Below are 40,612 nucleotides of genomic sequence, written 5' to 3' on the forward strand. Positions count from 1 at the left end.
TCTTTCCGAAGAAATCAATCAAAAGTGCTTCGTTCGACTTGCATGTGTTAAGCACGCCGCCAGCGTTCATCCTGAGCCAGGATCAAACTCTCGCACAAAAGCTTAGGTCTGGTCTTTCACAGACCTTAGCGTTTATGCGCTCCGCAGTTCTTGATTTGGTTTTTTCAAATCTTAGAACTGTCGGAGCAACATCTTTTATCCAAAGCCACACCTTTGCGCGGCTTTTTCTCAAGTTCAATTCCGTTCAGGAAAACTACTAGCTTTCCTATCCCGTTATTACTGTTTTTAAAGTACCAGAACTGCTTTATAAGTTCGAAACAAAGTTTCTCGCTCATCTTGGCTTCGCCAATGCTCATTTGCTTCAATTTCAAAAAGCAAGCTTTTTAAATCTCAGCTTCATTCGCGCAGTTCTTAGCTGTTCTCTGAATTTTCTCTTTTTAGAATTTTCAGGGTCGTTGTCTATTGTTCAGTTATCAAGGTTCTGCTTTGTTGTCGCCCTCGCGACAGCTTATTTAGATTATCACATCTTTCATCGCTTGTCAACAACTTTTTTTATTTTTTTTTTGCCGTCGTCTGTCATTTTCTGTCTGAACCTGTTGTCTCACGCGACAGCTTATTTAGACTATCACACGCAAACCGAATTGTCAAGTACCTTTTTTTAATATCTTTTTTAATATCGACACAATTTGATAATAACATGTAACTATTCAGCCATCAAACCACAGCCCACCACCATGCGTACTTGCCGCCTCTGTTATCCGCTACCGCACCATAGCTGCCAGTTTTAAGAGCGGATTATACTCATAAATCATTCTCAATATATCATTTTCCTGAATCAGCTCAATTACTTCTCTTCCAAACGACGTGGTATACAAAATCGTAACTGCCAGGAAAACAATCCAGATAATGATCAGCGCACCGACTGCTCCCAGAACACCTCCCGCCAACCGGTTCACCACTCCTACTCCCGGCAGCTCTGACACAACATTTAACGCAAAGATAATCGCACGCAAAATAATCGTAACAATCAGGAAGGTAAATAAGAAGGCAACAATATTCACAATCAGATTGGATATGAACTTCGCCACGTAGCTTACAAAACTCTCCGCTCCTAGCTTTTCATATGTTGCATCATTATTATTTTCCAGTAAAATGCTCTTCAGCACATCCGGCACACTGGAATCCTCGATTGCCTTTTCCTGTAATTCTCTGGGAATATCGAAAGCTTCTCCCGTTTCTTCCGCATTTTCTCTATCCAGATTCAGGCCGTCCAGGAGATTTCGGGAGATGCCATATTTTGCCAGTTCTTCGCTGTCAACTTTCCCGTTTACAATATCTTCCACCTGAATCCCCTGTGCTGCAAGCTCTTCATCTGAAATTCCTGCGGCATTCAGCACTCCGCGAACCTGTTCTTCCGTCAGAGCACTGTTTCCCGCTGCATCCTCAATAGCTCCTTCAACCGCCGAAGAAGCAAGCTCCGTAATCGTTTTCATTACCTGATTTTCTATGACTTCCTCTGCCGGGGTCTTAGACTGGATTGCTTCGCTTACATAAGGCGTTAGAAAAAAGACTAATACAATTGTAATGAGCGTTGATACCAGTGATACCGCTATCCGAATCGCCCCTCTATAAATCCCTATGATTACACAGATTATAAATAACCCTGCCGCTGCTCCCACTAACCAATTCATATGTTCTCCTTATTTCACAAACCGGACTACTTCCATTCCGTCTGCATTCATCACGATGTACTTGTTTACACCAAAGGTTGAAACCATCTCCAGAATATCTTTTCCCAGTTCACCCTCGAATTTGTGTATCCCACTTCTGGTAAATACACTGCATTTTTTACCATCATACATAATTACCTGGTTTCCGTCTAGCTTAACATTAGAATAGTCGCCCGTAAAGTCTGCTGACAAAACCTCCTGCCCCTGCACATTATACAGCCTCAGCTCATAACCTGCCTTCCCTTCATTTTTCAAAATCAGTCCAATGTAACGCTGATTGTAGAAAACGCTTTTCACCTTTTTATTCAGGGAAATCGTCTGCTGTAATTCAGGAGTCTCCTTCACATCATAAATCAGCACTCTGTCATCTCCCGCCACTACCGCAGCAGAATCACTCATAAAAAACGCCGTCGGCGCCAGCATGTCCTCATAAGTTTCTGACAGAACCTTGTAATCTCCGTCTTCTTTTTTCGCTTCATCAAAATAATAATAGACGATATTCGTATCCGTCTTCCCATTCTGCACGCTCATGTAGGAAACCAGCAGTGTCTTTCCATCTTTGGAAATCCCTATGTCCAGCGGATAGCCCGTACCCGAAAAAGAAGTCTTTACCTCTGCCAGAATATTTCCCATGGCATCATAAGTCATGATGGACGGACCGGAATCATTCTTTACAAGCGCACTGACAATCCCCTGCTCCGATACCGATATTTTCTCAATGGGCAATGTGGTATGAATCTCACCCTTCAACCCCTGTCTATCTACCACGACAATATCATTTCCGCCTTTATCGGCAACTGCAGCCGCCTCATCATTCACATCAATCAGCGGTGTTTTTATCTGATAAGACTGGTTCCACCTTTCTTCTCCTTTTCTGTCAAGGAACGCAATTCCATCTCTGCTGTACCGCAGCACACCGTCCGTAAACTGTTTATAATAATTATTATCTGATCCGTCAGTCGCATAGGTTGCCACTGTTCTGGCAGAAGTGTAGGTCTGATAATGGATCAAAAGATAACTTCCGACCAGAATGAACAACACCAGCGATGATATGATAATTACTTTTCGCCAGAATTTTCTCTTCCGCTGGCGCAGTTGTTCCTTCATCTCTTCCACCATATTGTCTTCACGCCTTAACTCATCTAACAATTCATCCAGCATCTCATCTTCGCTTTTCGTCCTGCTTTCCGTTTCCTGCAAATCCTTCTTCTTTCGTTTCATCAACACCCCTCTTTTCTATGGTAATAATAATTTTTGCCCGATAAAAATCAGATTGCCATCCGTCAATCCATTCATTCTGCAGATTGCATCTACTTCTCCGGTAGTCCCGTATATTTTCTGGCTGATCCGATCCAGCGTATCTCCTTTCTGAACCACGTAATACTCTTCGCTGCTCAGCTCTTCTTGTATTGTAGACGTAACAGGCTCTGCCTGGTCTGCCGCGTCCTGCGCTCCGTCCGGCTCGTCAGACTGGTCCGCTTCGCCGGAACTATCCTGCGTTCCTGCTCCGGCATCCTGCGCTTCCTGTCCGGTATCCTGCGCTTCCGCTCCGGCATCCTGTGTTTCCGCTTCATCTGCCTGTGCTTCCGCAGCATCCGCCTGTACCTCTTCCGTCACCTCTGCCTTTTCTATGGCTTCCTGCCCCTCCGGCTGCTGAACCGATTTGGACAGAGACTCTATCGATGTCTGTACCGCATTCATTTTATCATAATTATTCATGGTTGAGATACCAATTGCAAGCACAATAACTACCAGAAGCGCACTGGTCATATAAGCAAAACGGGCTCCGGTTCTCTGTTCCCGTCCCGTCATCTGCTCTCTCATTGTACTACGAAAATTCTTTGCAGCTCGATCCTCAACCACTTCACTGGGTGTAACGCCATTCTGTCTGCGAGTACTGATTATATAATCCTGCATCTGCGGATTCTTCTCATAGAATATGTAGTGTCCGCCCATCTGCATCAATTCATGGTATTTATACGCATAATATATCTCTTCTTCGCTAAATGCATCCTTCATGATGAACACACTATTTTTCTGTGAAAAATATTTTTCATGTATTCTTGTAATATTGCTGTTTATTTCCAGTGGCTTTTCCGGCAGAATCAAAAACCAGCCCACCGGCTTGTCCTCCCGAAAATACGTCTCACTCTCTTCCTTTATCTTCTGACAGCTCTCATCTGTAATTACGATTTCTGTATTCTCCCCGACCGGATCCGGTATGCGGACTGCTCCCGTAATATATACACACTCTTGCTGACCGCTCTTCTGGATATCCCCGGTAAGGAATGCTCCCACAGGATGTTCCTTCGCCTGCCCTCTCAGCTGATTCAGATATGTGTCTACATAATCCTCCACATATATCTTCGGTTCATCACTTACATTACCAACCTGCCTTACGTTTTTCGGAACTTGTCTTTCCATAATACTCTCACCTCATCCACATATTTTTGCTTATCATAGCACGGTAAATATGCATATTTTATCAATCGGTGAAGCCTGTCCGGATAAGTTTCCGATTATTTATCCGCCGTATCGACGCTCCTCGGCACTTTCTGCCGTCTGCCGGCGCTCCTGCCGTCATAAATTGAAAAAAGAGAGTATGTATCTACTCTCTTTCATTATACTCAGAAACCGCTCAAAAGCAAGCAATTCCTGTTCCATCTTCTTTTCATTACTCCTGTATTTCAGTCCATCTTACGAAGCTTTCCCTCACTTCTCCATATCTGGAACGACTTATCGGAACGGATTTTCCATTTTTTAATATAAATTCCGAGCGTCCGAAGCTTCTTATCTTTTCCAGATTGACAATAAAGCTGTTATGACATCGCACAAAAGTGTCCTGATCCAAATACTTCTGCACATCCGCCAGTTTTTCTGCCACTTCAATCATCTGACCTTCCAGATAAAACTTCGTCACTCTGTTCTCTCTCTCAATGTAATCTATTTCCTGTTTTTCGATAACAATTTCACTGCCTCTCTGAGACAGGACGATATAACGCATCCTCGTCACCCCCCTCTCGCCTTTTCGAAGGCATCACACGGAATCCGCCAGAAACTTCATCTTTAGAAGTATTTTAACAAATAATTGGGCTAATATCAATAATAACTTACTTCATCTTTAGAAGTTTATTTTAACTACATTATTATCAGGAGCCATCTATGAAAATATACTGGAACGGAGATTCAAAAAATATTATTGGCCCTTCTGTCAGAGCCTTGCGAAAAAAACATAATCTTACGCAGAAAGAGCTGGCTGAAAAATTACAGCTAATGGGGTATGATTTCAGCGATCTTACTATCCTGCGCATTGAGCAGGGTAAACGCTTTGTCCCCGACTATGAATTATACGCTCTCGCCAAATACTTTCACGTTACTGCTGACGAACTGTTAAAGTCTGCCCCCAAATAGTGCAAAAGAGCACAGCTGCCGCCGTGCTCTTTTTATTTTTCTGTTCTGCAATTTATTTGCAGAATTCCTTTACTTTTGCATAAATACTGTCTGCATCCAGACCATATTTCTTAACCAGCTCTACCGCCGGTCCGGATTCGCCATATACATCATTGATACCAATCTTCATAACCTTTGCCGGTGCTTTTTCTGCAACAACGTCGCATACCGCGCTTCCCAGACCGCCGATAATAGAGTGTTCTTCTACCGTAACAATCTTTCCTGTCGTCTCTGCCGCCTTAATCACAACTTCCTCATCCAAAGGTTTGATTGTGTGCATATTAATAACTGCTGCACTGATTCCGTCTGCCGCAAGCTTTTCTGCTGCTGCAAGCGCTTCCGGAACCGGAAGTCCTGATGCGATAATCGTTACATCTGTTCCTTCTTTTAATGTTACAGCTTTGCCGAGTTCGAATTTGTAATCCGGATTGTCATTGATTACCGGAACTGCAAGTCTTCCAAAACGAAGGTATACAGGACCTACATGCTCATAGGCTGCCTCTACGGCTGCTTTCGCTTCAATATCATCAGAAGGATTGATAACAACCATTCCCGGAATTGTCCGCATAAGGGCAATATCTTCGTTACACTGATGTGTAGCACCATCTTCACCTACAGAAATACCAGCGTGGGTTGCGCCGATTTTTACATTCAATTTCGGATATCCGATAGAATTACGCACCTGCTCGAAAGCACGTCCTGCCGCAAACATTGCAAAGGAGCTTGCAAATGGAACCTTTCCTGTTGTTGCGATACCGGCCGCAACGCCCATCATATTACATTCTGCAATACCGCAGTCAATATGACGTTCCGGGAACGCTTTCTTGAACACACCCGTCTTTGTAGCTGCAGCAAGGTCCGCGTCCAGAACTACAACATCTTCATGCTTCTTTCCTAATTCTACTAAAGCATTACCATAACTTTCTCTTGTTGCAATTTTCTTTACATCTGACATAATGCTTCACCTACTTTCTCTAAATCTGCCATAGCAACTGCATACTGCTCGTCATTCGGAGCTGCTCCATGCCAGGATGCCTGGTTCTCCATGAAGGATACTCCTTTACCCTTCGTCGTCTTAGCGATAATCGCCGTCGGCTGTCCCTTCGTTTCTCTTGCTTCCTTGAATGCAGCCGCGATTGCATCAAAATCATGTCCGTCAATGTTGATTACATGGAAGTTGAATGCCTCGAACTTCTTGTCGATCGGATATGGAGAATTTACTTCACTGATTGGTCCGTCAATCTGAAGATTATTATTATCCACAATTACTACCAGGTTGTCCAGCTTTCTGTGCGCTGCAAGCATGGATGCTTCCCATACCTGCCCTTCCTGGATCTCTCCATCTCCAAGCAGCGTATATACACGGTAATCATCACCGGATAATTTTGCAGAAATAGCCATACCCACTGCTGCAGAAATTCCCTGTCCAAGGGAACCGGATGACATATCTACACCCGGGATATGCTTCATATCCGGATGTCCCTGCAGATAAGATCCCATCTTACGCAGAGTTGTCAGATCTTCTACCGGGAAGAACCCTCTGTTCGCCAATGTAGAATAATACCCTGGCGCTGTGTGCCCTTTGGAAAGAACGAAACGGTCACGATCTGCCTTCTTCGGGTCTGCCGGATCTACATTCATCTCTTCAAAGAAAAGATAGGTATAAATGTCTGCTGCGGAAAGAGAACCGCCCGGATGACCGCATTTTGCGCTATGTACTGCCGTCACAATACCCTTGCGCACTTCATTTGCAGTCTTCATTAATTCTAATTTGTTCATGAAAATGCCTCCTGATTTTTACTTCTTTATTATACTAAAGCCGCAGTCCGGGATTTACTCTCCGAAAACAGCTTTGTAATCTGCCTGGAACTTCGCGATACCTGCATCGGTCAACGGATGCTTCGTCATCTGCTCAATCACAGCGTATGGCACCGTCGCAATGTCTGCGCCCGCAAGAGCACAGTCTGTTACGTGGATAGGATTACGCACGCTTGCCGCGATAATCTGCGTGTCAATTCCTGCCACATCAAAGATTTGGGCGATTTCTGCAATCAGATCCACTCCCCTTACGGAAATATCATCCAGACGTCCCAGGAACGGCGATACATAAGTTGCACCCGCTCTTGCTGCAAGAAGTGCCTGGTTAGCAGTGAAAACAAGGGTCACATTCGTCTTAATCCCTTCTTTGGTAAGCTGTTTACATGCTTTCAGCCCTTCCGGCGTCATAGGGATCTTAACGACCATATTCGGATGGATTGCCGCAATTGCACGTCCTTCTTCAATCATTCCTTCCGCATCCGTTGTCGTAGCTTTTACTTCCCCACTGATCGGTCCATCTACGATAGATGCAATCTCAGCGATTACCTCTTCAAAAACACGCCCTTCTTTCGCAATTAACGACGGGTTCGTGGTAACGCCACAGATAACACCCATATCGTTCGCCTTTTTGATATCTTCCACTTTCGCTGTGTCAATAAAAAACTTCATTTTTTTCCCTCCTTAGAACGCAGCCGTTCTTTTACTCTCTTATATAAAATTATATATTATGAAAGGTCTTTCGGTCAACAATATTGCTCCTATAAATCATACTTTTTTTATATCTCGGTTCGCCCTTCCAGCGCGCGCAGCAGCGTCACCTCGTCTATATACTCCAAATCTCCGCCCACCGGCACTCCGCTGGCAATCCTGCTCACCTTGATTCCGGTCGGCTTAATCAATTTACTGATGTACATCGCCGTCGTCTCGCCCTCCAGGCTGGAATTGGTCGCAATAATTACTTCATTCACATCTCCCTGCAGTCTCTCCATAAGCTCCTTTAGTTTGATATCTCCGGGTCCAATCCCCAGCATAGGCGAAATTGCTCCATGGAGCACGTGATAAACGCCTTCATATTTTCCGGTCTTCTCATAAGCCGCAAGGTCTCTGGTATTCTCCACCACCATAATCGTCTTATGATCCCGCGCCGCATTACTGCAGATCGGGCAGACTTCCTGATCTGTCAGTGTATAACACTGAGAACAATATCTGACATTCTCCCTGGCTTCAACCATAACAGATGCCAGCTCCTGCACTTGCTCTTTCGGCATATGAATCAGATGAAATGCCAGCCTCTGCGCTGACTTTGGTCCGATTCCCGGAAGCCTTGAGAACTGCTCTATCAATTTCGTGATCTGTTTACTGTAGTAATCCATCCATGTCTCCCCTTAAACATCTTCTGTCTGAACAAAGCGGACAAATCCGCCTCGAACTGCCTATGTCAGAACAATCCCGGCATCGTGCCGCCCATCCCGCCGGTAAACTTAGACATCGCAGACGCCGACTCCGCATCCGCTTTCTCCATAGCCTCATTCACCGCGGCAACAATCAGATCCTCCAGCATCTCGATATCATCCGGATCCACAACCTCTTCATTTAAATGTACCTTTAATAATTTCTTCGCTCCGGAAACCGTAACCTCCACAGCCCCGCCTCCTGCGGCTGCTGTAAACTCTTTCGTTTCCATTTCCTTCGCCTGTTCTTCCATCTGGCGCTGCATCTTCTGCGCCTGTTTCATAAGATTTGCCATATTTCCCGGCATTCCGCCTCCCGGGAATCCTCCACGTTTCGCCATGGGTATCTCCTCCTTCTATTCGTCTTCTACTATAATATCCATATTGACTACTTTTTCTATATCCACAAAACTATCTTCAAATCGGTGGCCGTCTTCTACCGCACGCACTTCAATCTCCATCGTCTTCCCGATCTTCTTCTCTATCAGTTGTACAATTTCTTCCTTGTGCTGCGGGCTTCCTACTACACTTGCCCCCATTTCGTCCGGCATAACAAGGATGAGCCGATCATTTTCACCCACACTCAGTCTTGCATTCTTCAGATACATCCGAAGCATCGCAGATGCATCTTCCGTAATCACACGAAAATTCTGTGCGACCGCTTTCACATCTTCCGTCAGAGCTTTGGGAAGCTCCGGCTTCCTTTTTTCCGCCGGTTCCTCCTGTTCCTTTGCAGCATACACCATCCTTCCGCCATCTCCAGCCGAAATCTGTGCAAGCTTCTCTGCAAGCTCCGCCTCCATCGCCCGTATCCGCTGCAGCAGAGAATCCGGATTCGTCTCCATCTGCGGTTTTGCAATTTTAATCAGCGTCACTTCAAAAAGGACTCTCTTTTGTGTTGCATATTTCATCTGATTCGTCAGGTCTGAAAAAATCCGTATATACCGGAATAATTCATCCGCCTCTATCCTCTGCGCCTCTTCCTTCATACGGGCAAGATTCTCTGTCGACACATCCAGCACATCTTCCATATTGTCGGAGCTTTTAATCAACAACAGATTTCTCAGATACCAGGTAAAATCCGAAGCCAGCTGTGACAGTTCCCTTCCCTGCATCACAAGCTCGTCCACCGTCTCTATCACCTTCTTAACGTCCCCGTCAAGAAGCCTGTCAAGAAGCTTCCCCAGCACATCGGTGTCTACTGCCCCAAGCACTTCCAGCACATGGTCATAGGTCAGCCTCTCTCCGATATAAAAAGCAACGCACTGATCCAGAAGACTTAATGCATCACGCATGGAACCATCCGCCATCCTTGCAATATAGCGGACTGCTTTTTCCTCCACATCCAGCCCTTCCTTTTCGATCAGTTCCTGCAGCCTGGCAGAAATCGTCTCAATAGAAATCCGCTTGAAGTCATATCTCTGGCATCTGCTGAGAATCGTCACCGGGATTTTGTGGGCTTCTGTCGTCGCCAGAATAAAGATTACATATTCCGGCGGTTCCTCCAGTGTTTTCAGAAGCGCGTTGAACGCTCCGATGGAAAGCATGTGTACCTCGTCAATGATATAAACTTTATACTTTCCTTCCGTCGGACGGTATGCAACCTCCTCTCTGATTTCACGGATATTATCCACACCATTATTGGAAGCCGCATCTATCTCAATAACATTCATGGAAGCGCCCGAAGAAATGGTCCGGCACATTTTACATTCCCCGCACGGGCCGCCATCCTCCGGATGTTCACAATTCACCGCCCTGGCAAATATCTTCGCCACCGTAGTTTTGCCTGTCCCTCTGGTTCCACAGAAAAGATAAGCATGGCCGATACGTCCTGCCTTTATTTGATTTTTCAGTGTTGTTACGATTGCGTCCTGCCCTTTTACATCTTCAAACTTACTCGGACGGAACTTCCGATACAACGCTGTATATCCCATATGTTACACTCCCCATTACAATATTTTTAAATACATCCGGTACCCATTGACTATTTATCGCCAAAGCTGATTCCCGTCATCTTCGCTTCCTGAATAATGTCAGAATCCGGCTCTACATATTTCAGCTTACCTGCAACTTCCCCAAGCGGTACCTTGACAATATTTCCGTTCTTAATCCCTACCATGTAACCGAATTCCTTCTTCAGGATAAGGTTCGCTGCCGCAGCTCCCAACCTTGTAGAAAGCACACGGTCATACGGACACGGTGAACCGCCCCTCTGGGTGTGTCCCGGAACAGTAATACGAACTTCCTGGTTGGTTCTTTTCTGGATTTTCTCCGCAATCTCATAAGCAACAGACGGATAGGTCTTCTTTGCCATCTTCGCCTTCAGTTCTTTTTTAGAAAGCTTCGCATCTGATTTGGAAATTGCTCCTTCCGCCACAGCGATAATCGTAAAATTCTTTCCCGCCTTCGCACGCTTGTTAATTGCATCAACCACCACATCAATGTCATATGGAATCTCCGGAAGCAAAATGATATCCGCGCCGCCCGCAATACCGGCATGAAGCGTTACCCATCCTACCTTGTGCCCCATAACCTCAACAATAAATACACGGCTGTGAGATGTAGCTGTCGTATGGATTCTGTCAATCGTATCCGTCGCAATATCCACCGCACTCTGGAAACCAAACGTCATATCCGTCCCCCAAAGGTCATTATCAATCGTCTTCGGCAGGGTAATCACATTCAACCCTTCTTCCCGAAGCAGATTCGCCGTCTTATGCGTTCCGTTTCCTCCAAGAACTACCAGACAGTCCAGATTCAGCTTGTGATAAGTGTGTTTCATTGCCTCCACTTTATCAATCCCGTCCTTATCCGGCACGCGCATTAACTTAAATGGCTGCCTGGATGTCCCGAGAATCGTGCCTCCAACCGTAAGAATACCGGAAAAATCTCTGGACGTCAGCATTTTAAAATTAGAATAAATCAAGCCCTTATAGCCTTCCTGAAAGCCATATATCTCAACATCATCCCTTTTTGAGAAAACACCTTTTACAACACCGCGCATAGCCGCATTGAGCGCCTGGCAGTCGCCTCCGCTTGTAAGCATTCCAATTCGTAACATAATTCCACTCCTTTCGCTTTTCAATGATTACTTGTAATTATACTCCTTTTTCTTCACGGGCACAAGAATACACTATTTATTTTCCCTCAAAAGGTATATAATGTATGGGATAAAAAATTTTATAGCAGTAAAAAGCAGAAAGGCGGAAAATAGATATGGATAAATTAGATATAAAACTGTGGACGCTTGCCGCAAAAGGACAGATTGTCCCCGACAGGAGCCTTTTAAAAACACCGCAGCAGATAGAAGCGATTAAAAAAAGTGCCGCTCTCAACACCGCTGTTCTAGACCATGTGGCAGCCCACATCCGCGCCGGTATGAGTACCGCCGAGATTGACAAATTAGTCTACGACTTTACCACCGCTCACGGCGGAATCCCGGCGCCTTTAAATTACGAAGGCTTTCCCAAAAGCGTATGCACCTCCATTAACAATGTCATCTGCCACGGAATTCCCGATGAAAATGAATTTCTGGAAGAAGGGGATATTATTAATGTAGATGTCTCTACTATATTAGACGGCTATTTCTCCGACGCTTCCCGCATGTTCACCATCGGGAACATCTCTCCTGAAGCAGACAAGCTTGTCCGTGTCACGAAAGAATGTGTCGAACTGGGACTTAAGGAAGCAAAACCATGGGGACATCTGGGGGACATCGCCTATGCAATCAATACCCACGCCCGCGCAAATGGATATTCCGTGGTAGAAGATATCGGCGGCCACGGCATCGGGCTGGCTTTCCACGAAGATCCCTTCGTCAGCTACGTAACTCCCAAGGGAAGTGAAATGGTTCTGGTCCCGGGCATGATGTTCACTATTGAGCCGATGATTAACGAAGGCAGCCCCGATTTCTTTATTGACGAAGATAATGGCTGGACGGTATATACAATTGATGACGGCCTCTCCGCTCAAGTGGAATACATGGTGCTGATAACAGAAGACGGGGCGGAAGTGCTGACAAAATAATGGGATAGAAGCCGGCGGTCAATGACCGCCGGCTTCACGCATTAAAACTCCAGTGTCTTTAACACCAGCGCCGAATGGCTTCCCATATTCACTACAATCTCGCCATCCTTAATATGGTATTCTTCATGCTCTACCGTATATCCATTCTCATAGCTGTATATCAACCTTCTCATGCCGCCTTGCATCGGAACCTCCGCAAGCCACACGGGAATATGGATTTCTTTTAACTCATCACTGTTATTAATGATGATAACAAACTGATCATTATCCAGGAATCTTCCATAAGCAATTACCTGATTCTCCCAGTACAGTTCTTTTATAGAACCGGTCCGGAACGCCTCATTATCTGAATGGATCCGAATCATCTCCCGGTGGAACTCTAACAGTTCTTTATCTTCCTTCCCCCACGGGTACGTCCTTCGGTTATCCGGATCTGTAAATCCACACACACCAGCTTCATCCCCATAATAAATCGTCGGTGCTCCAACCCAGGTCATCTGCATCACCACCGCTTCCCGCATGATTGCCGGATTCACATTCCGGTTCGCCGCTTCCGGCCCTAGGTTCGCCACTCTGCCTACAACATGGTTTGTTCTTGTCAGAAACCTGGAATGGTCATGATTCGACAGCTCATTCATGGCAACCTGCCGGGAAGGGGTCAGCATCCTGGATACATGATGGGACATTGCCAGCATAAAATTCTCCACATTGCCGCACATTTCCGGCCGCCACTCATCGCTGTGCTTCTCCATTCCGGTCAAAAACCAGGTGACCGGCTCCATGAAAGCATCATAGTTCATAACCGAATCCCACTCGTCGCCCCGCAGCCACGCCTGTGGATCTCCGTAGTGTTCTGCCAGAATTAATGCGTCCGGGTTCGCTTCTTTGACTGCGCGCCGGAACTTCTTCCAGAACTTATGGTTATAATCCGGCGTATGTCCCAGATCTGCCGCCACATCCAAGCGCCAGCCATCTACATTATAAGGAGGGGATACCCATTTCCTGCCAATGTTGATAATATATTCTTCCAGTTTCTTTGAGCCTTCATAATTCAGCTTAGGCAGCGTATCATGTCCCCACCAACCATCATAATTGGGATTGTACGGCCAATCCCAGTCCTGATTCTTGAAAAACTGAAAGAAATCCCTGTAAGGACTGTCTGCCGAAATATAAGCGCCGCTCTCATACCCTTCCTGACGCTCATAAATCCGCTCCCGGTCCATCCATTTGTTAAAAGAGCCGCAATGATTAAATACCCCGTCCAGGATAACGCGCATCCCACGGCTGTGAATCTCTTCTACCAGCTTGATAAATAACTGGTTGCTTGCTTCCAGATTCTTCTTATCCGTAACCCGCTTTTGGAATTTTGTCGCCGAGATATTGTCCCTGCTGCCCTGCGGCAGGATTTCGCCGCCATCCTCCACGATTTTCCCGAAATGCGGATCAATATAATCATAATCCTGTATATCATACTTATGGTTAGAGGGCGACACAAAAAGAGGATTTAAATAAATTACCTCTATTCCCAGATCCTGGAGATAATCCAGTTTATCCATGATCCCCTGCAGATCTCCACCATAAAACTCACGCACCCCCATTGACGCAGGATATTTCTCCCAATCTTTTACCTGTGTACAGGGTTCTCCGATGTAAATGTATTCACGATCCACCACGTCATTTTCGGGATCTCCATTATAGAAACGGTCCGTAAAAATCTGGTACATCACCGCCCCTTTTGCCCAGTCCGGTGTGTAGAATCCCGGCATGATTTCAAATGCATAGGCTTCATTTTCTTCCTCAGACACACCACACTGGTTATAATGCAGCACCTCATCCTTTCCGAATATCTGAAAACTATACCGGAACATTTCTTTTTCCAATCTCCAGGTAATCGCATAATAATCAAATTTTCCGGAAGTGTTCTTCCTCTCCATCTCATAGCCGCAGCCATTCACAAGCAGCAGCACATTTTCCGCGTCGCCTGCCGCTGTGCGGAACTGCAATACTATCTTCTGCCCCGGCGCCGGTTCCGGCGGGAACACATAACTTCCCGTCCCGTCACAAAACAATGCTTCTCTATTCATCTATCCACCACTCAATCTTATACCTCTGACACTTCAAGTTCCGCAAACAAAGCCTCGAATTCCTCTCTGGTAATCTTTTCTTTCTCCAGAAGAAGGGCAGCGCACGCCTCTAATACCTGATTGTATTTTCTGATAATATGTCTTGCCCTTTCATAGCATTCATCAATAATCCGCTTCACTTCCTGGTCAATTGTGCCTGCCACCTGTTCTCCATATCCTCTGGAAGTATGAGCAAGATCCCGGCCGATAAATACTTCATCACTGTCGTTATCATAATTAATCAGCCCCAGAGTTTCTGACATACCATATTTCATAACCATAGATTTTGCATAGCTGGTTGCCTGCTTAATATCCTGGGAAGCTCCTGTCGTAATATCATCAAATACTTCTTCCTCTGCAACACGTCCGCCCAGAGCAACCGTAATATCCTGAAGCATCTTCCCTTTCGTATTGAACATCTCATCCTTCTCCGGCAGCGGCATTGTATAGCCCGCCGCCCCGGTACCGGTAGGTATAATCGACACACTGTACACCGGCCCCACATCCGGGAGAACATGGAACAAGATCGCATGCCCCGCCTCATGATATGCCGTAATCTTCTTTTCCTTCTCGGAAATAATCCGGCTCTTCTTCTCTGCGCCAATCCCCACCTTCACAAATGCATGGCGGATATCCTTCTGTGTAACATATACCCTGTTTTCCTTTGCAGCCAGAATTGCAGATTCATTCAGAAGATTTTCCAAATCTGCTCCGGTAAATCCGGCCGTCGTCTGCGCAATCTGCTTAAGATCTACATCATCACCCAGAGGTTTCCCCTTGGCATGGACTTTCAGGATTTCTTCTCTTCCCTTTACATCCGGCCGGCCCACCGTAACCTTCCTGTCAAAACGTCCCGGACGAAGAATGGCCGGATCAAGAATATCCACACGGTTCGTCGCAGACATCACGATGATGCCTTCATTCACACCAAAACCATCCATCTCAACAAGAAGCTGGTTCAGCGTCTGCTCTCTCTCATCATGGCCGCCACCCATTCCGGTGCCTCTGCGTCTTGCCACTGCGTCAATTTCATCAATAAAAATAATACACGGAGCATTCTTTTTCGCTTCCTCGAACAAATCTCTCACCCTGGAAGCACCTACACCAACAAACATCTCCACAAAATCAGAACCGGAAATGGTAAAGAACGGCACGCCCGCCTCTCCGGCTACTGCCTTGGCAAGCAATGTTTTACCGGTTCCCGGAGGGCCTACCAGAAGGACTCCCTTCGGGATTCTTGCCCCTACCTGAATATATTTCTTCGGAGACTTCAGGAAATCTACGATCTCTTCCAGCTCTTCCTTTTCCTCATGCAGCCCGGCCACCTGGTCAAAAGTCACTTTCTTATCATTCTCCGTGGAGAGCCTTGCACGGCTTTTCCCGAAGTTCATCGCCTTAGTGTTGGCGCCGCCGCCCTGCCGGTTCATCATAAAGAAAATCAGGAAAATCCCTGCAAGCATAAGAAGCGAAGGGACAATCGCCGTAGCAAACCAATTATCCTGCGGCACATCCGACACTTCATACTCTACGCCCTGCTCCTTCAGATACTGCTGAATTTCATTCACATCCGATACATAAAGACTGCGGACGCTTCCGTCTTCTACGTCCTGCTTTACTTCAACATCCACTCGTCCCGTCGGCACACTCTTGTTTTGTACCACCAGAACATTCGCCGCCTCGCCATCCTCAATCAGAGAACAGAACTCTTTGTAGCTGATTTCCTTTTCTCTCTGATCGATCTGATTCGTAAACCACAGGATAGCAAACAGGGCAATGACAAATAACATCAATGTAAGGCCATTCAGCCCTCTGTTTCTTCTATCGTTCAATCCTATACCCCTTTCTATTCCACGCCTTCTACAACACCAATGTATGGCAGATTTCTATATTTCTGTGCATAATCAAGTCCATATCCTACAACAAATTTATCCGGTATATTAAAACCGGTATACTCCACTTTCACATCCCGCTCTCTTCTCTCTGGCTTGTCAAGAAGCGTACAGATCTTCATGCTTGCCGGTTTCCTCTTCTCAAGAAGCTGCATAAGATAATAAAGTGTCCTTCCCGAATCGATAATATCCTCTACAATCAGGACATCCTTCCCCTCCAGCGGCTCATCCAAATCCTTCGCGATTTTCACAATCCCGCTGGATGAAGTGTTATTCCCATAGCTGCTCACACTCATAAAATCCATGGATACGGGAACCGTAATTCTCTTTGCAAGCTCACACATAAAGGGAGCGCCTCCCTTCAGAACACAGATTAAATGCACGCTTTTTCCGGCATAATCCTCGCTGATCTTCGCTCCCAGCTCCATAATCCTTTTAACGATTTTCTCCTCCGACACCAACACTCTGATCGATTCTGCCATTTGTTCTTCCTCCGTTAATTTTGATTTCCAATATCCGCTTCGTACTTTCTGACACCTGATATTTTCTGCTCTGCCGGTACCCGACGATCCACAGGATGTCGCTGCCGTCCGCCAGAAGCCATATCCGGTCCCGCTCTTCTCTTGGTATTTTCTCATTAATAAAATAGTCTTTCAGCTTCTGGCTGCCTCCCCGGCTGTCAATGACAATCCGGTCTCCGGCACGCCGGTTCCTAATAACCAGACTATTTTTAATTATATCATAATCAAACCATTTCGTGTAGCCTTTTTGGGGAAATGCATTCGTAAGTCCCTTGTTTTCAAATATCCTACAGGAAATATCTGCCGGAAGCTCTCCCGTTTCTCCGGTTTGCTCCGCCCCTTCGTCTCCCGCGCCGCTTCTTTTTATCAGAACGCCTTCATAGCTTCTAACCGCCGTCATATGGTACGGCAGCGACAGCCGCTTTCCTGTCTGCCTGTCAAAAAGCTGCTCCAGAATCCGCAGATGGATTCCTTCAATATCCCGTTCTTTCCCGGACACCCGTTCCAGAACACGCTGCAAAAGATAAGGCCTCAGCGCTTCCGGCATGCCGCGAAAGGCTTCCGCATCAATCCGGATCCCTTCGGGTTCTTTTTGGGTACACAACCTATCATATGCATCCACTTGTGTTTCAATGAAACCATACAGATTCTGCATCTGCTCCATCAGCTCACAGGCATGTTCTGCCACTTTGCCGTTTACTTCCCGCTCCATATAAGGAATCACATGGTTCCGGATCCGGTTCCTCGTATAAGTATCGTGAAAATTGGTCTGGTCTATACAATATTCTATATTATTTTTTCTCAAATATCCCTCTATTTCCTCCCGCTTCACGCACAGCAGTGGTCGGATATACCTTCCTTTCACCGGCCGCATTCCGCCAAGTCCCCGAAGGCCGGTCCCCCTGGCAATATTGTGGAAAAGTGTCTCCACATTATCATTCATATGGTGCGCCAGGGCAATCTTCGTTCCGCCCCGCTCCTCCATCACTTTCTCAAAAGCATCTCTGCGCACGCACCTCCCGGCTTCTTCCTCTGACATGCCCCTTTCTGCCGCCAGAGCCGCCACATCCACGTGCCTGACCACAAGCGGCACGCCTCTGCTTTCGCAGAACTCCCGCACATACCGCTCATCAGCATCCGCTGCGTCCCCGCGCAGTCCGTGATTGATGTGAACCGCCGTGATTGTAAACCCCAGTTCCCTTCCAAGTTTTATAAGCATACAAAGAAGGCATATGGAATCCGCTCCTCCCGATACGCCTGTAATTACATGGTCTGACTGCCCAAGCATGTCCCATTCTGCAGCATACTGCTTCACTTTCTCATACATGTCTTCTGTCCCGTCTTCTTTTTCTTCTTTCTGTCTAATATATAGAATTTCTGTGAAAAAAGCAAGACTACACGCTCCAAATCCCCACTGCAATTACCGTCATATCATCCAGCGGCTCTTCTCCGGTCCATTCCAGCACCTGTTCCAGGATATGATGCGCCAGCTCTTTGGGATTATTCATGCCGGTTCCCCCGATAAACATACTCATAAGTGCCTCCTGCTCTCCCACGGGAAGGGCATCCAACACACCGTCCGTCATCATAATCACAAAATCTCCATCCGATAATTCCCTTTTCATCCTGTCTATCTCTATATTCTGCACCACACCAATGGGAAGCGTGGAAGAAACAATCTTTTCCACATGGTCTGCATAACGGATAAAGGTTGCAGAAGCGCCCGCCTTCACCAGCTCGCAGCTCCCCTCATACAAATCAAACACACACATATCCACCGTGGAGAATCTTACTTCTTCTCTGCCAATCACCAGCGCCGTATTCATCATCTGGATTGCCGTCTCCACCGGGAATCCGGCCTCCAGAAGCTCTTCCAGCATCTCTACCACCCGTGCGCTCTCTTTAAAAGCTTCCTCCCCGGATCCCATCCCGTCTGACAGCACCACTGCCTCTTTTACCCCCGGAAGTTTTGTCATGGAAAAAGTATCCCCGGATATTTTTTCGCAGCCCTTCCCAATCTTCGCCACTCCCTGCATGGTATAAAACGCAGGACCTTCTATACACACCAGTACGCAGTACTCTCCTCCGACGTTCTGCCTCTCCCCGGGCTTTAAAAGCATCTTGCGGTTCACCGCCGCACAAAGCGCCTCTGCCACTTCCTTCGATGTCACGCACTGTCCCTTCACCGCCTTTACTGTCAAATGGATTTCATACCTGCCCTGTTCCGTCATAAAGAAAACACTGCTGAGCAGTTTCACTCCTATATGCTTCATCCTGGCTCTTATGCGTTTTTCAAGATGCTCGTCTGAAAAAATACCGGCATCCAGTTCTCTGGTAGCATGCTGTATGATTCTGGCAAATTCCGTGAGCTGCACTGCACACCCTTCCCGGTTCTGGACAATCCGGTTATTCCAGAGAAGCTTCTGCTTCGCGTCCCCGAAGACCTCCAGCGTCTCGCGCAAAAAGCGCGGTGCCCGAACACACCTTTTCTGAAGCTTTCTTTTCACTTCTATATTCAGCTCCGCGCCGTAATCCTCCACCGTACAAAGGATTTCATATACCATCTGACGCGTCCCACTTCGATTCTCCTTAAGGCACCACTCTTTCTTCTCGCATCCTTCACAGACACTCTCCGATACCCGCAGGAACATCTCTTCTACTTCATCTTTTGTAAACGCACCTTTATATTCCTCCAGGCTTAAGAACGTCTCTGACAGATGTTTAAGAGACTGTGCAAACCTGTCCATTTGTATTACGTATGGATTCATAATTCCCTCCCGTTCAGATTCATACAATAGGATTCCGGTGGAATTTCCTGTTATATAAAAAAGCCTCAGGAAATCTTCCCAAAGCTTTTCTTTCGTTCTTTCTATTCTATTAATTCGCCCGAAATAAAATCTCATTCTCATGGACCAGTCCAAGCTTATCCTTTGCGACCTGTTCTATGTACTCGTCCGTCTCCACATACTCTTCCAGCTCGTCAATCTCTTCCGTCCGCTTCTCTTCTTCCGCGATCTGCGCCTTCAGTTCCTTCTCCTGCGCGATGTAAGACTTATTCTTTGCAGAAAGAGATACGCTGCTCATAATCACCACTGCCGCCAACAGCAATATGACTGCACTGATACAGATAATGCTTCTCTTATGCTGATTCATTCCGTTCCTTGGCCGTACCACCCGGCTCTTTTGTTCCATTCCACCCATTAATTATTCACCTATGATCCGGTACCCCTGCCGGACACTCACCCTGACTATTTATTCATCTTCTATCTTATCTTTTTTTCACAGGTAATTCAATAGTTTTATCGAATTTTTTTTAACCTTCTTTCAACAACCGCACATCCGGCACATCCAAGCAGCACTCCCAGCACAAAATACCAGCGTATGCTCCCATCACTGGCATAATACATCTGAACCGTCAGAAACAGAGAAATCCCTATCCAGTAAATCACATCCTCAACAGCAATCACCCAAAGCCTGTGCCTGACAATCCGCCGGAATTTCCTGATGCAGTTGTACGCGCAATACACGATCATCCCCGCAAGAAGCGCCTGTACAAATACCATTCCTTCTTCTTCTATCCCCGGCATAGCGTTACCTGAACAGCTTCGAGAAAAGCCTCTCGCCCTGCTTTCCCTGCACATGGGCATCCGAATAAGCAATGCTGTCGATATTTCCCGCCAGATCCACCTCGCCCTTCTCCAGATTCAGCCGGTTGACATGCATATCCGAACCTTTTACCATCAGCATTCCCTGTTCCGTTTCCAACAAAATCTCATTCAAATCAAAAGACAGTACATCCAGCACTCCCGTTACCATACTTGTTTTCCGGTTATTGATTACCAGTTTATGCGCCTTGCCAATCTGTTTTTCTTCCATATCGCTATCACAACCTTTCTTGATAATCTTATGAAAGGCTGTTCCTGAATATTACAAGTATTTAAACAAGTCTTTTGCTTCTTCTTTTTTCGTTGTCTCCTTAATATCCAGCACTTCCGCTTTCACCGTCTTTGTGCCGAACTGAATCTCAATAATATCTCCCGCTTTTACCTTCGTTGAAGCTTTCGCCACAACACCATTTACCAGAACCCTTCCCGCGTCACATGCTTCGTTGGCAACTGTACGTCTCTTAATCAGGCGGGATACCTTTAAAAACTTATCCAGTCTCATACCATCCTCCTGTCCGAAAAAAACAAAGCGGACAAGTCCGCTTCGAACTCCCTATCTCCCTCAATTCTTGAGGAACTTAAGTTTTCACTTTCCTATGTTAAAATAAATGCGGCATTATGAGCAATCCTCACAATGCCGCTTTATTATACATGTCTCAAAACGGATTATTATGCATTCACAGCATCCTTTAAAGCCTTACCAGCTTTAAACTTAGGCGCTTTGCAGGCCTCAATCTTCATAGTAGCTCCTGTCTGAGGATTCCTTCCTTCTCTTGCAGCTCTCTCACTAACTTCAAAAGTTCCGAAACCTACAATCTGAATCTTCTCACCTTTTTTTAATTCTTCTGTTACAACGTCAACAAATGCCTTTAAAGCTTTTTCAGAATCCTTCTTAGATAACTCTGCCTGTTCAGCAACTGCTGCTATTAATTCTGTTTTGTTCATGAACTATTTCCTCCTCCTGTTCGATATATAATCCCAACTTCTATAAAATATAATGATTCAGGATGCCTTCCGTAAATCCGGCATTCTCAATTGGCGCCCTTAAGTACAGTTATACCTTCTTTCCCTATGTTTGTCAAGACAAAACCCCCGATTATGCACGATTCCGCATGCTGGTGGGGTGCCGTGAATGGTAACGATTCCGGAGCGCAGAGCTTCCCGCCTCCTGCCTACAGACGGAATGAGAAAATATTTTCCAGGAAATCCTTCTTTTCTTCCGTCTGCATCATCGCCACTTTTAACTTTTCTACACTTTTTACAGAAATCCACGCTTTATTCGAACGATAATAGGAGTCTGCTATCTTCCAGAATTTCTCCGGATAGACAAATCTGACCTTCAGATATTCCATCTCTTCCCCGGATATGGGGCGGACTGCTCCATACACATTCAGGATATGGTCTCCCAGCTTCTTATCCCAGCCATGTTTCTCCATCGCCTTTCTGAGAAAATAATAGAGATCCTCCGCCTGCACATCTCCCCGGAATCTGTCAAAATTCGTAACCGCGATTCCTTCCGGAGTCATCAGGATATTGTGATAGTTATAATCTCCATGTATCAGGCTGTTCTTCTCCATGCTCTCCCGGTACAAGCCTTTATAATCAAAATCTTCCAGGCAGGTAAGCGCCGCCTCCGCCCATCCATACATCGCGTCAAAGCATTCCAGGAATGCCAGCTCAAACTCTCCCTTCGGTGACTGCGCCCGCATAAATTTCCGCACCTTGCGAAGCTCCCGGTTATGACGCAGATATTCTTCCCTCAGATAAGGCTCCCCCGCTTCTGCTCCTTCTATACAGCCGTGCATCAAAAGATGAAGCTTCGCCAAATTCCGCGCTGCTTCCAGCACTTCCCCGTTTCTCCGTATATCACACTCACGTCCGTAAAACCAATGCTTCAGGATATACCGGGTTCCGTCCTCTGAAGTACTGACATACTCTCCGTCTTCATTTGCCACCATCTGATCTACCCGGATATACCCCTGCTCGATCAGATGTCCGCACAGTCTATAAAGAGCCGGAATTCTTTTCCCGGACATTCCCGCTTCACGGAGCAGAAGAAGCCCCTCATCCGTATCGCAAAAAAACGCACCCCTTGTTTTACGGGTGCTCTTCACATTTATATGATACTTCTCCAGTATCGCTAATTCATAATCTTGCATACACATCCCCTGCACCTTACATGTTCTTTTCAATGTATGATGCAGGGAATGAGATTATGATTATTTATTTCAGGTTCTGTCTCTGCTCTTCCAGAAGCTTAAGAAGTTCCTCCTTCGTATTTCTGTCCGGCTCTTCCATAACCACTTCCAGAAAATACTCCAGTATCCTGCCGAGCTCTTTTCCAGGCTTCATGCCCGCCGCAATCAAGTCGCTTCCGGTCACTGCCAGCTCTTTTAATGTCACGCACTGCCCCTTCTGCAGAATTTCCCTGTATAACTCTGCCGTTTCGTCAATATTTCTCAGCTTCTCTTCCCGCAGATAATCGCTCTGTGCCAGCATATCCGCCCGCCGCACTTCCAGATACAGCGGAAAAAGCTCCTTTCCGATCTTATTCATGGCACGCCTGACATTCCGCGCCGTGGCCGGCATCCGGTAATCATGGTACAGTACCAGCTTCGTCACTTTATGGATCGTATCATTGTCAAATTTCAGGCGCCGCAGCACGGTCCTTGCAATCTCCTCGCTCTTCAACGCGTGCTTTTTAAAATGTGCCACCCCGTCCGCATCCACCGTCTTATAATCCGGCTTCCCCATGTCATGCAGAAGCATGGTAAGCCTGAGAACCTTATCCGCACGGATATTCATAAGCGCATGAAGCGTATGTTCTCCCACATTGTACATATGGTGCGGCGTCTCCTGCTCCGTCACCATCAGCCTGTCAAACTCCGGCAAAAACTCCTTCGTAATCCCCAGGTCATATGCTGTACGCAGCATATCCGGCCTTGGAGATACCAGCATCTTCACAAGCTCCGCCTGAATCCGCTCCGCACTGATATTCTGAAGCGTCGGAGCAAGCTTCCTCATCCCTTCCTCTGTCGCTTCTTCTATAGTAAATCCCAACTGTGCTGCAAACCGTACGCCCCGCAGAATCCGCAAAGCATCTTCCGAAAACCGCTCCACAGCATTCCCCACACAGCGGATTACACCGGCGTTCAAGTCTTCCATGCCGCCGAATATATCTATCAGCCCATCCTTGTCATTGTATGCCATGGCATTGATTGTAAAGTCCCGTCTTAGGAGATCTTCCCTGAGATTCCGGGTAAATTTGACCTCCTTTGGGTGACGGCTGTCTTCGTACTTCCCATCAATCCGATAGGTTGTTACTTCAAACCCTTCTTTGTCCAGGAGCACGGTTACCGTGCCATGCTCAATTCCGGTATCAAAGGTCCGCCGAAATAACGCCTTCGTCTCTTCCGGCAGCGCCGACGTCGTAATGTCCCAGTCTTCCGGCTCTCTCCCAAGAACCGAATCCCGCACACATCCGCCGACTGCATAAGCTTCGTATCCGTGCTCCTGTAATGTATGAATAATCGTATTTACTTTCTCCGGCAATATAATCGTCATCTTCTATATTCCTCTCCACAACTTGTCTTTCCCAATTATACTGCCATCCTGCATCATTATGCAAGAAGGAAACTATATAGTAACAGTTCAGCCCGCGCCATTCGCAAAACGCATCTACGATGCTGTTACGCTATATGATGATATCTCCCACTTTACTATAGCTGTTCAAATCATAAGCTTCGATAATATTTCCTTTGACGATATAAAGAACGTCTCCAATATAGACTCCCCGGGGTTCTGCATAACTGTTTCCATTCACCATCTCCTGAAGCCTGCAGACGAAACCATTTTCCGCATCATAGGAAAATACGAAATATGTCTCACCTCCCTCCGTGTACCCGGAAAATCCGATCAGATTCTTCTCACTGTCAATCACTACCGCCTTATAATTGTAGAAAACGTCCGTGCTGTACACATTTTCCATAACAAAGACATTATTTTCTTTCACATCCGTTCTGTCACTGATGTCGAACATGGACAGCTTCACACCATCCGTAATTCCCGTCTCTTCATCCGCCGCCATACCGATTCCCAGCAGCTGATTCTCTCCATATGGATGCAGATATTCTGAAAAGCCCGGAATCTTAAGCTCTCCTACAATTTGCGGATTCTGCGGGTCGGATAAATCCACGCTGAAAAGAGGATCCGTCTCCCGGAAGGTAACAAAATATCCCGTGTCTCCGAAAAATCTGGCGGAATATACTCTCTCATCCTGCGCAAGCCCTTCAATCGTTCCCACCGTTTCCATCTTCTCATTCAGCACATAGACGCCATTGGTATCCTCATTTGTCGTCACAATCCGCAGATATCCATTATACTCATCAATGGAAAAGGAATCGTTAATGTAACCCGGAATCTCTCCCTGCGCTACCGCCTCAATCTTCCCATCCTGATACGAAAGCTTCCGAATATTCGTCATCACTTTGCCGCTCCAGCCGCTCTCCCATTCCGTTTCATACCAGTAAATATTCTGACCGCTCACGTACAATTCTCCGCCCTTACCAAGGATTGCCTTGCTGTCCGCCACTTCTCCCGGATTCTCCAGATGGATAGCCGTCACCAGCTCATACATGCACGCTGAATCTTCCTCCGGCAGATAAATATCCTCTTCCGGGATGGTCTTCTCCGCTATTACCGGAATAAAGGTCTCCGGAATATCCTTTTCCATTTCAGAAATGTAATACTGGCTGAACAGATAGAGATATTCTCCCGAAATTCTGGACGAAGAATAGTCTCCGCTCTGGGTCACCTCGCCGATCAGTTTCGGCTGGGAAATGTCCTGCAAATCATAAGTCCTCACCGTCGTACTTCCATGTTGGAAATAATAGAATTCCTCCATATCCGCTTCGCTATACCAGTCTTTCCTCAAAATCACGATCGCTTTGCCATCTCTTATATAAAACTCACAGATATACTCATCTTCCCCCATCCGGATTTCCCCTGCCTTTGCAAGACCATTCTGCGTATCTATCACCGCAATCTTATTCCTGTTCTCCGCCAGTGTAAACAGGTATCTCCCGTCAGTCTTCACTACATCCCCTTCGTCCACGCCCTCCTGGCGCACATTTGTATCCGAATACTCTGCGGAGCTTGCTTTTGTATCTTCTGACGCTCCGTCCGCCGCCTCTGTCATACTATCCGACGTAGTCATTTCCGCGCCTGTGTCTACAGCGTCGTCTCCCCCTCCATAGTACTCATACCTCTTCGCGTATTTATAAACCTCCTTATAGCTCTCCGCCGTCTCTATCACGCCGTCCGTCTTCCGGTCTTCTGTAAAAAGGAAGCCTTCCCCGGCGCCCGCATTCTGCTGGCTCCATATCCTGTAAACAGCCCCGCATACAAGCAGGCAGCATGCCGCCGCAAGCCCGACTGTCAAAATGCGGCGCCGCTTTCTTGCAGGCTTCCGCTCGTCCACTTCCAGAAGCTTCTTCTCTACAGCATCCGGCGTCAATCCTTCGGGAACCTGAATCTCTTCCGCCATGTCCCTTAATTCATCCAACATCTCACGCTCTCTGTTTTCCATGCTTCCTTCTCCCTTCTAAGAATCTTTCAGCAAAATCTCCATTTTCCGAAGCGCCCTCTTCCTCTTCGAGCGCACCGTGCTGTCCTTAAGTCCCAGCATACGCCCAATCTCTTCGCTCCGATAACCGCTGAATACCGACAGTCCGATCACTGCCCGCTCTTCCTCCGACAATACGGAAAATGCCTTCTTAAGATCCATGGAAAGTTCATATTCCGGACTCTTTCCCGGCTCTGTTTCCTCTTCACGTTCAAAGAAAGCTGCATCCTCCTTCACCGTTTGCCGCGCCTGTTTCTTAAGCCGTTTTCTGCATACATTTACCAGGATGGTAAATATCCAGCTCCTGAACGACTCTTCACTCCGCAAAGATGCAATATGCTCATAGGCGTTCATCACCGCCTCACTCACCGCATCCTCCGCATCATGGGAGTTCTTCATCGTACAGAGCGCAAACCGGTATAAATCTCTGTAGACTGTCTCGTACATTTTGGCAAATGCCTTTGCATCACATTTCATCGTCCACCCTCCCGGGTCCACACCTACCCTTTTTTAGAATACGTACTCTAAAGTTCCTTCTATATATAAGAGGCAAAAAGAAAGAGAATTGTTGCATAGAATTCTCGAAAAATATGATACCACTTTCACATAGCAAATGCTATACTTGTAGTGTAGTTGAAAATCTTTTTGTAATTTCGATATGGAGGTAAGGTATGTCAAAATATGCAGGAACCAAAACAGAAAAAAACTTAATGGAAGCATTTGCAGGGGAATCGGAAGCACGCAATAAATACACGTATTACGCTTCCGCAGCAAAGAAGGCCGGATTCGTTCAGATGTCCAACATCTTTCTTGAGACTGCCGAGCAGGAAAAAGAACACGCAAAAATGTGGTTCAAAGAATTCCACGGCATCGGCGATACAGCAGAGAATCTGGAAGATGCTGCCGCAGGCGAAAATTATGAGTGGACCGAGATGTACAAACGCATGGCAGAAGAAGCACGCGAAGAAGGTTTTGAAGAACTGGCTGCCAAATTCGAGGGCGTGGCAAAGGTAGAGGCCGCTCATGAGGCACGCTACAAGAAATTGCTCGAACACTATACCGCGGGTGAGACCTTCAAGGGCGATGCTCCTCTGGGCTGGAAGTGCGGCAATTGCGGATACATATACTATGGCGAAGAGGCGCCGGAAGTCTGCCCGGTATGTGCACATCCTAAGGCTTACTTTGAAAGGAAAGCAGAAAATTATTAGAAGTGGGGAAGAGAATAATAGAGACAATATAGATTATCTATTACTTAAATCCAAAAGCCGAACAATATCTTTTCTGATATGCTCCCCTTATGGTAGACAGGTAAAATAATAAAACTGTCACTATAAGGAGGAGCATATTTTATGGGACAACATTCAAAATACTCTTTTGAGATGAAATTAGCTGCCGTTACAAAATATCTGGAAGGAAGCTGTTCAACAGAAAGTATTGCCCGAAACTTGGGAACGAATGGAACGAGGATTATCGAATGGGCAACAATATATCAGTCTTTGGGGGCTAAAGGACTAAAACTACCCAAAAGCTCAGCTCCTATTCGGCGGAAACAAAACGCAGCGCTGTCTACGATTATCTTTCTGGCAAAGGGACGTTAAGGGAAATCCAGAAAAAATATGGAATCAATGGGAAAGCATACCTGAGCGCCATTTTGGATTTGGCAGATAAAAGCATCGTTTCTTTTGTTATTGGAAGTTCAAATAGGAATGACGCAAAGCATGTCAAGAGTATCCCGATGCATAGATAATGGTCCAATGGAAGCGTTCTGGGGGATGCTGAAATCCGAAATGTATTATCTAAAGAAATATTTCATACCTACGATGAATTAAAAGAAGCAGTATGTGATTACATAGAATACTACAATAATCACCAGTATCAAAAACGTCTAAACCGTATAACGCCAATAGAATATAGAAAACATTTAACATGTGCGGCATAAGAATACTGCCAACCACAAAAATGTGGTTGGCAGCTAAAATTTTTATTTTTTCCACTGTCTACTTGACAGGGAGCGGTTCATCTATCTTACTGTTCAGCTTTTCATTTTATTTGAGCCTTTGCGCAAGTGAATTTCGGTCACTTTCAGGAATACTCAACACATCCATGGATTGCTCCGCAGACCATCCCATTCTTTCCATAAGTTTTTTTACGTTATCTAACAGAGTATCCATTCTTTTTTGTTCCGCTGCTCTGTCAGCGATTGTCTGAATAGCCTGACACACATCAAGCACCTCCTCACCTTTCTTCATTGTCAAATTAGCATTTACACAGGCATTAAGTACATCAACTTCATTTCTACCCAAATGTCTGAATTTTTCATCTATACCTATCACTTCCTGCAGTTTATCCGCATTGCCAGAATACTTAATAAAGGACAGCACCTCTTTTAATGTTGTTTGGAATTTCTCAAATTCACTGTCCTCTATAGCAGCCGGGGCTATCAAATTTATTTTGTAGTCCGGCACAAAGGCTAAAACCCTTGCATCCTGCCCCGCAAACATCTCATGAATAGATAATGGACCATCCCATTCTTTGGAAGCAAAATATATGACCAATGTTACTACCGGTAGCAAATGATCCGCTTTCATAAAGCCAGACAGGTATTCATCGCTGTCAACACCTTTATAATCACCGGACAATTTATGGGAAGCTGCCGCTTCCTCCACTTGTTTTGCGTACTGGAGTGCGTCATAAACCATATTTTTTACCGGCATCGCATAATGAATATTGGACTGGTTCTCGATTGCCAGAAGCAGATATGCAGTGCGTTTATCCATCATCGCAATGACCGATTTAATAACATCCCTGGTTTTCTGCACTGGCTGTTTCGCACCCTTTTCTCCACCATAGGGAACATCTATCTCACGGGTATCAAGTTCCTCCAGGCTTTCCGGATTGATAACCTGCTCTCCGCCATATACAAAATAATTAAAGGCATCGGCAAAGATTTCATTCTGTCTCATGTATTTTGTTGTTACTGTATCTTTTACTCCCAAAGGATTCACCACCTTTTTGATATGCTGTATCATCAGCAGAGTATTCTTCTGCTATTTATAACATACCATACCAGTTTGAGGTTTACAAGCCATGCTGTTTAATTACTTAGCGTTATAATATTTCTTCCCAATCCTCTCGCTCAGCCGGTACGCCGCCCAGGCGGCAAAGCTTCCAACAAGAATCCCACCAAGGATGTCCGTCGGATAATGCACTCCCACATACAGCCTGGAAAAGGCTATCAACACCGCTAATAGAATGGCAGCCACCCCGTATCTGCGGGGAAGCATCTTCAGATAGACAAGCCCCGCCGCGAAGGAGGCGCATGTATGCCCCGAAGGGAAGGAATAATCACTCTGCTTCTCAATCAGCAGATGCAAGTCTTCTATCACTTCATAAGGCCGGATTCTGGCAACCAGGTTCTTAAGCGCCACATTCGTAATCAACGCGCCAATCAGCAGCGCTAAGAGAGCCGTAATCCCCGCCCGCCTTGTCTTTTTAAAAAACAGAAGCACTACAGACAATGCAATCCAAAACCATCCGGCATCCCCCAGGTGTGTAATAAACTTTACCAAAGGTGTCAGAAAATCCTGACGTATATATTCTTGTATAAACAGCAGTATCCCTGCGTCAAAATCTAAAATCCAGTCCATCCACGCTCTCCTATCCGCCAAAACAGATCCGAAGACTACACCGCCCGCAGATACAGCTTATGAACCGGTTTGTAAAGCACCGCAATTGCCGCAATCATAAAGACCGCATTAATTACAGTTGCCGGAATCGACGCCAAAGACCCTGCCGCTGCCGCTGCGAATCCGCTTCCCAGAATCATCATCTCTACGATTCCCATAACAAATTCTATGACAACATTCATGCATCCGTAAATAAACGCACACACTACCGCCGCTGTATATTCCTTTCTGCTGTCTCCCTCTGCCTTTTTCTTAAGGATAGCAAAAATCATTCCCACAAGCAAACACTTTATGATTGTTTCAAGAAATACCTGCGGGACATCCTGCATATAACCATTCAAAATATCAAACAGCACCAACCCTATGGTTCCTGACACCGCTCCTCTTCTTCCTCCCTGCAGCAGCACGCCCATCACAACAAAAATATGTCCGAAATGGACAAACGGCGTCCCGACTGCCGCCGGCAAGGGAATCCGGAATGCCTGTATTCCTAAAAAAGTAATCGCCGCAAATATTGCTGTAATTACCATTGTCTTTACTTTTTCATCCTGTGCTACTTTCGTTTGCATCATAATTCATCGACTCCTTCTCTTTCCTGATTTTATCAATCATATCATCATTCTGGTTCATGAAAAACAGCCAGTTATACGCATTTTAACCAGTCCAGTTTTATTTACCAACTTAATTTTTTGAAAACGGGGTTGCATTTTTTATATTACCGGATATAATATACTTATATGCAACACGTAGTTTTAAAAACTACATTATATATTTTTAATTTCTAGGAGTGATATTATGGCACAGACAATCAAAACACACATCAAGGATCCGGGAAGCGCAATCACCCATTTCATCGGCATGATGATGGCAATTTTTGCCGCTGTCCCACTGTTAATAAAGGCAGCGCATGAACCGGGCAGGATTTATATCATCTCCATTGCAGTTTATGCAGTGAGCCTGATCTTATTATATGCGGCAAGCACCAGTTACCACACATTCGACCGCTCGTATAAGATTAATACCATTTTGAAAAAATTAGACCATATGATGATCTTTATCCTGATAGCCGGAAGCTATACACCTATATGCCTTCTGGTTCTCGGCGGAAAGACAGGTGCCATTCTTCTTAGCATCGTCTGGGGAATCGCGTTGGTAGGAATTCTGATAAAAGCATTCTGGGTATACTGCCCCAAATGGGTGTCTTCCGTATTATATATCGGCATGGGCTGGACTTGCGTCCTGGCATTCACCCAGATTTTAAACTCCATGTCCCCGGCGGCATTCGGCTGGCTTCTCGCCGGAGGAATCATTTACACCATCGGAGGCATAATCTACGCACTGAAGCTGCCCATCTTCAACAACAGACATAAGAACTTCGGAAGCCACGAAATCTTCCACCTGTTCGTTATGGGCGGCAGCGCCTGCCATTTCGTTGTAATGTATGTATTTGTACTGTAAGGTACAGGGCAAAAGCCAGTTAGGTACAGGGCAAAAGTTAATTGGGGACGTAGTAAAGTGACACTTTACTACGTCCCCAATTAACCGTATAATGAAAGAAAACGCACGGGAGGAGACTACTCATGAGAATAAAAAAGGGATTCGTACTTCGGGAAATTGCCGGGCAGGCAATGGTAATCGCTACCGGCGAGGCAAGCAAATCTTTTCACGGAATGGTGACCCTAAATGACACAGGCCGTGACATCTGGCTTGGACTGCAGGACGGTTTATCCGAAAATGAAATTGTTGACAAGCTTACTTCTGATTATGATATCAGCCGAGAGCAGGCGGCTATAGATGTAAAGAACCTGATTAGCAAAATGAACGATGCCGGATTTCTTACGCCGTGATAAAGCGGGCAAATCCGTCTTAAATGCCCTATATTGCAGAAAACGGCAGAGTATTTCTCCGCCGTTTTTTCTCTATTCTTGCAATTCCGACCAATCCAATTCATCTTCTGAAGCTCCTTCTCCGGAACTTCCATCCTCATCTCCAAACAATTCACCATAACTGCCTGAATCTGCCGGTACGCTCTCATCCACTACTTCCATTTCCTGCGACGGTTCCGGCGTTCCGTCGGATGCCGTTGCCTGATCCTGACCTTCCTCGGAATCTTCCGCCTCTTCTGTTGTTGATACCTCTTTTGTAGAATCCGTATCTGCCTGCGGCGATGTGTCCGACTTCCGATTTAAAGCAAAAGCTATGACAATTGCCAATACTGCAATTACCGCAACCATTATAATTAAAATCTTTTTCTTTTTCATAAAACGCCGTTACCCCTTTCAAACTATTTAAAACTGGGAGCAGGTATCCCTGCTCCCAGGCTTTGTAATGGAATATTAAATTATGAAATCAGAAACTTCCATTAGGATTTATAATCTCACCATAATCGCTTCCATCGTCAGTATTCACATCTCCTCCGTTACCCAGTCCACTGGTCTTCATAATATCCTCTACATTAAACATAACAACTTCCATCTCTGGGGTTATATAGTCTTTCTTGTTCATTTTGCATTCACCTCCACCTTAAACAGCCATTCTATGAATCTCTGCATCTGCTATTAAGGAACTTGTATCGTCGCTGTAGTACCCATAACAGTTGTACCATCCATCGTTGTCCAATATGGAGTAATTGTCAGCGTTGTACCAGGCGATACATTTTCAAGCGTGTACACAAACAGATATTTCGCTTGATCTCCTCCAATCTGTGTCGGCTTAATTCCATTGTAAGAGGTATATACCTTCTTAATAGGCTCATTCCACTCGTTGCTTCCATTGTTTATAATAAATCCTGCTAAAGAGTAATCTAATGAATCCAACGCTGAATACATACGAATGTTATAAACCATACTTCCATCTTTATTATAGGAAGCGCGCTGGTATCTCACCTCCAAAACTCTCTTATCCACAAACTTCGCATAATATCTTCCGGTAGTAACGCTGGAATCTGTCAACTGCTCCGTAAGCTCAGCATCTTCAAACCATCCGGCAAAGAGATCCCCATTTTCATTCGTTGGATAAGTGTATGTCTCCTCACTGCGATATGCAGAGATGTCATACTGTCCCTCTTTCAGAGCCGTTACCGTCCACATGCCAGACTCACCATCGACTTCCGCTGAAGCAAGCCCTTCTTGGCAATACTTGTAAGAAACCGGTGCGGAAAATTTTCCGCCATTTACAAAGTTACTGCAATCTTCGCTTACAATAGCTTCTGCATCCTCATCCTTATTTGTAGTAATAAAGGTACCGCCGTCTACAGTCATCTTAATTTTTTCAACATCTGCCGTTCCATTCTTCTGTGTATTTTTCTCACACAATGCTGTACATCCCGTCAATGTTCCGCCGGAAATCGTTACCGTTATATCACGCTTTGTGTTATGCTGTGCCACTGCCACAGCAGCGCCAATTGTTGTTGTACCATTGCCGTTTGGCTTTGTTTCCGTCCGCTCTGCAGTACCAGTAATCTCGCCTCCAGATACGTCTAACTCACCTGCACGGATTTCAATTCCCGTTATTCCTTTAATAGTTCCTCCGGTCACATTCAGCTTACCATACTGCGGCTGATAAATTGCAGTAGAACCATGTCCATCAACAGTTCCTCCGCTGATATTAATCACTGTCTGCCCATTATCCGTCTGTCCGCCATAACTTCCATTTCCGGAAATAGCAAACCAGCTTCCTTCAACGGTACAGTTTTCCTGTACATTTAAAACAGCTCCGTTTCCGACAATATAGATACCAGTACCGCCCACTTCATCCTCTAATATTTTACCATACACTCTTGCATTGCCTGAAACGGTAACTTCTGCAGGATAAGGCGCATCATTACCATAACTGCAGTTTCCAGCAATACAGATTCCGGTGCCAGAACCATATACCTCGCTATCTCCTTTGATTTGTGCGCTTGTTTTCTCTCCACTATTTGCATCAATAACAATTATTCCTGTAGATTTTGCAGCATCCGCGTTTACTTTACCACCGGTCATAGACATATTAGCTCCCAACTGAACCTGTACGCCTACACTTTCTTCCGTATTTGAAATAACTTCTCCGCCGACCATAGTAAGGTTACCACTTGTTCCGGTCACAAGAATTCCAATCTCACCACCTGTCACCGTTCCACTGTTCATAGTCACCTGACCCAGGCTTCGGATTCCAAAATTCTCTCCTGTTACAGCACTATTGTTATCCAAAGTAACAGTATTCCCTGCGTTCACCTGGATTCCATTGTAACTCTTTTCTACTGTAATTCCATTCAGAACCACATCCGTCTCTGTTCCATCAATAAGAATGGGAACTACTGCATACCGCGTTTCCCCAGCACCATAGGTCGTAGCATCACATGTAATCGTTCCATCCTTCAGCGTTACATCTGCCGTAATTCCCAGCGCATAGGATACCGTTCCTTCTTCGTCTTTCACGTTTTTCGTAACTGTATACCCTGCGAAATCCAGTGTCATCGGTTTTGCAATTACAATTGAGCTGACTTCTACATTCTTCTTCAGTGTTACAGTTGCATCATCACTTGCCGCCGCAACAGCCTCTTCCAGAGATGCATAGTAGGTCTCATCTCCCGTTGCATTTGTTACAGATGCAGAAAAATCACCCACCTGCCATTTATGAGCCGTTACCTTCTCCAATGCCACACCGGCAGCTAAATAGGTATCCTTCCAGTTATAGATAACGGACTCGTTTCTTATTGTATCATTTGTAAATGTACCACCGGAAACTTTCACATTAGCGCCTTCACGAAATACAATTGCATACTGATAACCACAGATGCTTCCACCGGAAATATTCGCTGTAGCGTCAGCATCCAAAGTCACGCCACGAAAATAATCATTCGTAAGCGGTCCCTGAGTCATTCCGAGAATCTCTCCTCCGCTCATGTTCAATGTTCCTGTTCCAGTAACATATACAACACCATTTGCTCCGGCATTCACTTTTTCAATCGTTCCGCCTGTCATATTTAAAGTTCCGTGAACCGTAACTTTTCCATTGATTTTTATGCCATCCTTAACCGTCAGCGTCACACCCTCCGGAATTACAACATCTTCTTCTATATTTGTAAGAAGTTCAACAGAAGGCATTCCGGATTTCAGTGCGTCATTCAAAGTTGCATAGTAAGAAGATACTTCGCCAGCGTTAGATGCTTTTGCAACAGCAGAAACAATCGCCAACGTATAAAATTCTTCTGTCGAGCTGCTCTGATAACTCTTTCCTTCAATAATCTTAACATCCTCAAAGCGATAGAACATCTTGGTATTTCCATAATCGTCAGATTTAAACGTGCCGCCTTCCAATCTTAAGGTATTGCCCTCGTAATTTACAACTGCATAATTCGTACCATAAATTTCACCGTCATAAATCACTGCATCTACGCCTGCATCTGCTGGAATATACAATCCACGGCTACTGCTTATAGACTCAGTTGCTCCGTCAATCGTCCCGCCATTCATCGTAAATGTTCCGCCGGTTAATCTCACAGCCCCGTTAGAAATGTTAGTAGCGCTCACCGTGCTTCCTTCATTCATTATAAGCTTGCCACTACTGGTAATCGCATTTCCGGACACAGCTGAAACTATGCCTTTCACTTCCATAGAACCATTATTTACAACATTTCCACTTATAGCGCCATTTACGACTAATGTTCCATTATTGGTAACTCTCCCTGCAATCGCAGCACCTTCGTTAACCGTCAGCGTTTTTCCCTCCGGAACCGTTACATTTTCTGTCATCGCTCCCAGCACTTCTACTGTCGTACCTGCCTTTAAGGCAGCAGCGACTGTCGGATAATAGACATTATCTTCCGTTTTTACACTGCTCGTTGCACCCGATCCGATTGTCCATGTTTTCCCATCTTGATATACGGATGAACCCTCGGCAATATTGGAAAGATATGTACCATTAATCACATTGGTTCCAGAAGAACAATTCAACATAACATTCTGAATTGAAAAATCACTGTTCAAGCCACCACTGCGGATAAGCAGTGCAATATCAACTGCATTAATAGTACCGCCGGTTATGCTTCCTGAAGCATCTGCATTATTGTTGAATCCAAGACCTCGCCCATAATTGGTCGACTTCTTTTCCGAAGTAATGGTTCCGCCACTCATCTCAAAGCTTCCTTTTATGATGTAAACCGCCCCATTGTTATCGGAATCCTTCGCAGTTACCGCTGCACCTTCTCCTATTTGGACTGTTCCTCGGCTAATGATTGCAGACCCTTGCGAATCATAAGTAATCGCACCGTTCACAATCAACTTACCGCCCTCCTGGACTTCGACTTGTCCATTCAGACTGGCGCCAGCTGCAATCTCCAGAGTTATACCATCTTTGACAACAACCGTTTCGTTCTCAATAGCCTCACCGACCAGAGAAACCGTATTGCCAGACACGGCTTCTGCCATTGCTTCTTGCAGAGTCGCATACGCCGTATCTCCAATCTTCGCAACCTTCACGCCCTCATTTTCCGGCACATTATCAATTGCCTGTACATCCTCGCCGTCTGTCGCATCTAAGACTTGTACCGAATTCGTTGCATTATCCTCTCCATTCCCGTCATCTGCTTCGTCCGCAAATACCGGAACATTCAAAGACAAGACCATAGCGGCTGTCAACAGAAGCGACAGAGCTTTTTTCAGTTTCTTTTTTTGTCTCATTTCTTTGATTTCCTTTCTTAATATTTTCCCTTATACCTGAATTATTTACTCCTCCTTTTCCGCAAAATAACCATGAAGCACGGCACTTCATGACGGATTACAGGGAATGCAATAATCTAATAAAACTATACTCTTTTAAATCTTAAAAATCAATGCAACTATCGTAATATGCGCGGTTTTATTCGTTTTTTACTATGAATTTTTCCATTTTATCATTTTTTTCATTATTATACTAATCATGCCATTATATTTTACAGAAAGGAGCCATAAGATGAAAGTTAGTCAATTACTCAATGAATGGCTGTTATCCATACAGCCCACTGTCAAAGAATCTACGTATGCTAAATACAGTTTCCTGGTTCAGAAACATATTAATTCTGAATTAGGGGACATTCTTCTGTCTAATCTGACAACAGAGGACATTTCTTGTTTTACTGCCGGTAAATTAAACGGCGGAAATCTATCCGACGGCAGCGCATTATCCCCAAAAACAGTTGCCGATCTTTTGTCCATTCTAAAACTGGCATTGACATTTGCAGCTGAAAGAAATTACCCTTGTCCCAATCATATCATTATTAAAAAACCCCGGCAGACCCTTCCGCAAATACAGGTTCTTTCTGTGGAGGAGCAGGAAAAGCTGGAGCAATATATCTTTACCCATTTTGAACCTGCCGGTATCGGAATCATTCTCAGTTTATACACGGGGCTTCGCATTGGTGAAGTCTGCGCTCTTAAGTGGGGTGATTTTAATTTCGAAAACAATATTTTATATATCAGGCGCACGATTATGCGCATCCAGGACAAAACTCACGGTGCGGCACATAAAACAAAGATTCTTATTGACCGTCCAAAGACAGAATGCTCTGTCCGCAGCATTCCTCTTCCTGCATTTCTTGTTAATTTTCTTACTCCTTATCAGAGGAAAGATTCCTACTACATTTTAACTGACAGCGAAGCCTGGCTCGAACCGCGGGGATACTACAGGAAATATAAGAGGATTTTAAGCAAATGTAATTTATCAGAATACAACTATCATGCATTGCGCCATACATTTGCCACAAGATGTATGGAGCAGGAATTTGATCTCAAATCCTTATCCGAGATACTGGGACACGCTAATGTATCTACTACCCTTCAGCGCTATGTACATCCTTCCATGAATGTAAAACGCCGCCAGATGGAACGGTTGGAAAATCTTGCAGTTTGTGGTCGGATTTGCGGTCAGAAAAAATTGACAAATGTATAAGGCAGAACAAAGCGGACAAGTCCGTCATGAAGTGCCGTGCTTCATGGTTATCTTCTCTAAAAATAAATGCGCAGGCAGTAATGTTTCATTTTACTGCCTGCGCAATTATTATTTCCTTTTGTCTCCTTGTCATCTTTTTTATCGCATACTCCCGTCTCTGCGCCTCCTCCTTCGTCTCAAAAGTCTCATAATATACCAGCTCCACCGGCGTCCTGCTGCGCGTATATTTGGCGCCCCGCCCTTCGTTATGCGCCTTCACACGTTTATCCAGATCATTCGTCCATCCCGTATAGAGTGTTCCGTCCTTGCATTTTAAAATATAGGTATAATTCATCTTTCCGCGCCCCCTTCTTACGCTCTCAAATCATATATTTCCCTAATTATTATTGCATATTTCCCAAAGCAAAAGCAAACAATTTCATTTCGGTACAGGGTAAATGTTAATTTAGGACGTAGTAAAGCGACACTTTACTACGTCCTAAATTAACACGCTTGCCACAAGCCCGGCGAGGGTGGCTAACAACGCCCCTGGCAGGGTATACCGGGTTTTTGAGATTTTCGCTGTCATAAAGTACACACTCATCGTGTAAAAAATAGTTTCGGTACATGCCATGCTGATAGATGCAATCCTGCCGATATAAGAATCTGTCCCATATTCTTTGTATAAATCCAGCAGAAGCCCTGTGGCGGCGGATGAGGAAAACATCTTTACCACCGTAAGCGGCACCAGCTCGCCGGGGAATCCGATGTAATCCGTAAATCTCCCAATCAGCGCTGAAAGCATATCCAGGAATCCTGATGCCCTTAAAATCCCCACGGCAATCATAAGCGCAATTAACGTGGGCATAATCTTAATCACCGTGAAGAACCCGTTCCTGGCTCCTTTTATAAAGACATCGTAGACTTCTACTTTCATCAGGATTCCATAGCATACGATTCCAAAGATTACCATTGGTATAATAAAATCTGACACGAATAACAGCATTTTCATAAGACAGCTTCCTTCTGTTCAGACTGCTTTATCCTACCATATGCTTTTCTTTTTTCATATATAACACTACTTTTGGCTACCTTAACCTACCGTCGCCTGTGCCCTGCGGGTAAAAGCCAGTCGAATCAACTGAGCAACTGGCAATCCGAGAGTTCATTCTATATTAATGACCTGTCTTTTGACGTACATAAAACGATTTCCGGGCAAATCGGACATCCACCCTTGCAGAGATATTGATTCTTGCATGACGGACAGGCGTTTTTGAAATAGGTTCTAAACTCATCAAACGCTTTACTTTCCCATGCCTCTTTAATACTATGCTTTCTCAAATCCACAGCCCATCTCTGTTCCTGATTATCAAAACTGCAAGGAAGCATCTTCATATCCGAAGTTATATAAGCCGACCAACGACCGCCTTCACACGTATCCAGGCTATCTATATTTATTCCTTCCGAATAATTCAGCAATGCTGGGACCGTGCATGAATCAAATCCTATTTTATAGGTCATTTCATCGCTGTTCACATAGGATAACAGTTCTTTCATCGTAGAATCAGCAATACTGACTATCTTTTCTCTGGTTCCTAACCCTACAGGCTTATGAAGCAAAAATACAACTGCATTGATCCCCTCCGGAAATTTTTTCAGCTTTAGCCGTTCTACAGCTTCAGCAACTGTATCCCTGCTAAGCACATAATGTATATTCGTCTTCACACCTGCGTCCAGAAGCATCTCCAAAGCACGCATCGTATATTTACTTCTGTACCAGCTAACAGCTACAGCTCCGCAATAGTGCTTACACAAGTCTGCCAATTCTGGCGTCATGCCAAATCCTGATGTTGTAAAATTGACAACAATTTGAAAATCACGACAAAGTTTAAGTATTTTTTCAAAATTTTCATGTTGGTCAGGATCCCCGCAGCCTCCTAGCGCAATCTGGAAGGTATTGCCTCTGCATTGCTCCAAAATGCTTTTGAAATCTTCGACTGACATATTCGCATGACTTGCATGCAAACCATCCTGATAACACTCTACGCCTGCTTTTAAACAAAGCCCTGTCTTTCCGTGAATGCAATGTCCCATTATACCGACGTCCAAAAGTTCCGGGAACGATGCCATAAATGGATCTTTTCCAGATTCTTTACCATTCACAAGAATCCCTGTCCTAAAATACCTGCCCGTCTTCTCATCAAAGCAGGAGATAAAATCAGCTTCTTTTCGAATTTTCATAACTGGTTTCCCTTAATAGCTTAGATCCGTTTCAATACCTTCAAAATCTCCATCTCCGTTTTCTTCCATGATTCTCCATACTTCTTCAAACAAGTCAGCATAATAATATTCTGTCTCCTCAAAGGATACCCAATCGCTATAGACAACCTTTCCGGCCTTTAATGCTGCTCTGACTTTTTCCTGTGTATCTTTACCATGAAATTCCCACTCTTCCTCAAAAATCTTATTAATTTCTTCCTCCGTGCTGTCTGGTCCAAGAATTTTCTTACCAAGAAGTTCCTTTTCCACAAAACGAAGTATCGCATCTTTTTGCTTGTCATTCATTTTGGGTTTTCTGGCAATGATAAAACTGCTGCTGCTTGAATTCGTAACAAAGTCGGTTCTTATTTTCATGATAAATCCTCCGTTTTTATTTAGGTACTGTAAAGTTTTACAGTCCTATTTTTCTTTAAAACCTTATATTTTCAAGGCATTCATCACTTTTGCAAATAAAAAAGCAATG

Annotated in this window: 43 protein-coding genes and 1 rRNA gene; 8 read left to right on the forward strand and 36 right to left on the reverse strand. The window is 45.2% G+C overall.

The window, feature by feature from the left end:
• From OCV99_RS16000 to OCV99_RS16020, 5 genes are all read right to left on the reverse strand, one after another.
• Nucleotides 1-98: ribosomal RNA gene (locus tag OCV99_RS16000) — 16S ribosomal RNA — on the reverse strand; the annotation flags it as partial.
• 663 nt (nucleotides 99-761) lie between these two features.
• Nucleotides 762-1,691 (reverse strand): CvpA family protein, encoded by a 930-nt coding sequence (locus OCV99_RS16005; protein WP_158371820.1) that lies wholly within the window; start codon nucleotides 1,689-1,691, stop codon nucleotides 762-764.
• A gap of 9 nt (nucleotides 1,692-1,700) precedes the next feature.
• Complete coding sequence (locus tag OCV99_RS16010) at nucleotides 1,701-2,951, reverse strand: DUF5711 family protein (RefSeq protein WP_227192924.1); 1,251 nt, start codon at nucleotides 2,949-2,951, stop codon at nucleotides 1,701-1,703.
• Nucleotides 2,952-2,966: 15 nt separating this feature from the next.
• Nucleotides 2,967-4,154, reverse strand: a complete 1,188-nt coding sequence (locus OCV99_RS16015) for a LysM peptidoglycan-binding domain-containing protein (protein ID WP_158371824.1) — start codon at nucleotides 4,152-4,154, stop codon at nucleotides 2,967-2,969.
• A gap of 250 nt (nucleotides 4,155-4,404) precedes the next feature.
• Nucleotides 4,405-4,734, reverse strand: a complete 330-nt coding sequence (locus tag OCV99_RS16020) for a LytR/AlgR family response regulator transcription factor (protein WP_158371826.1) — start codon at nucleotides 4,732-4,734, stop codon at nucleotides 4,405-4,407.
• 158 nt (nucleotides 4,735-4,892) lie between these two features.
• On the opposite strand from OCV99_RS16020, the gene OCV99_RS16025 reads away from it, so the two are divergent.
• A complete protein-coding gene (locus tag OCV99_RS16025; RefSeq protein ID WP_158371828.1) occupies nucleotides 4,893-5,141 on the forward strand; it encodes a helix-turn-helix domain-containing protein in 249 nt (82 codons plus the stop codon).
• Nucleotides 5,142-5,193: 52 nt separating this feature from the next.
• Here the strand turns inward: OCV99_RS16025 and OCV99_RS16030 are convergent, their stop codons facing one another.
• From OCV99_RS16030 to OCV99_RS16060, 7 genes are all read right to left on the reverse strand, one after another.
• Complete coding sequence (locus OCV99_RS16030; protein ID WP_158371830.1) at nucleotides 5,194-6,135, reverse strand: transketolase family protein; 942 nt, start codon at nucleotides 6,133-6,135, stop codon at nucleotides 5,194-5,196.
• Nucleotides 6,123-6,959: a transketolase gene (locus OCV99_RS16035; protein ID WP_158371832.1), complete on the reverse strand. Its 837-nt coding sequence runs from the start codon at nucleotides 6,957-6,959 to the stop codon at nucleotides 6,123-6,125. Before OCV99_RS16035 ends, OCV99_RS16030 begins: the two co-directional genes overlap by 13 nt.
• 54 nt (nucleotides 6,960-7,013) lie before the next feature.
• A complete protein-coding gene (gene fsa / locus OCV99_RS16040; RefSeq protein ID WP_158371834.1) occupies nucleotides 7,014-7,667 on the reverse strand; it encodes a fructose-6-phosphate aldolase in 654 nt (217 codons plus the stop codon).
• Nucleotides 7,668-7,774: 107 nt separating this feature from the next.
• Nucleotides 7,775-8,371: a recombination mediator RecR gene (gene recR / locus OCV99_RS16045; RefSeq protein WP_158371836.1), complete on the reverse strand. Its 597-nt coding sequence runs from the start codon at nucleotides 8,369-8,371 to the stop codon at nucleotides 7,775-7,777.
• Nucleotides 8,372-8,436: 65 nt separating this feature from the next.
• The gene (locus OCV99_RS16050; protein WP_158371838.1) at nucleotides 8,437-8,790 is read right to left on the reverse strand and encodes a YbaB/EbfC family nucleoid-associated protein; all 354 of its coding nucleotides are present in this window, start codon (nucleotides 8,788-8,790) and stop codon (nucleotides 8,437-8,439) included.
• Nucleotides 8,791-8,805: 15 nt separating this feature from the next.
• Nucleotides 8,806-10,383 (reverse strand): DNA polymerase III subunit gamma/tau, encoded by a 1,578-nt coding sequence (dnaX, locus tag OCV99_RS16055; protein WP_158371840.1) that lies wholly within the window; start codon nucleotides 10,381-10,383, stop codon nucleotides 8,806-8,808.
• Nucleotides 10,384-10,433: 50 nt separating this feature from the next.
• Nucleotides 10,434-11,510, reverse strand: a complete 1,077-nt coding sequence (locus OCV99_RS16060) for a 6-phosphofructokinase (protein WP_158371842.1) — start codon at nucleotides 11,508-11,510, stop codon at nucleotides 10,434-10,436.
• A gap of 155 nt (nucleotides 11,511-11,665) precedes the next feature.
• Between OCV99_RS16060 and map the strand changes: the two genes are divergently transcribed.
• Nucleotides 11,666-12,475 carry a type I methionyl aminopeptidase gene (gene map / locus OCV99_RS16065; protein WP_158371844.1) on the forward strand — a complete coding sequence of 270 codons (810 nt, stop codon included), beginning with the start codon at nucleotides 11,666-11,668 and terminating at the stop codon, nucleotides 12,473-12,475.
• Nucleotides 12,476-12,516: 41 nt separating this feature from the next.
• Here map and OCV99_RS16070 read toward each other — a convergent pair whose 3' ends face one another.
• The 14 genes from OCV99_RS16070 to OCV99_RS16135 form a co-directional block, all read right to left on the reverse strand.
• Nucleotides 12,517-14,559 (reverse strand): alpha-glycosidase, encoded by a 2,043-nt coding sequence (locus OCV99_RS16070; RefSeq protein WP_158371846.1) that lies wholly within the window; start codon nucleotides 14,557-14,559, stop codon nucleotides 12,517-12,519.
• Between the two features lie 17 nt (nucleotides 14,560-14,576).
• Nucleotides 14,577-16,427 (reverse strand): ATP-dependent zinc metalloprotease FtsH, encoded by a 1,851-nt coding sequence (gene ftsH / locus OCV99_RS16075; RefSeq protein WP_158371848.1) that lies wholly within the window; start codon nucleotides 16,425-16,427, stop codon nucleotides 14,577-14,579.
• Between the two features lie 14 nt (nucleotides 16,428-16,441).
• Nucleotides 16,442-16,969 carry a hypoxanthine phosphoribosyltransferase gene (gene hpt, locus OCV99_RS16080; RefSeq protein WP_158371850.1) on the reverse strand — a complete coding sequence of 176 codons (528 nt, stop codon included), beginning with the start codon at nucleotides 16,967-16,969 and terminating at the stop codon, nucleotides 16,442-16,444.
• Nucleotides 16,923-18,335 carry a tRNA lysidine(34) synthetase TilS gene (gene tilS / locus OCV99_RS16085; protein WP_158371900.1) on the reverse strand — a complete coding sequence of 471 codons (1,413 nt, stop codon included), beginning with the start codon at nucleotides 18,333-18,335 and terminating at the stop codon, nucleotides 16,923-16,925. Before tilS ends, hpt begins: the two co-directional genes overlap by 47 nt.
• Nucleotides 18,336-18,402: 67 nt before the next feature.
• The gene (locus tag OCV99_RS16090) at nucleotides 18,403-19,776 is read right to left on the reverse strand and encodes a SpoIIE family protein phosphatase (protein WP_227192917.1); all 1,374 of its coding nucleotides are present in this window, start codon (nucleotides 19,774-19,776) and stop codon (nucleotides 18,403-18,405) included.
• Between the two features lie 109 nt (nucleotides 19,777-19,885).
• Nucleotides 19,886-20,209 carry an FtsB family cell division protein gene (locus OCV99_RS16095; protein ID WP_158371852.1) on the reverse strand — a complete coding sequence of 108 codons (324 nt, stop codon included), beginning with the start codon at nucleotides 20,207-20,209 and terminating at the stop codon, nucleotides 19,886-19,888.
• 98 nt (nucleotides 20,210-20,307) lie between these two features.
• Nucleotides 20,308-20,595, reverse strand: a complete 288-nt coding sequence (gene yabQ, locus OCV99_RS16100; protein ID WP_158371854.1) for a spore cortex biosynthesis protein YabQ — start codon at nucleotides 20,593-20,595, stop codon at nucleotides 20,308-20,310.
• A gap of 4 nt (nucleotides 20,596-20,599) precedes the next feature.
• Nucleotides 20,600-20,884: a sporulation protein YabP gene (gene yabP, locus OCV99_RS16105; protein ID WP_158371856.1), complete on the reverse strand. Its 285-nt coding sequence runs from the start codon at nucleotides 20,882-20,884 to the stop codon at nucleotides 20,600-20,602.
• Nucleotides 20,885-20,935: 51 nt separating this feature from the next.
• Entirely contained in the window at nucleotides 20,936-21,175 is a 240-nt protein-coding gene (locus OCV99_RS16110) for an RNA-binding S4 domain-containing protein (protein ID WP_158371858.1), read from the reverse strand.
• A gap of 167 nt (nucleotides 21,176-21,342) precedes the next feature.
• Entirely contained in the window at nucleotides 21,343-21,618 is a 276-nt protein-coding gene (locus tag OCV99_RS16115) for an HU family DNA-binding protein (RefSeq protein ID WP_158371860.1), read from the reverse strand.
• 227 nt (nucleotides 21,619-21,845) lie between these two features.
• Nucleotides 21,846-22,832 (reverse strand): CotS family spore coat protein, encoded by a 987-nt coding sequence (locus OCV99_RS16120; RefSeq protein ID WP_158371862.1) that lies wholly within the window; start codon nucleotides 22,830-22,832, stop codon nucleotides 21,846-21,848.
• Nucleotides 22,833-22,896: 64 nt separating this feature from the next.
• The gene (locus tag OCV99_RS16125) at nucleotides 22,897-24,237 is read right to left on the reverse strand and encodes a CCA tRNA nucleotidyltransferase (protein ID WP_158371864.1); all 1,341 of its coding nucleotides are present in this window, start codon (nucleotides 24,235-24,237) and stop codon (nucleotides 22,897-22,899) included.
• Nucleotides 24,238-24,367: 130 nt separating this feature from the next.
• Complete coding sequence (locus OCV99_RS16130; RefSeq protein WP_158371866.1) at nucleotides 24,368-26,260, reverse strand: beta-propeller domain-containing protein; 1,893 nt, start codon at nucleotides 26,258-26,260, stop codon at nucleotides 24,368-24,370.
• Between the two features lie 15 nt (nucleotides 26,261-26,275).
• Complete coding sequence (locus OCV99_RS16135; protein WP_158371868.1) at nucleotides 26,276-26,773, reverse strand: RNA polymerase sigma factor; 498 nt, start codon at nucleotides 26,771-26,773, stop codon at nucleotides 26,276-26,278.
• A 194-nt stretch (nucleotides 26,774-26,967) separates the two neighbouring features.
• On the opposite strand from OCV99_RS16135, the gene rbr reads away from it, so the two are divergent.
• The 3 genes from rbr to OCV99_RS18435 all read left to right on the forward strand — a co-directional run bounded on the left by rbr (nucleotide 26,968) and on the right by OCV99_RS18435 (nucleotide 28,235).
• On the forward strand, nucleotides 26,968-27,504 hold the full coding sequence (gene rbr, locus OCV99_RS16140; protein ID WP_158371870.1) for a rubrerythrin: 537 nt from the start codon (nucleotides 26,968-26,970) through the stop codon (nucleotides 27,502-27,504).
• A 141-nt stretch (nucleotides 27,505-27,645) separates the two neighbouring features.
• Nucleotides 27,646-27,894: a transposase gene (locus tag OCV99_RS16145; protein WP_158371872.1), complete on the forward strand. Its 249-nt coding sequence runs from the start codon at nucleotides 27,646-27,648 to the stop codon at nucleotides 27,892-27,894.
• A 206-nt stretch (nucleotides 27,895-28,100) separates the two neighbouring features.
• Nucleotides 28,101-28,235: an IS3 family transposase gene (locus OCV99_RS18435; protein WP_416810602.1), complete on the forward strand. Its 135-nt coding sequence runs from the start codon at nucleotides 28,101-28,103 to the stop codon at nucleotides 28,233-28,235.
• Between the two features lie 106 nt (nucleotides 28,236-28,341).
• Here the strand turns inward: OCV99_RS18435 and OCV99_RS16155 are convergent, their stop codons facing one another.
• The 3 genes from OCV99_RS16155 to OCV99_RS16165 form a co-directional block, all read right to left on the reverse strand.
• Nucleotides 28,342-29,301: an Rpn family recombination-promoting nuclease/putative transposase gene (locus tag OCV99_RS16155; RefSeq protein WP_227192925.1), complete on the reverse strand. Its 960-nt coding sequence runs from the start codon at nucleotides 29,299-29,301 to the stop codon at nucleotides 28,342-28,344.
• Between the two features lie 93 nt (nucleotides 29,302-29,394).
• Nucleotides 29,395-29,943 carry a phosphatase PAP2 family protein gene (locus tag OCV99_RS16160; protein WP_158371874.1) on the reverse strand — a complete coding sequence of 183 codons (549 nt, stop codon included), beginning with the start codon at nucleotides 29,941-29,943 and terminating at the stop codon, nucleotides 29,395-29,397.
• A 35-nt stretch (nucleotides 29,944-29,978) separates the two neighbouring features.
• Nucleotides 29,979-30,554 carry an ECF transporter S component gene (locus tag OCV99_RS16165; protein ID WP_262575947.1) on the reverse strand — a complete coding sequence of 192 codons (576 nt, stop codon included), beginning with the start codon at nucleotides 30,552-30,554 and terminating at the stop codon, nucleotides 29,979-29,981.
• Between the two features lie 223 nt (nucleotides 30,555-30,777).
• Between OCV99_RS16165 and trhA the strand changes: the two genes are divergently transcribed.
• Both trhA and OCV99_RS16175 read left to right on the forward strand, forming a co-directional pair.
• A complete protein-coding gene (gene trhA / locus OCV99_RS16170; RefSeq protein ID WP_158371876.1) occupies nucleotides 30,778-31,440 on the forward strand; it encodes a PAQR family membrane homeostasis protein TrhA in 663 nt (220 codons plus the stop codon).
• Between the two features lie 122 nt (nucleotides 31,441-31,562).
• Nucleotides 31,563-31,829 (forward strand): PqqD family protein, encoded by a 267-nt coding sequence (locus tag OCV99_RS16175; RefSeq protein ID WP_158371878.1) that lies wholly within the window; start codon nucleotides 31,563-31,565, stop codon nucleotides 31,827-31,829.
• 72 nt (nucleotides 31,830-31,901) lie between these two features.
• Here OCV99_RS16175 and OCV99_RS16180 read toward each other — a convergent pair whose 3' ends face one another.
• From OCV99_RS16180 to OCV99_RS16190, 3 genes are all read right to left on the reverse strand, one after another.
• Entirely contained in the window at nucleotides 31,902-32,243 is a 342-nt protein-coding gene (locus tag OCV99_RS16180; RefSeq protein WP_158371880.1) for a hypothetical protein, read from the reverse strand.
• An 88-nt stretch (nucleotides 32,244-32,331) separates the two neighbouring features.
• A complete protein-coding gene (locus OCV99_RS16185) occupies nucleotides 32,332-32,487 on the reverse strand; it encodes a hypothetical protein (RefSeq protein ID WP_262575951.1) in 156 nt (51 codons plus the stop codon).
• Between the two features lie 53 nt (nucleotides 32,488-32,540).
• On the reverse strand, nucleotides 32,541-36,644 hold the full coding sequence (locus tag OCV99_RS16190; protein WP_158371882.1) for a beta strand repeat-containing protein: 4,104 nt from the start codon (nucleotides 36,642-36,644) through the stop codon (nucleotides 32,541-32,543).
• Nucleotides 36,645-36,915: 271 nt separating this feature from the next.
• Between OCV99_RS16190 and OCV99_RS16195 the strand changes: the two genes are divergently transcribed.
• Nucleotides 36,916-37,890: a tyrosine-type recombinase/integrase gene (locus tag OCV99_RS16195; protein WP_262575953.1), complete on the forward strand. Its 975-nt coding sequence runs from the start codon at nucleotides 36,916-36,918 to the stop codon at nucleotides 37,888-37,890.
• A gap of 85 nt (nucleotides 37,891-37,975) precedes the next feature.
• Here the strand turns inward: OCV99_RS16195 and OCV99_RS16200 are convergent, their stop codons facing one another.
• The 4 genes from OCV99_RS16200 to OCV99_RS16215 all read right to left on the reverse strand — a co-directional run bounded on the left by OCV99_RS16200 (nucleotide 37,976) and on the right by OCV99_RS16215 (nucleotide 40,503).
• Entirely contained in the window at nucleotides 37,976-38,224 is a 249-nt protein-coding gene (locus tag OCV99_RS16200) for a GIY-YIG nuclease family protein (protein WP_158371886.1), read from the reverse strand.
• Nucleotides 38,225-38,368: 144 nt separating this feature from the next.
• Nucleotides 38,369-38,881: a spore maturation protein gene (locus OCV99_RS16205; protein WP_158371888.1), complete on the reverse strand. Its 513-nt coding sequence runs from the start codon at nucleotides 38,879-38,881 to the stop codon at nucleotides 38,369-38,371.
• Between the two features lie 158 nt (nucleotides 38,882-39,039).
• Nucleotides 39,040-40,110: a radical SAM protein gene (locus OCV99_RS16210; protein ID WP_158371890.1), complete on the reverse strand. Its 1,071-nt coding sequence runs from the start codon at nucleotides 40,108-40,110 to the stop codon at nucleotides 39,040-39,042.
• 12 nt (nucleotides 40,111-40,122) lie between these two features.
• Entirely contained in the window at nucleotides 40,123-40,503 is a 381-nt protein-coding gene (locus OCV99_RS16215) for a hypothetical protein (RefSeq protein WP_158371892.1), read from the reverse strand.
• Nucleotides 40,504-40,612 lie beyond the last annotated feature (109 nt).

Source organism: Dorea acetigenes, assembly GCF_025567385.1.
Classification (GTDB): Bacteria; Bacillota; Clostridia; order Lachnospirales; family Lachnospiraceae; genus Claveliimonas; species Claveliimonas acetigenes.

Bases quoted from the DNA above. Each gene is read 5' to 3' on its own strand.
- OCV99_RS16035 (WP_158371832.1), bottom strand. From the start codon at position 6,959: ATGAACAAATTAGAATTAATGAAGACTGCAAATGAAGTGCGCAAGGGT.
- OCV99_RS16205 (WP_158371888.1), bottom strand. From the start codon at position 38,881: ATGAAAATGCTGTTATTCGTGTCAGATTTTATTATACCAATGGTAATC.
- OCV99_RS16135 (WP_158371868.1), bottom strand. From the start codon at position 26,773: ATGAAATGTGATGCAAAGGCATTTGCCAAAATGTACGAGACAGTCTAC.
- hpt (WP_158371850.1), bottom strand. From the start codon at position 16,969: ATGGCAGAATCGATCAGAGTGTTGGTGTCGGAGGAGAAAATCGTTAAA.
- OCV99_RS16030 (WP_158371830.1), bottom strand. From the start codon at position 6,135: ATGTCAGATGTAAAGAAAATTGCAACAAGAGAAAGTTATGGTAATGCT.
- OCV99_RS16210 (WP_158371890.1), bottom strand. From the start codon at position 40,110: ATGAAAATTCGAAAAGAAGCTGATTTTATCTCCTGCTTTGATGAGAAG.
- OCV99_RS16175 (WP_158371878.1), top strand. From the start codon at position 31,563: ATGAGAATAAAAAAGGGATTCGTACTTCGGGAAATTGCCGGGCAGGCA.
- OCV99_RS16025 (WP_158371828.1), top strand. From the start codon at position 4,893: ATGAAAATATACTGGAACGGAGATTCAAAAAATATTATTGGCCCTTCT.
- OCV99_RS16195 (WP_262575953.1), top strand. From the start codon at position 36,916: ATGAAAGTTAGTCAATTACTCAATGAATGGCTGTTATCCATACAGCCC.
- OCV99_RS16005 (WP_158371820.1), bottom strand. From the start codon at position 1,691: ATGAATTGGTTAGTGGGAGCAGCGGCAGGGTTATTTATAATCTGTGTA.
- OCV99_RS16185 (WP_262575951.1), bottom strand. From the start codon at position 32,487: ATGAACAAGAAAGACTATATAACCCCAGAGATGGAAGTTGTTATGTTT.
- OCV99_RS16070 (WP_158371846.1), bottom strand. From the start codon at position 14,559: ATGAATAGAGAAGCATTGTTTTGTGACGGGACGGGAAGTTATGTGTTC.
- OCV99_RS16145 (WP_158371872.1), top strand. From the start codon at position 27,646: ATGGGACAACATTCAAAATACTCTTTTGAGATGAAATTAGCTGCCGTT.
- rbr (WP_158371870.1), top strand. From the start codon at position 26,968: ATGTCAAAATATGCAGGAACCAAAACAGAAAAAAACTTAATGGAAGCA.
- OCV99_RS16090 (WP_227192917.1), bottom strand. From the start codon at position 19,776: ATGAATCCATACGTAATACAAATGGACAGGTTTGCACAGTCTCTTAAA.
- OCV99_RS16165 (WP_262575947.1), bottom strand. From the start codon at position 30,554: ATGATGCAAACGAAAGTAGCACAGGATGAAAAAGTAAAGACAATGGTA.
- OCV99_RS16160 (WP_158371874.1), bottom strand. From the start codon at position 29,943: ATGGACTGGATTTTAGATTTTGACGCAGGGATACTGCTGTTTATACAA.
- map (WP_158371844.1), top strand. From the start codon at position 11,666: ATGGATAAATTAGATATAAAACTGTGGACGCTTGCCGCAAAAGGACAG.
- OCV99_RS16120 (WP_158371862.1), bottom strand. From the start codon at position 22,832: ATGCAAGATTATGAATTAGCGATACTGGAGAAGTATCATATAAATGTG.
- OCV99_RS16060 (WP_158371842.1), bottom strand. From the start codon at position 11,510: ATGTTACGAATTGGAATGCTTACAAGCGGAGGCGACTGCCAGGCGCTC.
- OCV99_RS16180 (WP_158371880.1), bottom strand. From the start codon at position 32,243: ATGAAAAAGAAAAAGATTTTAATTATAATGGTTGCGGTAATTGCAGTA.
- OCV99_RS16010 (WP_227192924.1), bottom strand. From the start codon at position 2,951: ATGAAACGAAAGAAGAAGGATTTGCAGGAAACGGAAAGCAGGACGAAA.
- OCV99_RS16115 (WP_158371860.1), bottom strand. From the start codon at position 21,618: ATGAACAAAACAGAATTAATAGCAGCAGTTGCTGAACAGGCAGAGTTA.
- OCV99_RS16200 (WP_158371886.1), bottom strand. From the start codon at position 38,224: ATGAATTATACCTATATTTTAAAATGCAAGGACGGAACACTCTATACG.
- OCV99_RS16215 (WP_158371892.1), bottom strand. From the start codon at position 40,503: ATGAAAATAAGAACCGACTTTGTTACGAATTCAAGCAGCAGCAGTTTT.
- OCV99_RS16130 (WP_158371866.1), bottom strand. From the start codon at position 26,260: ATGGAAAACAGAGAGCGTGAGATGTTGGATGAATTAAGGGACATGGCG.
- OCV99_RS16015 (WP_158371824.1), bottom strand. From the start codon at position 4,154: ATGGAAAGACAAGTTCCGAAAAACGTAAGGCAGGTTGGTAATGTAAGT.
- fsa (WP_158371834.1), bottom strand. From the start codon at position 7,667: ATGAAGTTTTTTATTGACACAGCGAAAGTGGAAGATATCAAAAAGGCG.
- trhA (WP_158371876.1), top strand. From the start codon at position 30,778: ATGGCACAGACAATCAAAACACACATCAAGGATCCGGGAAGCGCAATC.
- OCV99_RS16110 (WP_158371858.1), bottom strand. From the start codon at position 21,175: ATGAGACTGGATAAGTTTTTAAAGGTATCCCGCCTGATTAAGAGACGT.
- OCV99_RS16050 (WP_158371838.1), bottom strand. From the start codon at position 8,790: ATGGCGAAACGTGGAGGATTCCCGGGAGGCGGAATGCCGGGAAATATG.
- yabQ (WP_158371854.1), bottom strand. From the start codon at position 20,595: ATGCCGGGGATAGAAGAAGAAGGAATGGTATTTGTACAGGCGCTTCTT.
- tilS (WP_158371900.1), bottom strand. From the start codon at position 18,335: ATGTATGAGAAAGTGAAGCAGTATGCTGCAGAATGGGACATGCTTGGG.
- dnaX (WP_158371840.1), bottom strand. From the start codon at position 10,383: ATGGGATATACAGCGTTGTATCGGAAGTTCCGTCCGAGTAAGTTTGAA.
- yabP (WP_158371856.1), bottom strand. From the start codon at position 20,884: ATGGAAGAAAAACAGATTGGCAAGGCGCATAAACTGGTAATCAATAAC.
- OCV99_RS16020 (WP_158371826.1), bottom strand. From the start codon at position 4,734: ATGCGTTATATCGTCCTGTCTCAGAGAGGCAGTGAAATTGTTATCGAA.
- recR (WP_158371836.1), bottom strand. From the start codon at position 8,371: ATGGATTACTACAGTAAACAGATCACGAAATTGATAGAGCAGTTCTCA.
- OCV99_RS16190 (WP_158371882.1), bottom strand. From the start codon at position 36,644: ATGAGACAAAAAAAGAAACTGAAAAAAGCTCTGTCGCTTCTGTTGACA.
- OCV99_RS16095 (WP_158371852.1), bottom strand. From the start codon at position 20,209: ATGGGTGGAATGGAACAAAAGAGCCGGGTGGTACGGCCAAGGAACGGA.
- OCV99_RS16125 (WP_158371864.1), bottom strand. From the start codon at position 24,237: ATGACGATTATATTGCCGGAGAAAGTAAATACGATTATTCATACATTA.